We start from the raw sequence: 56376 nt of genomic DNA, 5'->3' as shown, positions 1-56376 counted from the left end.
CGGGCGGGATGCCCTCGACGTCCTTGCCGCGCACCAGGGTTCGCCCGGCGGAGGTCCTCGCCAGCCCGGACACCAGCGACAGGGTGGTGGACTTGCCGCAGCCGGTGGGGCCGACGACGGCGACGAATTCGCCGGGGGCGACGGTGAATCGGAGATCGCGCACGGCGGTGTGGATGCCGCCGCCCGAGCCGGGGAAGCGCTTGGTCGCGCCCCGCAACTCGATGAGGGGGTGGGTCGTGTCGAGCGTCATGCGACCGACCGTAAGTGAGCGCGGTCACCGCGGTACGGTTGTGCGCACAACCTCCGCAACTCGCGATCTCCGCGTTGTGCTCGTTCTGCTCAGCCGTTGTGATCATTCTGTGCGCGGTGCTACAAAGTGTCCCGATGAAGGTGTTCGGCCGTGCCGTGCGGCTGCGGACCCAGATCGTGTTGCTGCAGGTCGTGCTCGTCGCGCTGACGCTGGGTATCGCGTTCGGCGTGTTCGCGTACGTGGGTGAGCAGCGCCTGTCCGGCGAGTACGGGCAGCGCGCGCTGGCGATCGCGCGCACGGTGGCGGCCGATCCCGCGGTCCGGGCCGAGACCGCCGGTTACTCGTCGGCTATCGCGGTGGGTCCCGAGTCGGCGGCCGAACTCGCGGGCGGGCCGCTCGAGCGGGTCGCCGAGCAGACCCGGACGCGGACCGGCGCGCTGTACGTGGTGGTGACCGACGACGCGGGAATTCGCTTGGCGCATCCCGACATCGGGCGACTCGGGGAGCGGGTGAGCACCGATCCGTCGGCGGCGCTGGGCGGGGCGGAGGTGGTGATCTCCGAGCGCGGCACCCTCGGCGAGTCGGTGCGCGCGAAGGTGCCGGTGCTGCGACCGGACGGCGAGCGCGTGGTGGGCGAGGTGAGCGTGGGCATCTCCACCGCCGCCGTGCGCGAGCAGCTGATGCGGGATCTGCGCCGGGGCGCGGTGTTCGCCGCCGTCGCCCTGCTCGCCGGGGTCGCCGGATCGCTGCTGCTGGCCCGGCGCTGGCACGGCCTGACCCTCGGGCTGCAACCCGCCGAACTGGCCGAGCTGGTCCGCGAGCAGGACGCGGTGCTGCACGGCATCGGGGAGGGTGTTGTGGCCGTCGACAATCGTTGGCGCACAACGGTTGTCAACGACGAGGCGCGCCGCCTGCTGGGCGTGGACGCGGTGAGCGGCCGCGCGGTCGACGAGATCGGCCTCACCGAGCGGACCCTCGAGGTCTTCCGCGCCGCCGAGGAGAGACCGGTGCCCGCGGCGGTCGGCGACCGGCTCGTCGTGCTCACCGCCCGCCGGGTCACCCGCGACGGCCGCCCGCTCGGCGCGGTGCTGAGCGTGCGCGACCGCACCGATGTCGAAACCCTCACCCGCCAGCTCGACGCCGTCCGGTCGCTGAGCACCGTCCTGCGCGCCCAGCGCCACGAGTTCGCCAACCGCCTGCACCTGCTCAGCGGCCTGCTGCACACCGACCGCCCGGCCGAGGCCACCCGCTACGTCGACGAGCTGCTCGGCTCCGGCCCGCTCGGCGCCGCCCTCCCCGGTATGGACGCCCTGCGCGATCCGTACCTGCAGGCCTTCCTCGCCGCCAAGGCCGCCCACGCCCGCGAGAGCGACGTCACCCTGCGTCTCGGCCCGAACACCTGGGTGGACGCGAATCTCGTTGCGCCCGTGGAGGTCACGACCGTCATGGGCAATCTGCTCGACAACGCCATCGAGGCCGCCCGCGGCGCGAGGGAGCGGATTGTGGAGATCGAGCTGGTGCAGGAGGGGACCACGCTGCACCTCGCGGTGGCCGACAGCGGGGGCGGGGTGCCGCCGGAGTCGCGCGCGGCGATCTTCGCCGAGGGGGTGTCCACCAAGCCGGGTGACGGCGTGCCGGGCGGGCGCGGGGTGGGGCTGGCCCTGGCGCGGCAGACGGCGCGGGCCGTGGGCGGGGATGTGGTGCTGGCGGAGTCCGGTGGGGGAGAAGGGCTCGGCGGCGCGGAGTTCCTCGCCCGCTTGCCGGGCGTGCTGGTGGAGGGAGAGGCGGCATGGGCGCGGCCGAGCTGACGGTGCTGGTGGTCGACGACGACTTCCGGGTGGCGAATCTGCATGCCGGAATCGCCTCGGCCGCACCGGGTTTCGCGGTGGGCGCGGTGGTGAACACGGTGGCCGCGGCGCGGTCGGCGATCGCCGCGCAACGGTTCGATCTGGCGCTGGTCGATGTGTATCTGCCGGACGGGTCGGGCGTGGACCTGGTCCGGGAGATCCGCTTCGACGCCATGATGCTCACCGCCGCGACCGAGGCCGAGACCGTGCGCGCGGCGCTCGCCGCGGGCGCCCTGGCGTATCTGGTCAAGCCCTTCGATCGGGCGGCGCTGACGGCCCGGCTGGCGGGATACGCGCGCTACCGGCGACTGCTGTCGGCCGCGGTCGTCACCGCCCGCGACATCGACGCCGCCATGGACGCGCTCCGCCCGGCGCCCACCCCCGGCCCGGCGACGGCGTCCCCAACGAAAGACCTTGTCCTGCAAGCGGTCCGAAGCGCATCCACACCGATGTCGGCCGCCGAGGTCTCCGCCGCCACCGGCGTCTCCCGCGCGACCGCCCAGCGCTACCTCGCCACCCTCGTGGCGACGGGCGCCCTGCGCATGCGGCTGCGCTACGGCAGCACCGGCCGCCCCGAACAGGAGTACTCCGCAGCGCCCGAGTGAGGCTGCCCCCGGTCCCAACAGCTAACGCGATCGGGTGCCAGCGCCCGTCCCGTGTGAGGCCACGCGCGGTCCCATTGGCTCGCGCGACCGGGTGCCCGCGCCTGTCTCGCGTCAGGTCGCCCCCGGCCGCATCGGCTCACGCGACCGCGTGCCAGCGGCCGTCTCCGCTGCGGGGGTCGCGGAGGCTGCGGGTGCGGTGGCGTAGTTCGGCTCCGGCCGCTGGGTCGCCGGCCTCGGCGCGGCGGATGTAGGAGGTGAGGGTGTGCAGGTCGCGGATCTCGCGCAGGACCTCGAAGCCGGGCCACTCGCGGACGTCCCAGCCGTAGGCCAGGCCGAACTCGTGCAGTTCGGTGGCCGAACGGCCGAACCGCACTCCGCCCTGATAGATGTTGACCAGGTCCAGTTCCCGGGGCGCGATCGCGACCTCGTCCCAGTCGCCGAGCAGCGCCCGCCCCTCGTCCCACAGCGTGTTGCCCGGGTACGCGTCGCCGTGCACCATGCCCACGCCCAGGCGCGAGGGCAGCCGCTCGTAGCGGTCGACGAGCGTGCGCCGCCGTTCGGCGAGCCATCGCCGATCCGAATCGGGCAACACGTCGGGCGCCGCCTCGAGCACCTGCCCCAGCCCGGCCAGCGGCTGGTAGCGCGGCAACTCGAACGGCGGATCGCCCAGCCCGTGCAGATCGCGCAGGATCGCGCCGAGTTCCCGTGCGGGCGGGCGGTTTCCGTCGGGCTGCGGGTAGTAGCGCCAGAACGTGACGGTGGCGCCGTCGATCTCGATCGCCTCGTCCACCACGGGTTCGGTGACCGCGAGGCCGCGATCGGCCAGCCAGCGGGTGATGGCGAGCGAGGACCGCGCGCGCAGCCCGTGATCGCTCGAACAGCTGATCCGGACCACCACCCGTTCGCGGTCCAGGACGTAGACGGTATTGGAATGCGCGTGCAGCAGCCGGGCCGAGCGCGCGGTCAAACCCACACTGCGGCAGGCGAGGTCGAGAATCGGGTCGGCGAAGCGACCGGTCAGTGCTGTGTCCATGTCTCGGGAGTTCTGAAGTCGGAGATTTCGTCACGAAGTCGGCGCCCGGAGCCGGGCAGGCCGCGCAGATGCGCGTCCACTTGGCGCATACCCTCGAGCACCGGTCGGATACGCTGCCCCGGCGGCAGCGCCAGGACCGGGCCCAGGATCTCGCTCGCGCCGTCGACGGCGCCGCGGGAGATCCGGGCGATGGCCACGTCCATGCGGGCCAATGCCTCGTCACCATAACTGCGTTCGTGGCTCGGGCCACACCGGTAGGCGGTGATGGCCTCGTCGGCCCAGCGCTCGGCCTCGTCGTGGTCGCCGATGAGCCGGAAGGCGCTGCCCGCGTAGTAGGCCGCCTTCGTCGTCGAGAACCGCAGCACCCCACCGAATTCGGTGACGTCGTCGGTGGTTCCCGCCTGTTCCGCGGCGGCGAGGGCCCGGCCGACCGCGGCGCGGGCTTCCTCGGCGCGACCGAGCCGGGCCGCGCACCGGGCCTCCAGGGCGGCGAGCCGGATCCGCTGCTCGCCGGGCGGTGCGACCGCCGCGCCCTGGCGGGCGAATTCGATTGCGCGCGAAGGATTTCCGCTCCACTCGGCGATCAGCCCCTTCGCCCCGGCGGCCCAGCCCAGCAGCGCGTTGTGCCGGGCGCGCTGGGCCAGGCGTTCGGCGGCGAGGGCGTGCTGCATGGCGGCGATCGAATTGCCCAGATTGTCGGTCACCTGCGCCAGTAGCACGATGGCCACCCCGCCGAGGAACATCAGTTCGCGGGCGCGCTCGGGGGCCGGGCCGCGGCGCAGCAGCTGCCACACCTGATCGCGCAGCAACTGGAGTTCGGTGAACAACGGTTGCGGCGCGGCGTGCACATAGCTGGTGGCGATCCGGGAGAGCTCGTAATAGATGCTGTCGACGCTCAATTGGTCCGCGTCGTCGCCGGTCGCCCAGTCCGCGAAGGCGAGCGAGCGGGCGGCCGCCGCGCTGATGCCGTCGGGCGCGAGCGCGCCGCACTCGTTGGCGAGGGCCACCAGCGAGCCCCCGGCATTCAGCTCCGCGTCGAGGTCCTGCGCGATCTGCACCGGGGGTCTGCGCAACCCGTTCTCGATGCGCGACAGCGCGCCCGCGTCGTAGCGAATGCTCTTGGCCAGGCTGCGTAGCGACCTGTCCTGTTGCAGGCGCAGCCGCCGCAACTCTCCACCGAATGCCTGCCAGTCGTTCATACCGCCAACAATCCGTTTCAGTACAACAACTTCCACCGCCCGTTGCGTCGCCATGGCAACTATTGGCAACACCGCAACGCTACAGGAACAAGCACACCTGCAAGCACAATTGCACGTGCATTTGGTGTGAAGAGCAGGTCTCGATTCGGGCTGACCGAACGGTCGGATGTTCCGGATGTACCGAATGCCCAAGATTAGCGGCGGCAAGAGGCGGTTGACGATGAGTCCATCGGAAGAGTCCGGGGCGCAACGTTTCGGGCGGTCTCGACGGGATTCGAGAGTACGACGGTTCACCAAGATCTGCGCGTTCTGCGCGGGCGCGAATCAGGGTCGGCGCGCGGCGCGCCGGAGCGCGCGGATGGCGGAGGCGTCATGAACCGCCACGCGAGCGCGGGCGTGCTCACCCTCGACACCGCCCACCTGATCTGGCAGGAACACCGGCGCTGCAACGCCGACGACTGCCCCCGCAAGGCCGAGGCCCTCGCCGTCCTGGTCGAAGCGGGCAAGGTCCGGCTCGACAGCTCCCGCCTGCCCTACTTCGAGCAGTTGCGCCATCTGCTGGACCGGGGGCGCGAGTAGGGGAAGCTCCTGGGCCGATTCCGGACCCGGGCGCGAGTGGGCAAAGCCCAGGGCCGAATTTGGACCCCGGGGCGGGAGAGAGGAAGCCGTCGAGGCTGACTCTGGACCGGGGGCGCTAGTGGGCGAAGCCCATGGCCGAGTCCGGGCCCCGGGCCCCCGGAGCGCGAGAGACGAAGCCCGAGGGGCGGTACCTGAAGCGAGGGCGCGAGTAGCGCGCACCGTCCCCCCTGATGCCATGCTGGTGCGGTGACCTTGTTCGAGGTATGGGCGCCGCGGGCGCGGCGGGTGCGGATCGAGGTGGACGGCGACGTTCACGCCATGGCGGGTGACGAGCGGGGTTGGTGGCGAGCCGAACTCGCGGCGGGGGACGGGGCGCGCTACGGGTATCTGCTCGACGACGATCCGGCCGTGCTGCCCGATCCGCGGTCGGCGCGGCAGCCCGACGGGGTGCACGGGCGCTCGGCGCTGCACACCCTCCATCCGGGGAGGTGGACCGACGACGGGTGGACCGGGCGGCAGCTGGCCGGATCGGTGCTCTACGAACTGCACATCGGGACGTTCACCCCCGAGGGCACGCTGGACGCGGCCGTCGAACGGCTGGACCACCTGGTCGATCTTGGCGTCACCACGGTCGAACTGATGCCGGTCAACGCGTTCAACGGCGTGCACAACTGGGGTTACGACGGGGTGCTCTGGTACGCCGTGCACGAGGCGTACGGCGGCCCGGACGCGTTGCAGCGCTTCGTGAACGCCTGCCACGCCAAGGGTCTGGCGGTCGCGCTCGACGTGGTCTACAACCACCTCGGCCCGTCCGGCAACTATCTGCCCCGCTTCGGGCCGTACCTCAGCGAGGGCCGCAACACCTGGGGACAGAGCCTGAATCTCGATGGCCCGCAATCGGATACGGTGCGCCGATTCGTCATCGACAACGCGCTGCGCTGGTTCGACGAATTCCACATCGACGCCCTGCGCCTGGACGCGGTGCACGCCCTGGTCGACCACCGGGCGGTCCACCTGCTCGAACAACTCGCGGTCGAAACCCGAACGCTCGCAGCGCATCTGGGCCGCCCGCTCACGCTCATCGCGGAGAGCGACCTCAACGATCCCCGCCTGATCACCCCGCGCGCGGGCGGCGGCTACGGCCTCGACGCCCAGTGGAACGACGACGTCCACCACGCCGTGCACGCCGCCGTCTCGCGCGAAAGACAGGGCTACTACGCCGATTTCGGCTCGCTGCGCTGCCTGGCCGACACGCTGCGGCGGGGATACTTCCACGCCGGGACGTACTCGAGTTTCCGCGGCCGCGTCCACGGCCGGCCGCTGAATACCGCTGTGGTACCGGGCAGTTCGCTGCTCGCCTACACCTGCGACCACGACCAGATCGGCAACCGGGCGCTCGGCGACCGGCCCGCCGCGTACCTCACCGAGGGACAGCTGGCGATCAAGGCGGCGCTGGTGCTGCTGTCGCCCTACACGCCGATGCTGTTCATGGGCGAGGAGTGGGGCGCGCGAACCCCGTTCCTGTTCTTCACCTCCCACCCCGAACCCGAGCTGGCCGCCGCCGTGGGCGAGGGCCGCAAGGCCGAATTCGCCGAACACGGGTGGCCCGCCGCCGACATCCCCGACCCGCAGGATCCCGCGACATTCCAACGCTCCAAACTGGATTGGCGCGAACCGATCGAACGGGCCGCGCTGCTCGACTGCTATCGGACGCTGCTGCGGCTGCGGCGCGCCCATTCCGACGTCACCGATCCCTGGCTGCCCCGGGTGGCGGTGGACTACGACGAGGAGCGGCGCTGGATCATCGTGCACCGCAACCGGATCCACCTGCTGTGCAACCTCGCCGACGAACCCGTCACGCTGCCGCAGATCGGCGAGATCCTGGCGGGCTGGGGTGAGGTGACGGTGACGCCCACGGGCACCGCGCTGCCCGCGCACTCGTTCGCCGTGCTCGAATCCGTCAGTGAGAGGGCGGGATTCGCGCTGTGAGCCAGCCGGTCACATAGTCCAGCACCCGCGGGTCCACGGTGGTCTCGATGCCCGCGTACTCGCTGGGCAGGCCGGTGTTCGCGGGCTGCATGAGGTGGTTCACGCCGTCGACGACGTGCACGTCGACGTCGGGGTCCCCGGCCAGATTCGCCTGCGCCGCGGGGGCGTTCTGGGCGGCGAGCACCTGGAGATCCTTGGTGCCGTAGAGCGCGAGCACCGGCACCCGCAGCGCCCGCAGCGCGGGAGCCGGATCGTAGGTGACCAGCGCGCCGAAGTTCGGCGAGGTGTAGTCGGTGATGGCGCCGGGGCTGGCCTGTTGCTCGGGAGGCAGCGTGGCGTTGTGGCTCTCGAGGTACTGGCGGGTCTGCTCCGGATCGCCCGCGCGCACCAATGTGGTGAGGGTGCCGATGAATTCGACCTGCTTGCGCAGTTCCTCGGGGGTCGCGCCGGACGCGGTGAGCATGGCGCGGTTCTGTTCCATGAGGACCTCGTCGCCGGGGACCGCCGGGCCCGCGAGCATGATCACGAAGGCCACGCCGCTGTCGGGGCGCTCGGCGACCAGCGGGGCGAGATAGCCGCCCTCGCTGTGGCCGAGCAGGCCGATGCGGGCGCGGTCGATCTCGGGGCGGCCGCGCAGGAAGTCGATTCCGGCGGCGACATCGCCGGACAGATCGCGGTAGTCGGCGTGCGCGAGGTCGCCGCCGGTGCCGCCGACGCCGCGATCGTCGGTGCGCAGCACGGCGTATCCGGCCTTGGTGAGGGTGTCGGCCAGCAGCAGGAACGGCTTGTGACCGAGGATCTGTTCGTCGCGGTCCTGGGCGCCGCTGCCGCTGATCAGGATGACCGCGGGGTGCGGGCCGGGGGAGTCGGGCAGGGTGAGGGTGCCCGCGATGGTGATCGTGCCGCTGGGGTAGGTCACGTCCTCGGATTTGTACGGGAACGGGGGCTTCGGTTCCTGGGGTCGCGGGGGCGCGGGGACCTTGCCGCGGGTCAGGGTGAGCGGGAGATCGTGGCCGGACTGGCTGAAGGTGCCGGTGATCGTGTCGTTGTCGAGGCGGCCGTGGTAGGTCGGCAGGCCGGGCAGGTCGGGGACGGTGAAGCCGACGCTGTCCGGGGCGGTGGTGACCTGGGCGGCGGGTTTGTCGAGGATGCCCTGTTCGGGGATGGAGACGGTGGCGCCGCCGATGACGAAGGTCACGCCGAACGGCAGTTCGTGGTTCGGCAGCGGGAGGGTGCCGTGCCAGTCGCCGAGCACCGCCTGGTCGGTGGCGGTGGTCGGGGTCGCCCGGGGCGTCTTCGTCGACGAGCAGCCCGCTACCAGGGTCAGCAGGAACACCACGACGGCCACTGATCGCAACGATCGCATAACCCAGCGTATACACGGGAGGGGGTGCGGGGTGGGGTTTCGGGGTGGCGCGGCGGGGTGATTTGTCCGAATCTCCGCAGGTCAGGTCCGTTGCGGTGGGTTCGGCGGCGCGAGCGGGGCCGGTGGTGGGGAAATCACCAGTGGGCCAAGGTCATTGCCGACCGCTATTGTTCGCCAGTACCGTGAGAAGGTGAGCAACGAGGCTTCAGTTACCGGTCGCGGGCGTCTGCCCGCCGATGTGGGCGGACACGCCGCCGCCGAATTCGAACCGCTGGTTCGGGCGTTCTCCCGATTGGTCGGCAATCGGCGGGGTGCGGGCGGGGCGCTGTCGGTGCACCGGTACGGGGAGCCGCTGGTCGAGGTCTGGACCGGGGAGGCGTCGGCGGGGGTGCCGTGGACGCGCGATACCGGGGCCATCGTGTTCTCGGCGACGAAGGGCGTGGCCGCGACGGTCATCCATCGGCTCGCCGATCGTGGTCTCATCGATTACGACGCGCCGGTCGCGGAGTACTGGCCCGAATTCGGGGTCGAGGGCAAGGACCGAATCACGGTGCGGCAGTTGCTGACTCATCGTGCCGGGCTGTCCGGGCTCGGGCTCGTCGCGACGGCGATGGACGAGGTGCTCGACCATCGTCTGATGGAACAGCGGCTGGCCGCGGCGAAACCCGATCGGCTGCTGGGGGTTCCGACCTATCACGCGTTGACGTTCGGGTGGTTGATGTCCGGGCTCGCGCGGTCGGTCACCGGGCGCGATATGAGCGAGCTGTTCCGCACGGAGGTCACCGAGCCCCTCGGCATCGACGGCCTGTACCTGGGCCTGCCGCCCGCCGGGGCGTCCACCGCGGTCGCGTCGCTGTCGGGTTCGCGCCTGGCCCTCGCGGGTTCGGCCTTGGGCTCGCTGCTCCTGGGTCGCCTCTCCAGCGTTCCCGGCGCGGCGGGCGCGGTCACCCGGGCCCTGTTCATCCCCGGTCTCGAGGCCATGCTCGAGGGCGACGAGCCGCCCATCCTCGCCGCGGAGATGGCCGCCGCCAACGGCGTCTGCACCGCCGAGTCCCTGGCCCGCATGTACAACGCCATCGCCTGCGGCACCACCCCCGACGGCCGCCCCTACCTCTCGGCCCGAACGGTCCGCGCCCTCACCAAGATCCAGACCTACCACCTGGACCACGCCCTGTTCTACCTCCCCATGCTCTGGCACCTGGGCTACCACTCCCTCCCCGTCCCCGGCGCCCCCACCGGCTTCGGCCACATCGGCCTGGGCGGCTCCTTCGGCTGGACCGACCCCACCCAGGGCCTCTCCGTCGCCTACGTCCACAACCGCCTCACCCTCAACAAATTCGCCTGGGACCAACTAGCCGCCACGTGGGTACTACCCCTCGCAGTCCACTGCGCCCACACCCCCAGCCCCACCTCCCGCCCCCTCCCCAAAGCCGCCTGACCCCGCCCTCGCTCCGCTCGGGCGGGGTACATGGAGGCCCCCTCGGGCTATAGAGGAGGCCGCCACGGGGTTCAGAGGTGGCCGCCACGGGGTTCAGAGGTGGCCGCCACGGGGTTCAGAGGTGGCTGCCTCGGGCTACAGAGGTGGCCGCCACGGGGTACAGAGGTGGCTGCCTCCGGCTACAGAGGTGGCCGTCTTGGGCTACAGAGGTGGCTGCCTCGGGCTACAGAGGTGGCTGCCTCGGGCTACAGAGGTGGCTGCCTCGGGCTACAGAGGAGGCCGCCTCGGGATTCAGAAGAGGCCCCCACGGGGGTACAGAGGAGGCCGCCTCGGGGTTCAGAGGAGGCCGCCACCGGGCGGGGCAAAGGGAATGCGCACTCGGGCGGGGCGTCGGAGCCCCTTCGCGAAAAAGGCCCAGCCTCAATCTCTTTCGAGGGCGCGCCTCTCCCCATGTCCCTGCCCCGGCGCCCCCTAGGGCGCCGGGGCAGGGTCCCTACGTGAGATACCGATAAGCAGGCGAATCCGGATCCAACCGCTCGCACTGGATCGGCGAATCGTGCATCCGCTTCAGCAAGGGATCCAGACCGTCCGGGGAACCAAGTTCGATGCCGACCAGGGCGGCGCCGGTTTCGCGGTTGTTGCGTTTGACGTATTCGAACAGGGTGACGTCGTCCTCGGGGCCGAGGACCTCGTCCAGGAAGCGGCGGAGGGCGCCGGGTTCCTGGGGGAAGTCGACCAGGAAGTAGTGCTTGAGGCCCTGGTGGACGAGGGAGCGTTCGATGATCTCGCCGTAGCGGGAGACGTCGTTGTTGCCGCCGGAGATGAGGCAGACGACCGTCGAGCCGGGGGTGATGGTGGCGTGGGGGAGGGCGGCGACCGCGAGGGCCCCGGCGGGTTCGGCGATGATGCCCTCGTTCTGGTAGAGCTCGAGCATCGTGGTGCAGATCGCGCCCTCGTCGACCTGGGAGATGCGGAAAGAGGCTGTGCCCCTGGGCATTTCGGTGGCGGTCAGGAGGGGGAGGGAGGCGTGCGAGATGGCGCGGCCGCCGAATTTGGCGACCATCGAGTAGGGCAGGTCGCCGATGCGGCGGACCGCCGCGCCGTCCACGAACGGATCGATCTCCGGCAGCGTCACCGGGCCCCCGGCCACCAGCGCGGCCGTCATCGACGCGGCCCCGGCGGGCTCCACGCCGAGAATGGCCGTGCCGGGCGACCTCTCGCGCAGGTACGTCGCGATCCCGGCCAGGCAGCCCCCGCCGCCGACCGGCACGATGACCAGATCGGGGGAGTGGCCGAGCTGCTCGAGGAACTCCGCCGCGATCGTCCCCTGCCCGGCCGCGGTGCGCGGATCGTCGAAGGGCGGGACCATCGTCGCGCCGGTGCGGGCGACGTCCTCGTAGGCCGCGGCGGCCGCCGCGTCGTAGGTGTCGCCGGTCGCGATGAGCTGCACGAACTCACCGCCGTGCGCGCGGATGCGGTCGCGCTTCTGCTTGGGCGTGGTCGTCGGAACGTAGATGCGGCCCTTGATCCCCATCGCCCGGCACGCGAACGCCACGCCCTGCGCGTGATTGCCCGCGCTCGCGGTCACCACCCCGGCGGCCCGCTCGGCGGCGGTCAACTGCACGATGAGGTTGTAGGCGCCGCGCAGTTTGTAGGACCGCACCGCGGTGAGATCCTCGCGCTTGACGTAGACCTCGGCGCCCGTGAGAGCCGACAACCGCTCGATCCGTTGCAGCGGCGTCGGCTCGATGATCTCCGAAATTCGCTCGGCGGCAGCATCGATCGCGTCCGCGCTCAACTCGGGCAACGGACCGGACACCTTCTCTGCGACTTCAAGCGGTTCGGACACCGGATCATGCTATCGGGGAGGCCGATCGCCTCCCCGCCCGCATGGCGTCCTACCGCGGGGTGAGCACGAAGACCGGAATCTCCCGCTCGGTCTTCTTCTGGTACTCGGCGTAATCGGGCCACGCCTCGACCGCCCGCTCCCACCACACGGCCTTCTCGTCACCGGTCACCTCGCGCGCGGTGTAGTCCTTGACCACGTCCTTGTCGCGCAGCTCGACGTGCGGATGGGCCTTGATGTTGTGGTACCAGACGGGATGCTTCGGCGCGCCGCCGAGCGAGGCGACCACGGCGTACTCCCCGTCGTGCTCGACGCGCATGAGCGGGGTCTTGCGCAGCTTGCCGGTCTTCGCGCCCTTGGTGGTGAGCAGGATGATCGGCTTGCCCTGCATGGTGTCGCCCTCGGCGCCGTTGCTGGACTCGTACTTCTCGGCGTGTTCGCGCGCCCAGCTCGCGGGGCTGGGCTCATACTCTCCGGTGAGTGGCATGTTCCAGACAATTCCCGGCAACGGGCCGACTATTCCCGGCTGCTCCGCCGGAAAAGTTCGTCTTGCCGAACTCCGGGATCCGAGTACCCTGACCATATGGCAGCGGTCAACCCCACTTCCCGGACGGCGAGCGTCGATATCGCCGGATCGGCGTGGCCCGTCTACAAGCTCGAGGCCCTCGCCCTCGCGCTGCTGACCTGTCTGGTCCTGCTGTTGGTCACCGGGTCCGCGCAGGTGGCCGTCCTGTCGGCGACCCTGGTCGCGGCCCTGCGCTGGATCGTCGCGGCCGGGCGCGCGAGGTAACGACACTCCCGCGCAATCCCTCCGGCGAGCACTCGAAACCATGTCCGAGCACGCCCTGAGCTTCCACGCGAGCGCCGACACCGGTCGCCTCGACGAACAGGTGTGGCTGCTAGACGTCCAGGACCACGTCCCCGGCATCCGGCAGCTGCGCGACTGGTCGCACGCGGCGCTGGACCCGCGGCCCGGTGACCGCGTCCTCGACGTCGGCAGCGGCACCGGCACCGAGGTGCTGGCCGCGGCCGCCCGCGTCGGCCCGACCGGCACGGCCGTCGGCGTGGACCCCAATCCGGGCATGATCGAACTCGCCCGCGCCCGCGCGGCCGGGGCGGCGGTGTCGTTCGTCCCCGGCTCGGCCTATCGCCTGCCGTTCCCGGACCACTCCTTCGACGCCGTGCGCTGTGAACGCGTCTACCAGCACCTCGAGGATCCGCGCCGGGCGACGGCCGAGATCATCCGCGTGCTGCGCCCCGGCGGGCGGGTCGTGCTGATCGACACCGACTGGCACACCGCGATCGTTCATCCCGCCGATCCGATGATCCTGACCGCCCTGCACGACTTCCTGCTCGCCGGAATCCCCAACCCGGCCGCCGGCCGCCGATTGCGCGGACTGCTCGCCGCGGCGGGCTGCGTGGTGGACGGGGTCACCGCGGCGGCCGGGGTCTGGGAACCCGACCAATTCCGCCCGCCCTACGTCGAATTGAGCCGCCGCGCGGTGGCCGCGGGCGTGATCGACGCGGCCCAGCGCGAGCGTTTCCTCGCCGGACTGGACGCCGGGATCGCCACGGGCGATCACCACGTCGCGGTCACCCTGGTCGCGGTCCTGGCACACCGGCCGTAACCCGTTGCGCGACAGGTCGTTCCGCTCCGCGGCCCCTTCGCCGCCGTCGGGCGATCGCCGGGCAAGGCTAATCTGGGAGCGGGAACGGAAGGCGGGATGTGACGGACAGACGACGACCGGCGGTGATGACGGACGTGGCGAAACTCGCGGGGGTTTCGCATCAGACCGTGTCGCGGGTGCTCAACGACAGCCCGCAGGTACGACCCGAGACGCGCGAGCGCGTGCTCGCCGCGGTGGCCGAACTCGGCTATCGCCCCAACGCCATGGCCCGCGGCCTGGTCAGCCGCCGCTCGAAGGTGCTCGGCGTGGTCACCTTCGACACCATCCTCTACGGCCCCGCCTGCATGCTGCTGGGCATCGAAAGGGCCGCGCGCGCAGCGGGTTACGGGGTGGGCATCGTCACGCTGGAGCGGGTCGACCGCGAGGGCGTGCTGGCCGCGGTGAACACCCTGACCGATCAGGGTGTGGACGGCGTCATCGTGATCGCGCCCCAGCAGGCCGCCGCCACCGCCCTGCACAGCCTGCCCACACCCGTGGCCGCGGTGGTGGTCGAGGCGGGTCAGGAGGTCGGCCTGCCCTCGGCCTCGGTGGACCAGTTCGAGGGCACCCGCCTGGCCGTGCGGCATCTGCTCGACCTCGGCCACGAGACCGTCTGGCACCTGGCCGGACCCGAGGGCTGGTGGGAGGCGCGCGACCGCCGCGAGGGCTGGCGGCGCACGCTCACCGCGGCGGGCGCGCCCGTCCCCGAACCCGTATTCGGCGACTGGAGCGCCCGTTCCGGCTACGAGGCGGGCCGGGTACTGGCCGAAAACCCGGATGTCACAGCCGTTTTCGCGGCCAACGACCAGATGGCCCTCGGCCTGCTGCGCGCCTACGCCGAGCGCGGGATCGCGGTCCCCGACCGGGTGTCGGTGGTCGGCTTCGACGACATCCCCGAGGCCGCCTACCTGTCACCGCCGCTGACGACCGTGCGCCAGGACTTCGACGAGGTAGGCCGCCGCAGCATGCGCCTACTGCTGCAACTGCTCGAGGCCGACGCCCCCGCACCCGCCCCGCCACCCGTGGTACCGACCCTGGTGGTACGAGCAAGCTCTGCGCCGCCGCGCTAGCGTGTCCGCTATGGCCGAATAGCGATCGGCTACTAATCTTTCCGACCATGAGGTCTGGTCTGTGGCGGGTGTGGGCGGTTGTGACCGGGGTCGTCGTGTGTTGCGCGCCCTTCGCGCGGGCCGAGAGTGAGGAGACGGCACCGCACGAGATGACCTTTGCCTCGGCGTTCGGCAGTTTCACCGTCGGCTCTCGGTTCGCGACCATCGATCGGCACATCTCGGTGAATCTCGTGCACCCGACTCGGGAGGCGCTGCTCAGTGGCGTCGCCTACGGGCGGATCAACGGGCCCGCCACCGGGGTGTTGAAGACCGGGTATCACGTTGCCTGCGCGATCGATATCGATGGCGGCATCGCGAACGTCACCCCGGACATCACCCTGAGCGGGCCGCCCGGACCCGACGGGATGCCGCAGATTCAGGCTCAGATGCGTCCCACCCTGGACCTGAAGGTGAATCCGGGGGAGGTCAAGGAGATCCCGCTCGGCGAGAAGGAGATGGCCCCGGGCCATACCGTGCAGATCGTCGTGCGGGACTTCCGTTTGTCCGTGAACGACTGCACCGGTCCGGTCTCGGTGCGCCAGTACACCTACGTCTACGCCCGCTCCGCCGATGTGGACGACAGCGGAGCGGTCTTCGGCGACGAGATGTGGGTGCTGTAGCGGCTCAGCTGGCCAGGCAGCCCGGTCCGAGCAGGGCCTTGAGGTCGCCCATGAGTGCCGAGGAGGGCGAAACCCGTAGGCTCGCATCGAGTTTCAGCAGGGTGGTCTTGTCGCGGGCGCCGACGTGGCGGATGTGGACGTCGGCGCTGCCGGGGTGGCTGCGCAGGACCCGCTTGAGGGCGTCGACCTTGTCGGGGGTGCACAGCCGGGTCGGCATGGTGACCGCGAGCGGCTTCTCCATCCCGATGGCCGACAGGTCCGGCACCACGAGATCGTTGGCGATCAGCGAGATCCGGTCGTCGCGGGCGGAGACGCGGGCCTTGACCAGCACGACCGCGTCCTCCACGACGTCCATGCCGTAGACCGAGTACGCCTGCGGGAAGAACAGCACCTCGATGCCACCGGACAGATCCTCCAATTGTGCCGAGGCCCAGGGCATTCCGTTCTTGTTGATGCGCCGGGTGACCGAGGCGAGGATGCCGCCGACGGTCACCTGCGCGCCGTCGGAGAGGTTGCCCTCCAGGATGTTCGGGATCGCGGTGTCGGACTGCGCGGCCAGCACGTGCGCCACGCCGTCGAGCGGATGCCCGGACACGTACAGGCCCAGCATCTCCCGTTCCAGCGCCAGCTTGTGCTTGGTGTCCCATTCCTCGTCGGGCACCTTCACATTGAACACCGACGCCATCGACTCGTCGCTGTCGTCGAGCCCGCCGAACAGGTCGAACTGGCCCATGGCCTCGGCCTTCTTGGTGGCCATCACCGCGTCGATCGCGTCGGAGTGCACCAGCAGCAGACCCTTGCGCGGATGGCCCAGCGAGTCGAACGCCCCCGCCTTGATCAACGATTCGGTGACCTTCTTGGTGCAGGCCACGGTGTCGATCTTGTTGAGGTAGTCGGAGAAGTCGGTGAACTTCGACTTCTCCTTGCGCGCGGCGATGATCGAGGCCACCACGTTCGCACCCACGTTGCGCACCGCGCCCAGACCGAAGCGGATGTCGTTGCCGACCGAGGCGAAGTTGTGCTCGGACTCGTTGACGTCGGGCGGCAGCACCTGGATGTTGAGGCGGCGGCAGTCGGCCAGGTACACCGCGGCCTTGTCCTTGTCGTCCCCGACCGAGGTGAGCAGCGCGGCCATGTACTCGGCCTTGTAGTTGGCCTTGAGGTAGGCGGTCCAGAACGACACCAGGCCGTAGCCCGCGGCGTGCGATTTGTTGAACGCGTATCCGGCGAAGGGAAGGATGGTGTCCCACAACGCCTTGATGGCGGGCTTGGAGAAGCCGTTCTCCAGCATGCCCTTCTCGAAGCCCTCGAACTCGGCCTCGAGCACCTCGGCCTTCTTCTTGCCCATCGCGCGGCGCAGGATGTCGGCTCGACCGAGCGAGTACCCGGCCACCTTCTGCGCGATCTGCATGATCTGCTCCTGGTACACGATCAACCCGTAGGTGTCGGCCAGGATGTCGCGCAGCGGCTCCTCGAGCTCGGGGTGGATGGGCTTGACCTCTTGCCGCCCGTTCTTGCGGTCGGCGTAGTCGTTGTGGGCGTTCATGCCCATCGGGCCCGGGCGGTACAGCGCGAGCACCGCGACGATGTCCTCGAAGCCGGTGGGCTGCATGCGGCGCAGCAGATCGCGCATGGCGCCGCCGTCGAGCTGGAACACGCCGAGAGTGTCTCCGCGCGCGAGCAATTCGTAGGTCGGCGGATCGGCCAGCGGCAGCGTGTCCAGATCGAGGTCGATGCCGCGATTGGCCTTGATGTTCTCCAGCGCGTCCCCGATGACGGTGAGGTTGCGCAGGCCCAGGAAGTCCATCTTCAACAGGCCGATGGCCTCACACGACGGATAGTCCCAGCCGGTGATGATCGCCCCGTCCTGGGCGCGCTTCCACAGCGGGATCGCGTCCATGAGCGGTTCGGAGGACATGATGACCGCGCACGCGTGCACGCCCGCGTTGCGGATCAGGCCCTCGAGCCCGCGGGCGGTCTCGTAGATCTTGGCGACGTCCGGGTTGGTGTTGATCAGCTCCCGGACCTCGGTGGCCTCCTTGTACCGCTCGTGCTCGGGATCCATGATGCCCGACAGCGGAATGTCCTTGGCCATGATCGGCGGCGGCAGCGCCTTGGAGATCTGGTCGGCGATCGCGAAGCCCGGCTGGCCGAACTGCACGCGGGCCGAATCCTTCAGCGCCGCTTTGGTTTTAATGGTGCCGAAGGTGATCACCTGGGCGACCTTGTCGGTGCCCCACTTCTCGGTCGCGTAGCGGACCATCTCACCGCGGCGGCGATCGTCGAAGTCGATATCGATATCGGGCATGGACACGCGCTCGGGGTTGAGGAAGCGCTCGAACAGCAGCCCGTGCGGGATCGGGTCGATGTTCGTGATGCCCATCGCGTAGGCCACCAGCGATCCGGCGGCCGAACCGCGGCCCGGGCCGACGCTGATGCCGACCGAGCGGGCGTGGCTGATCAGGTCGCCGACGACGAGGAAGTAGGCGGGGAAGCCCATCTGGATGATGACGTCGAGCTCGTACTTCGCGCGATCGATGTACTCGCCGGGCACGCCGTTCGGGAAGCGGCGCTCGAGCCCGCGCATGACCTCCTTGTGCAGCCAGCTGGCCTGCGTCTCGCCCTCGGGGACGGGGAAGATCGGCATCCGGTCGCGGTGGGTCCAGACCTCCTCGTAGGACTGCACCCGCTCGCCGATGAGCTCCGTATTGTCGCAGGCGCCGGGCACTTCCGCGTCCCACAGCGCGCGCATCTCGGCGGCGGACTTGAGGTAGTAGCCGGAGCCGTCGAATTTGAAGCGGGTGGGATCGGACAGCGTCTTACCGGTCTGCACGCACAGCAGCGCCTCGTGGTTGGCCGAATCCGATTCGAAGACGTAGTGGCAGTCGTTGGTGGCCAGCGGCGGGATGTCGAGTTTGCGGCCGACCTCGAGCAGGCCCTCGCGCACCCGGCGCTCGATGGACAGGCCGTGGTCCATGATCTCGAGGAAGAAGTTCTCCTTGCCGAAGATCTCCTGCCATTTGGCCGCGGCCTCCAGCGCCTCGCGCTCGTGGCCCAGGCGCAGCCGGGTCTGGACCTCGCCCGAGGGGCAGCCGGTGGTGGCGATGATGCCCTCGGCGTGCTGGGCGATGATGTCGGCGTCCATGCGCGCCCACTTGCCCAGCTGGCCCTCGATAGAGGCGAGCGAGGACAGTTTGAACAGGTTGCGCAGGCCGGTCGCGTTCTCGGCGACCATCGTCATGTGCGTGTACGCGCCGGAACCGGAGACGTCGTCGGACTTCTGGCTGGGGTCACCCCACTGCACGCGCTTGGTGTTGAACCGCGACTCGGGCGCGATGTAGGCCTCGATGCCGATGATGGGCTTGATGCCCTGTTTCTTGGCGGAGTTGTAGAACTCCGAGGCGCCGTACATGTTGCCGTGGTCGGTCATGCCGACCGCGCTCATGCCCAGCCGCTCGGCCTCCTTGAACAGAGGCGTGATCTTCGCCGCGCCGTCGAGCATCGAGTACTCGGTGTGGTTGTGGAGATGGACGAATGATCCCGAGGCTGACACCCGTGGAATCATATTAGGTGCCTCCGACAGGGCAAGAAGGCACGCCGAGGGCGATCGAAAACCGCTGGTGGGCGCGGGAATTCGCGCGGCGCGTCGCCGGTGTCCTCAGTCGGTGGCCACGCTCTCGTCGGCGGGGTCGGGCGCGGCCCGCTCCGGCGGCGCGGTGGCCGCGTCGATCTGCTCGCCGAGGTAGCGCACGACCACCGCGACCACGGCCGCCACGGGCACCGCCAGGAACGCGCCGACGATGCCGAACAGCGACCCGCCCGCGGTCACCGCCAGCAGCACCACGACCGCGTGCAGCTTCATGCTCCGGCTCTGCAACACCGGTTGCAGCACATTGCCCTCCAACTGCTGCACCGCGATGATGATGCCGAGCACGATCAGCGCGGTGGTGAAACCGTTGCCCACCAACGCGACCAGCACCGCGAGCGCGCCCGCGACGAACGCGCCGACCATCGGGACGAATCCGCCCAGGAACGTGATCACCGCGAGGACCAGCGCCAGCGGCACGTGCAGGATCACCAGGCCCGCCCCGATGAACACCGCGTCGATCATGCTGACCACGGCCTGCGTGCGGATGAATCCGCCCAGCGTGCTCCAGATCCGGTCGAGCACCTCCTCGACGTGCGCCGCGCCGCGCCGCCCGAACAGCGTCCGCGTCCACGGCACGAACCGGGGCCCGTCCTTGACGAAGAAGAACGTCAGCACCAGCACCAGGAACAGCGTGACGAGCGCGTTGGTCGCGGTGCTGACCCCGCTGAAGACCCCCGAGGCGATCCGCTCCGAACTCGATTGCAGCCGTGACACGATCGCGTCGGTGGCCGAATTCAGTTGCTCGTCACGGACATTGAACGGCGGCCCGCGCAGCCAGTCGCGCACGGTGTTGATGCCGTCGGTGGAGCGGTCGGCCAGCTCCGGCACCTGATCGACCACCGAGGGCACGATCAGCGCCACGATGCCCGCGAACACGCCGAGGAAGCCGATCATGGTGATCGCGGCCGCCGCGGCCGGGGGCAGTCCGCGCCCGGTGAGCCAGCGCGTCGGCGGCCACAACACGGTCGCCACGATCAATGCCAGCAGCACCGGCAGCACCGCGACCCACACCTTCGCCAGCAGGAAGCTGAGCACCCACCCCGCGGCCGCGATGGCGACGATGCAGACCGACCACTTGGCCAGCCAGAGCAGCCCGTTGCCGATGACCGTTCCCCGATCCGCTCCGGCGGTGTCCGATTCGTCCGTTCGCTGGGTCACGGCCCCAGTCTGACAGGTTCCCGTGCGACCATTAACACTCGCGTAGCCGGGCGGCGATGATTCGAGTAGTCGGCTACGCGGGGCCGGGGACGAACGGGGCGGGAGGATTTCACCCATGAAACGACTGGTGGTCTGCTGTGACGGCACGTGGGGCGCGGAGTGCAACCCCTCGGTGTCGAATATCGTCAAGATCGCCGAATCGGTCCGGATGCGCACGAGTTCGCCGTCCGGCGTCGTGGGGCAGCGCGTGTTCTACATCGACGGACCCGGTTCGCGCGGTTATCTCGCCGACAAGGTGCTCGGCGGCGCGTTCGGGCTCGGCCTGGACGCCAATCTGTCCACGATGTACTGGCAGCTGGCTTTGAACTGGGAGCCGGGCGACGAGATCTTCATCTTCGGGTTCAGCCGCGGCGCGTACACCGCGCGCAGCCTGGCCGGGATGATCAACCGCCTGGGCCTGTTGACGCCGGAGGCCATGATCGACCGCAAGTACCCGGAGGCGCTGCGAATCTATCGGCAGCGCAAGGATCCCGACGCGCCCGATCCGCAGGAGTGGGTGCGCTTCCGGGAGCAGCACTGCCACGCGGACGTGCCGATCAAGTTCATGGGCGTGTTCGACACGGTCGGCGCGATGGGCGTGCCCGGGATCACCTCGTGGCGTTACCGTTTCCACGACGTCCGGCTGTCCCCGGCGGTGCGGTGCGCCCGGCAGGCGCTGGCCATCAACGAGCGCCGCCGCATCTTCGCCCCCTGCCTGTGGGAGGTGACCGAGGCCGAGCAGCGCGATCCCGAACGCGTCAAGCAGGTGTGGTTCAAGGGTGTGCACACCGATATCGGCGGCGGTTATCCCGACAGCCGGTTGTCGGATGTGACGCTGCGCTGGATGGTCGGCGAGGCCGAACGCCAGGGCCTGGTCTTCGACCGGGATCGGTTGGAGCAGTTGATCTCTCGCTCGCAGGTCTTCGACAACGCCGTGGTCCCGCACGACTCCCTGACCACCGCCTACCGCCTGCTCAACCTCGCGGGCAAGCTGGTCCGCCCGCGCAGCGCGCGGTTCTACCGGGATTCCTGGCGCCGCCTGGGCAAGCCCGCGACGAATATGGTCTACCTGTCGCCGACCGCCCAGCCGACCTCGCAGTTCCAGCCGCCCAACGTCCTGCGCTGGGAGCGGGAACTGGAGGGCTCGCTGCCCTACGAGCCGACCGAGAAGGCCACGCCCACACCGACTTTGGAGCCGATGGGAGCGTGAACTCAGCTGGTCCGGATCCGCAACCCCGGATTGGCTTGCAGCACAGCGTTGATGGGCTGCCCGATGAGCAGCGGGAGCAGGCCGCAGCCGTCCTCGGGCGAGGTGACGTCCATGGCGACGGCGCTGCTGATGCCGACCGCGCTGGCGCCGGCGAAGACCGGGCCGCCGCTGTCGCCGTGCTGGCCGCACACATTGGCCGCGAACATGTGCCGCAGGCGGGTGACGTGGTCGTCGTCCGGGCTCTCCTTGACGTTCAGTTCCATGTCCACGTCGAGGACCTGCCCGCAGGTGTAGCCGGTGCGCAGCCCCGCCTTGCACACCACCCCGCCGACCACCGGATCGGCCGTGCCCGTGATGGCGACGTCCCCGCTCGGCGGCTTGCCCGCCTCGCCCTCGGTGCTGCTGGTCGGCAGGTGCGCGCCCGCGGCCGAACCGCCCGGCAGCGGGCCCGGCACGGTGACGCGGCGGCTGGTGACGAGGTTGTTGCGGAAGCGCGGGGCGGCGTTCTCGTCGATGCGGATCACCGAGTAGTCCTGCGGGCCGAGTTCGGACACCTCGAACCAGCCGAGCGCCGCGCCGCGCCGCTTGTCGTGCGCGTCGAAGGCCGTCTCGAAGATGTGCTGCGGCCCCGTCCCGCGCTCCCCCGGATCGATCAGATTGTCCGGATCACAGTGTCCCGCCGTGATATTCACGGTGTTCCCCGCCGCGTCGACGCCGTTGAACCCGAACGAGCACTTGCCGGTCCGACCCGCGTAGTCGAACGCGTAGGGCTGCCCACCCAGCACGGCCGCCGCCCCGGTGCCCTCGGGCAGGGGCTCGCTCACCCCGGGTTCGCGGTGGGGGGCCGGTTGGGACTCGGTCACCCCGGGGTCGGGATGTGTGCCTGGTTGGGGCTCGGTGGTCCCGGGGGCGGGGTGTGGGTCCGGCAGGGACTCGGTCACCCCGGGACCGGGCTCGGCGATGTCGGAGCCGTCGGACTCCTGGGGGCGGGCGACCGGCATGGCCGCGGCGATCGCGCGGACCCGGCCCGCCTCCTCGGGCAGGGTCGTTCCCTCGGTCACGCGCACGGTGAGGCTGTTGTGGGTCACGTCGATGCCGTAGCTCACCACGCGGCCCGCCACGTCGCGCGGCTGGCGGGTGAGCCACTGCTCGAAGGCGACGCGCCGCCCGCGCAGGGTGGCCTCGCTGTCGGCGACGGACTCCACCGCGAAGCCCTCCCGCTCGGCGGCGGCGCGGGCGGGCGCGGTGGTCACGTCCTCGGCGAGCGCGACGACCCCGCGGTCGCCGTCCATGCGGACTCCGGCGAAGGCGCGCGGGTGGGCCGCGCGGGCGGTGCGGGCGAAGGCGTCCAGCCGCTCGGCGGTCCGGATGCGCTGAAGGTATTGGGCCGCATCGATTCTCAGGTCCCGGCGCAGGGCCGACACGAGGTCCGGCGGGAGCTCGGCGGGCGGCGGCGCCGCCGGGGCCGGGACGGCGAGGGACCCGATCACCGTGACCGCGACGCAACACCCCAATGCCACCCGGCGCGCGCGGGAACCGAACTCCATCGAGCTGCCTCCTGACGAAACGCGATGATCGTGCGGATGCAGCCGATGATGCTATGTCTCATCCGTCCCAAAAGGGACCAAGCAGTTCTCCAGCGTGTCGGGCGGCCGGGCGTGTCAGCGTACGAGCAGCGCCACCGGCAGCCGGGCGAACAGCTTCTCCACCCGCGCCGATCCGGTGCACACGTGTCCGGTCAACCGGTCGGTCCAATTGCCCTCCGGCAGCGCGAGTGTCGTGTCCCCCCACCCGGCGTCGGCGAGCGCGACGCTGTGCCGGGTGACCGCGACGATCACCTGCGGCGGCTCACCGGCCTTGCCGCGCGCGTAGGCGAGCACATGCTCGGCCCGCTCGCCCGTGGCCTGCAACGGGAGATAGGCGCCGCCGACGAAGCAGTCCGGCCGTTCCCGGCGCAGCCACAGCGCGTAGGCGACCACCCACATCTTCGCCGCGCCCGAGGTGTCCAATTCCGGTGTGCCCGTGAGCGATTGCAGCATCGCCAGCCGCGCGCCGAAGTCCACCGGGCGGCGGTTGTCGGGATCGACGAGCGAATCCTCCCACAGCTCACAGCCCTGGTAGATGTCCGGGATGCCGGGCCCGCACAGCTGTAACAGCTTCTGCCCCAACGCGTCCGACCACGCGTGCGGGGCCGTCCGGGCGACGAGCTCGCCGAGTTCCACCCCCACCGGTCCGTCGATCACCGCGTCGATCCACGCGTGCAGCTCGGATTCGAACTCGGAATCGGGCTCCTCCCAAGAGGTTCGGGTGCCGGCCTCGCGAACGGCCTTCTCCGCGAACCGATGCAGTCGCTCGCGCAGCTCCGGCACCGCCGCCACCCCGCGCCCGTCGGCGGGCCACACCCCGAACATGTTCTGCAACAGGAACAACGAGGTCGCCCCGTCCGGCGGCGGGGTGATGTCGTTCCAGGCGCGCACCGCGTCGGCCCACGTCTCGGCGATCTGCGACAGCACCGTGATGCGCGCGCGCACGTCCTCGCCGCGCTTGGTGTCGTGAGTGGACAGCGTGGTCATGGCGGCGGGCCAGCGGCGGGCGCGCTCGGCGTTGGCGAGATGGAATTCCAGTGGCGTGCGGGAGAATCGGCCCGGATCGCCGCCTACCTCCTGCAACGACACCAGCCGCGCCGCCTGGTAGAACATGGTGTCCTCCACCGACTTCGCGGTGATCGCCCCGCACACCTGCTGGAAGCGCACCGCCGCCTCGCCCGCGACCGCCAGCGCCCGCACCAGAACGCCCAGGGGCGCGGCCAATTCGCCGTTGCGGCGCTCGATCTCGGCCATCACCGTGCCCAGTACGCCCGCGAGCGGCGCGTAGTCGGTGCGGTAGTACGGCACGAACGACAGCGCCTCGATGGTGGCGTTGGTCAGCGCCATGGTGTCGAAATCCTCGGCGCCCGCGTCGCGTTTGACTGCGGCCACCAGCCGCCGCACCTCGGGCACCAGCAGTTTCTCGGCCACCGCGCGCTTGATGCGGTGTTCGGTGTCGGCGAACCAGGCAGCGTCGCTGCCGTGCCCGCAGAACTCCCGCGACAGTTCGGTCAGCGCCCGCTCCCCGGCCGGATCGACGAACACCCCGCCCAGCACGGCCAGCGCGTCGTAGCCGGTGGTGCCGTCGACGGGCAGGGTGGCGTCCAGCGGTTCGCTCCCGGACAGGATCTTCTCCACCAGCAGCAGCCGCTTCGGCCCGATCAACCGGCGCAGCCGCGCGAGATAGCCCGCGGGATCGGCCAATCCGTCGGGGTGGTCGATGCGCACGCCGTCGATCAGATCGTGCTCGCACCACGCGGCGAGTTCGCGATGGGTCACCTCGAACACCGCCGGATCCTCCTGGCGGATCGCGGCCAGCTCCGAGACCGCGAAGAAGCGCCGATAGGTGCCGATCCCCGCCTTCCAGCTCACCAGCCGGTAGTGCTGCTTGTCGTGGATGCGCAGCGCGTTCTCGCCGTCGGTGCCGGGCGCGATGGGGAAGCGCAGATCGTGCAGCGCGAGCATCGGTTCGGGGCCGCCGCGGTCGACGGTGAGCGCGGCCGGATCGTTCTCGCTCTGCAACACCGGCAGCGCCAGCCGCCCGCCCGCGCCGTTGCCGGGACTCCAGTCGATGTCGAAGAAGTGCGCGAACTGCGACCCCTTGCCGTTGCGCAGCACATCCCACCACCACGGGTTCTGCCGCGGATCGGCCACGCCCACATGGTTGGGCACCAGATCCACGATCAGGCCCATGCCGCGCCCGCGCACCTCGTCGGCGAGCGCCTTGAGTCCGCCGGGCCCGCCGAGCGCCGCCGACACCGTGGTCGGGTCGGTGACGTCGTAGCCGTGCAGCGAACCGCGCGCCGCGGTCAGGATCGGCGACAGGTACAGATGCGAGATGCCCAGCTGCTGGAGGTATTCCGCGATCGCGCGGGCATCGGCGAAGGTGAGCACGTCGGGCCGCAGCTGGAGGCGATAGGTGCTGCGGACCGAGGTCCGGCGGGCGATCGGCCCGGTGATGTCGTCGGGCTGGTGTGTGTCTGTCATCTCGCTGTCAGTTGCTACGCGGTCCGGCGCAGGACGAGCAGACACCGCGCGGGTACCCCGACGGTCGCCGCGGGCGGATAGCTCGCCTCCGATTCCCCGGTGGGTGTCGAACAATCCAGCACGACCGTCCACTCCTGGCCGAACCTGCCGCCCGGCAGCGTGAAGTCGATCGGTGCGTCGTGGGCATTGAAGCACAGCAGGAACGAGTCGTCGGTGACGCGTTCCCCGCGCGGGCCCGGTTCCTTGATGGCGTCCCCGTTGAGGAACACCGTGAGCGAGCGCCCGAACCCGGAGTCCCAGTCGGCGGCGGTCATCTCCTTCCCGGCCGGGGTGAACCAGGCGATGTCGCCGAGCGGGCCGCCCTCGGGCACCGGGCGCCCGTCGAAGAAGCGGCGGCGGCGGAACACCGGATGGTCGGTGCGCAAGGCGATGGCCGCGCGGGTGAACTCCAGCAGATCCGAATTCTTCTGCGCCAGCGTCCAATCCATCCACGCCAGCGGCGAGTCCTGACAGTAGGCGTTGTTGTTGCCGTTCTGGGTGCGGCCCATCTCGTCGCCGTAGAGCAGCATCGGGGTACCCTGCGACAGCACCAAGGTGGCGATCATGTTGCGGCTCTGGCGTTCTCGCAGCGCCAGCACCTCCGGATCGTCGGTGGGGCCCTCCACGCCGCAGTTCCAGGAGCGGTTGTAGCTCTCGCCGTCGCGGTTGTCCTCGCCGTTGGCCTCGTTGTGTTTGTCGTTGTAGGACACCAGGTCCCGCAGCGTGAATCCGTCGTGGGCGGTGACGAAGTTGATGCTCGCGCTGGGGCGGCGGCCGGTGGCCTCGTACAGGTCCGACGATCCGGTGAGCCGGGAGGCGAACTCGCCCAGCGTCGCCGGTTCGCCGCGCCAGTAGTCGCGCACGGTGTCGCGGTACTTGCCGTTCCACTCGGTCCACAGGCCGGGGAAGTTGCCGACCTGGTAGCCGCCCTCGCCGACGTCCCACGGTTCGGCGATGAGCTTGACCTGGCTCACCACCGGATCCTGCTGCACCAGATCGAAGAACGTGGAAAGCCGGTCCACATCGTGCAATTCGCGCGCCAGCGTGGCGGCGAGGTCGAAGCGGAAGCCGTCGACGTGCATGTCGAGCACCCAGTACCGCAGCGAGTCCATGATCAGCTGCAAGGTGTGCGGATGGCGCACGTTGAGGCTGTTGCCGGTGCCGGTGTAGTCCATGTAGCACGCGGGCTCGTCCTCCACCAGCCGGTAGTAGGCGGCGTTGTCGATGCCGCGCAGCCCGATGGTGGGGCCGAGGTGGTTGCCCTCGCCGGTGTGGTTGTAGACCACGTCGAGGATCACCTCGATGCCCTCGGCGTGCAGCGCGCGCACCATCGCCTTGAACTCGGTGACCGCCGCGCCGGGGCGGGGATCGGAGGCGTAGTCCTGGTGCGGGGCCAGATAGCCGACGCTGTTGTAGCCCCAGTAGTTGCGCAGCCCCTTGTCCAGCAGCATCTGATCGTGGATGAACTGATGCACCGGCATGAGCTCGATCGCGGTGACGCCCAACGCCTTCAGATGATCGATGATCGCCGGATGCGCGATGCCCGCGTAGGTGCCGCGCAACGGTTCGGGCACTTGCGGATTGGTCATCGTCATGCCCTTGACGTGGGCCTCGTAGATGACCGTCTCGTGGTAGGGGCGGGTCGGCGCGCGGTCGTCGGCCCAGTCGAAGAACGGGTTGATCACCACCCCGGTCATGGTGTGCCCCAACGAGTCCTCGCCGTGGGTGTGCAGCGAGGAATGCCCGTCGAACGTGCCCGCGAACGCCTTGCCGTACGGGTCGAGCAGCAGTTTGCTTGCGTCGCAGCGCAATCCGCGATCGGGGTCGTAGGGGCCGTGCACCCGGAAGCCGTAGTGCTGGCCCGGCGCGATGGTCGGCACGTAGGCGTGCCAGACGTAGGTGTCGACCTCCTCCAGCGGAATTCGCGTCTCCGCGCCCGCGTCGTCGATCAGGCAGAGTTCGACCCGCTCGGCGACCTCGGAGAACAGGGAGAAATTGGTGCCCGCCCCGTCGTAGGTCGCCCCGAGCGGATAGGGCGTGCCCGGCCACACACCGAGGGGGGCCACGTCTTCGCTCACATCCGGCTGCACCATGGCATCGACAGTAGCCGTCCGCCCGCGCGTGTCGCCTGCCGATGTGACCGGAGTTCCGCTCGGTGGCGGTTCCGCGACCGCATCGGAACGCGGACGCGATTCACAACGCCTTGCGCCACGTCTGCCCGACGAGATCCTTGCCGAAGCTGTGATGTGGCTCGGTGTCGACCAATTCGAAGCCCGCGCGCATGTAGATGTGGCGCGCGGCGGTGAGCACGTCGTTGGTCCACAACACCATGCTCGTGTACCCGGCCGACGTGGCGAAGCGCACACATTCCTCGACCAGCGCGCTGCCCACCCCCAGCCCGCGCGCGGACGGCTCGACGAGCAGCAGCCGCAGCCGGGCCGTGGCATCGTCCTCGCGCACGCAGAACACGCTGCCGACCGGTTCGCCGTCGACCTCGGCGATCCAGGTCCGCTCGGTGTGCGGCTCGCGGGTCTGGAGGAAGTCGGCGACGATCCGGGCCACCAGGGCCTCGTACTCGCCGTTCCAGCCGTATTCCGCGGCGTAGAGCGCGGCGTTGCGGGCGATGACCCAGCCGTAGTCGCCCGGTCGCGGCTCGCGGATCGTGAAGGGCGCGGCGGCCCGGCCGTCGAGGAGGCGTGCGATCGTGCGCATGGCGTTGATCAGCAGGGCGCGCTGGTCGGGGGAGTGCCGGTCGAGCAGGTCACGCACGCCGGCGTCGGAGCGCCGGTCGAGTTCGGTGAAGACCTCGCGGCCGCGCTCGGTGAGTTCCACCCGCTGGCGACGCCCGTCGGTGTCCGAGCGCTGCCGCCGCACCAGCCCCGCCTCCTCGAAGCGGGCGAGGATCCGGCTCAGATAGCCCGGATCCAGATCCAGCGCCCCGCGCAGCGCGACCACGTCCAGCGGCCCGAAGTGGGCCAGCTCGAACAGGATTCGCGCCTCGGTGAGGGAGTAGTCGCTGTCGACGAGATGTTCCTGTAGCACGCCGATCAACCGGGTGTAGCGGCGGTTGAACTCGCGGACCGCGGCGATGTGGTCGGCGTCGACGGTGTCGGTGACGGTGGTCATCACACTCCTATTCTTTGACCGGGTCAAAGAATAGCCGCTGTCGGGTTGCGGAGGAACCGGATCTCGACGCGGGTGGTAACTTGAACGCCGTTCAAGGCCGCTGTCGTGGAGGACTTCCGTGAAATCCGACGAGATCACCGCACTCGACGCCGCGCACGTCTGGCATCCCTACGGCGGCTTCCCGGCCACGACCGAACCGCTGGTCGTCGCGAGCGCGTCCGGCACCCGCCTGACGCTCGCCGACGGGCGCGAACTCGTCGACGGCATGAGCTCGTGGTGGGCCGCCGTGCACGGGTATCGGCATCCGGTGCTGGACGCGGCGCTGGTCGAGCAGTCGCGGCGGATGAGCCACGTGATGTTCGGCGGCCTGACCCACGAGCCCGCGGCGCGGTTGGCGCGACTGCTGGTGGAGCTGACCCCCGCCGGGCTGGACAAGGTGTTCCTCTGCGACTCCGGGTCGGTGTCGGTGGAGGTGGCGGCGAAGATGTGCCTGCAATACTGGCGGGCGCTGGGACGGCCCGGGAAGCGGCGGCTGTTCACCTGGCGCGGGGGCTATCACGGGGACACGTTCACGCCGATGAGCGTGTGCGATCCCGAGGGCGGGATGCACTCGTTGTGGACCGATGTGCTGGCCGAGCAGGTGTTCGCCCCCGTCCCCCCGAAAGACTATGTGCCCGAGTACGTCTCGACGCTGGAGCAGCTGCTGGCCGCCCACGCCGACGAACTGGCGGCGGTTATCGTGGAGCCGATCGTGCAGGGCGCGGGCGGGATGCGGTTCCATCATCCGCGCTACCTGAACGACCTGCGCAGGCTCTGCGACGAGTACGGCGTGCTGCTGGTGTTCGACGAGATCGCGACCGGATTCGGCCGCAGCGGAACGCTTTTCGCGGCGGACCGGGCCGGGGTCGCGCCGGATGTGATGTGTGTGGGGAAGGCGCTCACGGGCGGTTATCTCACCCTGGCGGCCGCGCTGTGCACGAGCCGGATCGCGGAGACGATCAGCGCCGGGCACGGCGGGTTGATGCACGGGCCGACGTTCATGGGCAATCCGTTGGCGTGTGCGGTGGCGGTGGCGTCGATCGAGTTGCTGCTCTCCCGGGACTGGCGGGCGGAGGTCGCGGGGATCGAGGCCGGGCTGACGGCGGGACTCGCTGCGGCGCAATCGGTTCCGGGTGTGGTGGATGTGCGCGTGCTCGGGGCGATCGGGGTGGTGGAGCTGGATCGTCCGGTGGATATGCGCCGGGCCACCGACGCCGCCGTCGCGGCTGGGGTGTGGTTGCGGCCGTTTCGGAATCTGATCTACACGATGCCGCCGTATATCAGTTCCGTGGAGGATATCGCGCGGATCTCGGGGGCGGTGGTGGCGGCGGCCTCGGCCTGAAAGTGTTGTGGTTTCGGTTGTTTCGCTGTTATCGGGAATTTATGTTCGCGTGATATAATGGCGGCAAGGTTGAAATTCCTTGTCTACCATCGGTTTTCGCCATCTCTTTGAGCGAGGATTTCGATGCGTGATACTCAGCCCAGCACTACCGCCCTCATGTCCGCTGCCGCTCGCGCCGCGCATTTGATCGTGGACGATGAGCCGTATCTCTTTCGTGACAGTCTGGCCGGGGTGATGCTCGGTGGGCGGGCCGAGGAGCTGATCGCCTATCACCGTGTGCGTGGGGATCACATCGTGCTGGCGGGGACGAGGGCGCAGGTCACTACGCGGAGCTATTACGCGGAGAAGTGTTTGGCGACAGGGGGTTTCGAGCAGTACGTCATCCTCGGTGCCGGGCTGGACACCTTTGCCTATCGTTCGGCCCTTGCCGCCGGTCTCACCGTTTTCGAGGTCGATCATCCCGCTACTCAGGGCGCGAAACGTCGGGTGCTGTCCGAGCGGGGCATCGAGCCTCTCGGTCGGACGGTCTATCTTCCGGTGGATCTGGAGACGGATTCGCTGGTTCCGCACCTCGTGTCCTCCGGTTTCGACCCCGCCCGGCCGAGTCTCATCGTGTGTTTGGGGGTGCTGATGTACCTCAGTGCGGGTGCTGTCGAGGGTCTGGTGGCCTCGCTCGGTGGGCTGAGCGGGGCTGGTGCAGCGCTCGCCTCGACGCCCACTTTCCATCTCATCCTCGAATATGCCCTCCCTCCATCCCATCGAGACCCCCGAGGCGCCGCCTATGCCGACATAGCGCTTACCGCCGCCGCCGACCACGGCGAGCCGTGGCTGAGCTTCCACACACCGTCCGATATGGACGCCCTCTTGGCCCGCCACGGTTTTTCCAACGCCGCCCACATTTCCCAATCAGCCTGCGTCCCAAGCGAATCCTGGACCCGCACCGACGTCCTCGTCCCCGCCGATCTCTGCCGTTTGGCCCACACTCACCGCACAGTCGTACCGAGAGCCGCCGCTGCCGCTCGATGACCTCGAGCTCCGGCCCAACCGCTGGTCGGGTCTGGCGGCAAAGCTGCGGATGGCATCAGCGTTGGGCGGGTCGGTCGCGGCCGTCCCCGGATCCGCTCCGATGTCGTCGCCGACCGGGCGTATTCGCATCGAGCCGCCTACTAACAGGCCGAACTCATCATCGCCGCTCTCATCCCCCGGCTACGGTGACTTACAGGACGCGGTCCAGTCCAAGTGCCCCTCGATCGAACCAGCCGAGGAGATTTCGGCGTCTCGGGACGCCCGGATCCGCTGCCGTCCGGGGGACCGCAGGCGGCGGCACGGCCTCCGGGGCGAGCGTGGATTCCGGAAGCAGCGGTGGCAGATACGGCCAATACGTCGGATGTTCGCGCACCAGTTCCCGCAGCACCGGGCTGGTCCCGATCACGGTGCGGCAGTAGTCGTTCCACGGCAGCGCGCTCTCGCTCGCCGGGATCCGCAGATGCGCGTGGATCCCGATGCACAGCACGTCGGCCAGGGCTTCGGCGATCGTGACGATCTCGTCCCGGGCGTCGTGCCGTTTCGGCAACGGTTGGTTCTCGTAGAAGTAGCGACGGGTACCGGGCCGACGCAGCATGAGCATATGCACCTCCCGCAGCGCCCCCAGCACCGTGTTGTTCGCGGAGATCGCCGCCATCACGTTGCTGATCCTGGCCTGCTCGATTCCCGCCCGGCTCTGTTCCGCCACCGCCTTGGTCTGCCGGGCCAGATAGAACACCGACGCCGTGGTCACCACCAACGCGAGCGCGGCGACGAACGCGGCCACCGCCTCGGCCGAAATGCCCCCCATGAATTCCCCTACGATCACACTGGCGAATCGTCTTGCCGCTTCCAGATTATCAAGCACAGTGACCGGGACTCGTCGTTCGCAGATCGTGGGCACGCGGCAACGCCGGTTGAGGTCGCCGCCCATTTCGCCGACATCCACGGTGCGTCGAAGGACACCATCTCCAAGATCATCGGCAAAGTGGTCGGCGAGCGCGTGTTTCTGTGGCGGGGTAAGGGAGGGGCGGTGAGACTGGGGGGATGCGGTATGTGGGACGGGTGCCGGGGCCGCCGCTCGATCGGTTTGTCGATGACATCTACTGCTTGAGTGGGGTGCCGCGGTATCGGCGGATGAATGTGCCGCCCATGCCGTCGGCGCATTTGTTCGTGAATTTGGGTGCGCCGGTTCGGATTTGGGATTCGGATGCGGCGGTGCCGCCGGTGGTGTTCACCGGTGGATTGGTCATGGGGCTGTGGACCCGGCGGTTTCTCTTCGAGTATCCGGAGCGGGTGCGGATGGTGGGGGTGCATTTCAAGCCGTGGGGGCTCTCGCCGTTCGTGGGAGTGCCCGCGTCCGAGTTGCGGGACCGCTGGGTGCCCGTCGATGCCGTGTGCTCGCGGGCCGCGGACCGGATTCGCGATCGGGTGGGCGAGTGCGGCTCGGCTACGGAGACGCTACGGATCGTGGAGGAGGAGTTGCTGGCACGGCTCCTCGAACCGGCGCGTGGCCTCGACCTGGTCCGGCACACCGGGGTTCGGTTGGAGACCTGCCGCGGTGCCGTGCCGGTGGGTGCGCTCACCGAGGCCGTCGGCGTGAGCGTCAATCACCTTGCGGCGCAATTCAAGTCGCATGTGGGCGTGACGCCGAAACGGGTGGCGCGGATCTATCGCTTCGCGAGTCTGATCCTCTCCGTGGACGCCCTGGGCCCGGTCGACTGGTCCGCCCTCGCCCACGCGGCGGGCTACTTCGACCAGGCCCATTTCGCCAAGGAGTTCAAGGACTTCACCGGCCACACCCCCACCGAATACCTCGCCCTGCGACGCCGACTGCCCGCCGCCCGGGACTTCCCGCCCGACAACGGCCCTATGCCCGCCGAGTGATTTTTTACAAGCCCGCCCCCCTCGCGACCGGACAAGATCGGAACCAGCAGCGCCGAGCGAACCCGAGGAGCACCCGTGGGCACCGTGATCATGCACAACGTCGTATCCCTGGACGGCTTCATCGCCGACGACAACGACGACGTCGGCCCCCTCCACGACTGGTACTTCAACGGTGACACCCCGATCACCCCCGACCGCGACGAAGGCTTCGACCACTCCGGATCGGGCGCCGGCTTCAAGGTCTCCCGCGCCTCCGCCGACTACGTCCGCACCATGTGGGCCTCGATCGGCACGATCATCATGGGCCGCAACCTCTTCGACCTCGTGAACGGCTGGGAGGGCAGCCCCCCGGCCGGAGACCACGTCGTGGTCGTCTCCCACCGCCCCAAACCCGAAGGCTGGCACCCCGAAGCCTCCTACCATTTCGTCGACGACGTGAAGTCCGCCGTCGCCAAGGCCCGCGACCTCGCAGGCGACCGAACCGTCGCCGTGAACGCAGGCGAGGTAGGCAGCCAAATCTTCAACGCGGGCCTCATAGACGAGGTAGCAATGGACGTAGTTCCCGTCGTCTTCGGCTCCGGCAAGCGCTACTTCACCGACACCACCACCCACCACCTCCTCCAATCCCCCCACCTGGTCATCCAGGGCGACGGCGTCCTCCACCTCAGATTCAAACCCCAACCCTGACCGAGGCGCAGGGAGCGCCCGGCAACGCCCCCAGCTGCACCTGCTTCGAAAGCCCCCACAACCCCCAGGCGCGGCAACACAGCCGCACCCTTTATTCGAATCCGCACCCGTTGCAGGGCTACACAAGGGGTGCGGATTCGAATAAAGGGTGCGGCTGGGGTGGTGTGGCTGGGGGTGGGGGTTGGGCTTGAACGGTGTTCAAGTATGCTGCTGGCTGTGAATGATCCGTTGGGCTGGTTGGATGTGCGGGCCGGGGAGCGGGTGCGGGCGGGGCTGCGGCGGGAGTTGCGGGCTCGGGGGCCGGTGACGGGGATGATCGATCTTGCTTCGAATGATTATTTGGGGCTTTCGCGGCGGGCGGAGGTGGCGGAGGGGGCTATCGAGGCGGTGCGGAAGTGGGGGACGGGGTCCACCGGGTCGCGGTTGGTGACCGGGACGACGCTCGAGCACGAGGAGCTCGAGGCGGAGTTGGCGGAGTTCGTGGGGGCGCGGGCCGGGTTGGTGTTCGCGTCGGGGTACGCGGCGAACCTCGGGGTGGTCACCGCGTTGTCGGGGCGGGGGTCGCTGGTGGTGTCGGACGCGGGGAGTCATGCCTCGCTGGTCGACGCCTGTCGGTTGTCGCGGGCGCGGGTCGAGATCGCGCCGCATTGCGATGTCGAGGCGGTCGATCGACTGCTCGCCGAGCGCACCGAGGAACGGGCGCTGGTGATCACCGATTCGGTGTTCAGCGCCGACGGCGATCTCGCGCCGCTGACCGAGCTGCATCGCGTGGCGCGGGCCCGCGGCGCGGTGCTGGTCGTCGACGAGGCGCACGGGCTCGGCGTGCGCGGAACCGGCGGCCGGGGACTCGTGCACGAACTGGGCCTGGCCGGACAACCGGACCTCGTGATCACCGCGACTTTGTCGAAAGCCCTTGCGGCACAAGGCGGTGTGGTCCTGGCCGACGAGCGCGTGCGCGCCCACCTCATCGATTCCGCACGCACCTTCATCTTCGACACCGGTTTGGCCCCGGCCGCCGTGGGCGCCGCCCGCGCCGCCCTGCGCCTGCTGCGCCGCGATCCCGAGATGGCCATCCGGGTTCGCACCCGAGCCGCCGAGATCGCTCGCATATCCCAAGTCCCGCAACCGGATTCGGCCGTCGTCTCGGTGGTCATCGGCGAGGCGCAACGCGCCTACGACGCCGCCCAAGCCTGCCGGGCCCGCGGTTTGAGCGTCGGCTGCTTCCGCCCGCCCTCGGTCCCGGAGGGCACCTCTCGCCTCCGCCTGACCGCTCGCGCGGATCTCAGCGACGCCGAAATGGCCACCATCGCAACGGTTCTCACCGAGGTGCTGGCCGACGCTCGTCGCGCGGAGGCCGCACCCGCATGAGCGCACCGAATTGTCGCGTGGTCGTGAGGTACTGGCCGTCACCCAGCACGAATACGTCGATGGGGATGGGCACACCCGCATGAGCACATCCAATTGTCGCGCGGTCGTGAGGTATTGGCCGTCACCCAGCACGAATACGTCGAGGGGGATGGGCACCCCGCCCGAGACCACAGCGCGCGCCCGGCGGGAACCAGGACGTGACGCGCGAGCCATGGGATCCCGCCCGAGCCGAACGGAGGACACCGCGGTATGAGCACCTTGATCGTGACCGGCACCTCGACCGAGGTCGGCAAGACCATCACCACCGCCGCCCTCGCCGCGGCGGCCCGCGCGGCCGGACGCTCCGTCGCCGTCTGCAAACCCGCCCAAACCGGTGTCGCCCCAGGCGAATCCGGCGACCTCGCCGAGATCGCCCGCCTGTCCGGTGTGACCCGCACCCTCGAACTGGCCCGCTACCCCGACCCGCTCGCCCCCGACACCGCCGCCCGCCGCTGCGGGCAACCGTTGCTGACGCTCGGGGACACGGTCGCCGCCATCGACTCCCTCGCCGACGCCGACCTCACCCTCGTCGAGGGGGCGGGCGGTCTGCTGGTCCGCCTCGGCGAGTTCACCCTCCTCGAACTCGCCCGGAAACTCGCCGCCCCCGTGCTCGTGGTCGCGGCCGCCGGGCTGGGCACCCTCAATCACAGCGAGCTCACGACCCGAGCCCTCGCCGCCGCCGGGCTCGACTGCGCGGGTCTGGTCATCGGATCCTGGCCCGCCGCACCGGATCTCGCGGCCGAATGCAATCGCACCGACCTGCCCGCCGTCACGGGGGTCGATATCGTCGGGGTCATTCCCGAGGGTGCGGGGCGGTACGCGCCGGAGCGGTTCGCGGCCGAGGCGGGAACGTGGTTCGCTCCGGGGTGGACCGCGCGGCTCTGATCCTGGCTACCATGCGCACGTGCTGAACAACGCCCGCGTCGAAGCGCGCATCCCCACGCAGGATCTCGCTCGGGCCCGCCGCTGGTACGCGGAGAAGCTCGGGCTCGAGCCGGTCGAGGAACGTCCGGGCGGTCTGCGGTACGAAGGCTCGTCGGGCGTGTTCTGCCTCTTCGCCTCGGCGGGCGCCTCGAACGGCTCCTTCACCCAGATGGGTTTCTACGTCGACGACATCGAGGCGACCGTCCGCGACCTGCGCGCCCGCGGCGTCGTCTTCGAGGAGTACGACGGCGCCGAGAACGGCATCATGACCATCGAAGGCAACTACCCCAGCAAGGGCACCGGCGAACGAGCCGCCTGGTTCCGCGACAGCGAGGGCAACATGCTCGGCCTAGCCGAAATCCTCCCCTGACCGCCAACCCCAGCCGCACCCTTTATTTGAATCCGCACCCCCTTCGGGGCCATGTAAAGGGTGCGGATCCGAATAAAGGGTGCGGCTGTGTTCGTGCGCCTGGGGGTAGCGAGCTTTGGGGGAGGGGTTTACCGGGCAGGGGGACCCGAATAAAGGGTGCGCCTGGGTCCGTGTGCCTGTGTTCGTGCGGCTCGGTTCGTGCGCCTGGGGAGGGAACTGGGCGGAAGGGGTTACCGGACACGGGGATTCGCAAACGGGGGAGGGGGATCTCGGCGGGGGTGTGGAGTGTCACGCGAGGGTGTGGGGTGGGGGTGAGGGGAGGAAGGAGTGGGGAATCTTCTCGCCGGTCTTCGGGGTGGGGAGAGCTGGATCGGGTGCTATAGCCATTGGCTGACAGGGGTCCGAGCGGGGGGACACACCGCATGCGACGGATGATCTTCCCCGGGGACAGCTCCTACAGTGGATAGGGATGTTTCACGAGGACCGGCTCCCGTCCACCGTCGCGGATTACGACGATGCGCGGCGGCGGGCGCGGCTGGCCGAAACACGGTGGGGGCACGACTGGGTGACGTTGCGGCGGACTCGGCGGGTGTTGGTGCGGGTGGGGTTGATTCCGTTGGTCGTGCTCGGGTTGTTCGTGCAGTACTGGGCGGGGGACATCGCGCCCGAGCGGGCTCGGTTGGCCCGTACCGAACCGGCGGTGATGCCGATCGCGGGGCCCGCGAACGTTCAGGGGCGGGATACGGCGGTGTTCGACCTGGTCGGACTCGGGTCGCTCGATGCCAGCGATACCGCGCGGTCGTTGCCGTCGCTGACGCAGCTGGGGTCGGTGTGGGCGGTGCGGTACGACAACACCGGTATCGACACCAAGGTCATCAGCGATCTGATCGTCAAGGTCACCGACGCCGCGCGGATCGACAACATCGTGCTCGTCGGGCACAGCATGGGCGGGGTGATCTCGCTCGAGATCGGCAAGCACATCCACACCGGCAGTACGAAGAGACTACAAGCGGTCATCCTCGACTGCACGCCGGTGAACCTCGACGCCGTGCGCCCCGAGAGCCGCGACCAGGGCGAGGATCTGTTGCGCTGGACGGGCTGGATGCCGGGCACCCGGGAGAGCCGCACCCTGCGCCTGCTCGCCGAAACCTACGCTCGCAGAAACGATTTCATCGACTACGGCAGTATCCCGCCCGGCATCGAGGCGAAGCGGCTCGGCCACACCGTCTCCGACGTGCTGGAGCAGAAGATCTTCAACTCCGACGTCGCCAGCAACGGCCTGATCGAGGCCCAGTTCAAGGCGATCGTCGCCAGCGGCGCGATCGACGACCTGCGCGCGCTGGCCAAACCGGCGAACGGGAAACCGCGCCCGGCCATCGCGTTCATCCGCCCGCACAATCCGGACCGCGACCCGATCGTCGACGACGTCTACACCCACCAGGTGCTCATCGATTACGTCGGCGGCGTCAACGGCACCCTGCTGGTCGTGCTCACCCGCACCACCGGCCACGCCAACCCGCGCCAACAACCCGGCGAGTACAACAAGGTCATCAGCGAGCAGATCGTCCCGTTCGTCCGCCAGATCAACGGCGAGCAGCTGGCCGCCTCGCGCTAACGCACCCGATCGCCCAGCAGGTGCCGCACCCCGCCCAGGAACAACTGCAAGCCGAAGTCGAAACGCTCTGTGGCACTGGTGTTCTCGTACAACGGCGAGGACTCGTCGGGCAGCGCTCCGGCCGAATCCATCTGCATGCGCGACTGCTCGTCGACCGTCTCGCCGAGCACATAGTACAACAGCGTGTACGCGCCCAGATCGGCCTCCTCGCGCGTCATCCCGCCGCGAATCAGCGCGCCCGCCAAGCGTTCCCGGCCCTTGCTCGTGGTCAACCGGGAAGCGTAAGTGGCCGAGACCAATTCGGCGCCGTCGCGGTAGGCCAGCAGGCATTCGCGCAGCCGGTGCGCCAGCTCGCCGATCTGATCGGCCCAATTCTCGCCCGCCACAACGTCTTCCAGGGGTGCGAGAATGCGGTCGGCCACCGCGCCCAGCAGCGCCTGTTTGTTCGGGAAGTGCCAGTACAGCGCGCCGGGTTGCACGCCGAGCGAGGTCGCCAGCCGCCGCATGGTCAGATCTGCCAGGCCGTACTGGTCGAGGATCGCGATCGCCCCGTCCACCACGTCCGCGCGATGCAGCTGCATTCGTATCCCTTCACGTTTTGACTCGCACCCCACGCTACCTTAGCCTGAACACCGTTCAAGTTGCCCGGCCACCCGGCCGAACGAAGGGATTCGCGCATGACTCAGGCACCGGCACGGACCGAGGTCGACAGCGACATTCTCGCCGTCGCCCGCGAGCAGGTCCTCGATCGCGGCGTGGGGCTCACCCAGGACCAGACCCTCGAGGTGCTGCGCCTCGGCGACGAGCGGCTCGAGGAGCTGCTCGCGCTGGCGCACGAGGTGCGCATGCGCTGGTGCGGTCCGGAGGTCGAGGTCGAGGGCATCATCTCGCTCAAGACGGGCGGTTGCCCGGAGGACTGCCACTTCTGTTCGCAGTCCGGGCTTTTCCAGTCGCCGGTGCGCGCGGCCTGGCTCGACATCCCCTCGCTGGTCGAGGCGGCCAAGCAGACCGCGAAGACCGGCGCCACCGAATTCTGCATCGTCGCGGCCGTGCGCGGGCCGGACGCGCGGCTGATGGCGCAGGTCGCCGCCGGGGTGGAGGCGATCCGCAACGAGGTCGACATCCAGGTCGCGTGCTCGCTGGGCATGCTCACCCAGGAGCAGGTTGACCAACTGGCCGCCATGGGCGTGCACCGCTACAACCACAATCTCGAGACGGCCCGATCGCACTTCCCGAACGTGGTCACCACGCACAGCTGGGAGGAGCGCTGGGACACCCTGCGCATGGTGCGCGAGGCGGGTATGGAGGTGTGCAGCGGCGGCATCCTCGGCATGGGCGAAACCCTCGAACAGCGCGCCGAATTCGCCGCGCAGCTGGCCGCGCTGGAACCCGACGAGGTGCCGCTGAACTTCCTCAACCCGCGGCCGGGCACCCCGTTCGGCGATCTCGAGGTGCTGCCCGCCGCCGAGGCGCTCAAGGCGGTCGCCGCGTTCCGGCTGGCGCTGCCGCGCACGATGCTGCGGTTCGCGGGCGGGCGCGAGATCACGCTCGGTGATCTCGGTGCCAAGCAGGGCATCCTCGGCGGCATCAACGCCGTCATCGTGGGCAACTATCTGACGACTCTCGGACGTCCGGCCGAACAGGATCTGGATCTGCTCGCGGATCTGAAGATGCCGATCAAGGCCCTGAACGAGACACTGTAAGGTCGTTCCTCGGCCGAAGGCACGGGACCGATACCGCATCGAGGTGGTCGTGGACACGAAACAGCGCTACAACCCGTACACGGGTGAGCCGGTGATCGCCGGTGTCTCCGTATCGGTTCCGGCCGCGGCGGCCCTGGGGCTCGAGCCCCCGCGCTTCTGCGAGGAGTGCGGCCGCCGGATGATCGTGCAGGTGAGTCCCGACGGCTGGTGGGCGAAATGCTCTCGGCACGGGACGATCGACTCCACGAGCCTGGACCATCGTTGATGGCCCACACATCCACCGCCGAGCCGACCCGCGCGCGCAGTCCCGAATGGCGTGTCGCGGGCTGGTTCACGGCCGCGCTGCTGCTGGTGAGCGCGCTCGGCGGGGTGGTGTGGGCGCTGCTCGCGCCGACCGAGAAGGTGGTGGTGCTCGAGCCCGGGCGCGGAGCCGCGCTGACGGGGGAGAGCGTGCACCGGTTCGACGCGGTCGCCGTGTTCGTGTGCATCGGGGCGGTGGTCGGGCTGGTCTCGGCGGTCGCGGTGTGGCGGCTGCTGCGGCGCGTGCGGGGGCCGATCATGCAGTGCGCCTTGCTGTTCGGCTCGCTGGCCGGGGCCTGGTTGATGGCGCGGTGCGGGGAATTCGTTGCGGGGCAGCTGCATTCACGGCCGGATCATCCGGCCGTGCACACGATCGTCGAGTTCGCGCCGACGGTGACGGGGTGGACGGCGCTGGTGGTGCAGCCGCTGCTCGCCTCGCTGGTGATCCTGGTGGGCTCGGCGCTGTCGACGTCGGAGGATCTGGGGGCGGGGGCGCCGGTGTCCGAGAGTTCCGGCGGGCGACGGCCGTACGCGTCGGATGTCAGTTACGGGCCGTACGGGACCGCGGCCTCCGATTCCCCGGGGCGGGCGAATCCGTTCCAGGACAGCGACTCTCGCTGACTCAGTCCGCCGGGTGACTGGCCTCGTACTCGGTTTCCAGCTTGCGCTCCTGGCGGCGTTCGCGGACCTTCCACACGATCAGGCCGATGACGAGGAGCGCGACGACCACACCGGCCGCCGAGCGGCCGACCGTCTTGGCGACGACCTCGTAGGACTGGCCCGCGACGAAGCCGAGGACGACGAAGGTGATGCCCCAGACGATTCCGCCGGTCGCGTTGAACGCCAGGAACTTCGGGTACGGCATGCGGGCGGTGCCCGCGAGGGCGGGCATGACCGCGCGGAAGAACGCCGTCCAGCGGCCCAGGAAGACCGCCCAGCCGCCGCGTTTGGCCAGGAACGCCTGAGCCTTGTCCAGGCGGGCGCGGTGGCGGTCCAGAATCGAGGCTTGCAACAGGCGGGTGCCGACGTGCTTGCCGACCTCGTAGCCGACGCTGTCGCCGATGATGGCGGCGGCGACCACGAGCAGAATCATCGCCCACAACACGACGTGGTGCTGGCTGGCCGCGACGCCGCCGAGCACCGCGGCCGTCTCGCCGGGAACGACGAAGCCGACGAAGATGGCGTCCTCGACGAACACCAGCAGGGTGACGATCACGTACACCCACGCCGGGGGGATGTCGAGGATCCGGTGCAGCAGCGAGTCCATGCCGGTCACGCTACCCGGATCGCGCGGTCCCGGAAATTCGCTGGCGGTCCCGGCATCGGCGCGAATACCGTCATTCGGCGAGGACGACCAGGGGGAGACGATGACCACGACACCGCGCCGACGGCTCGGCGAATCCGAGCGCGCCGATCTGACGGCCTGGCGTCGCCGTCACGAGCTGCGCAGATCCAATGCGGCGCAACCTGTTTCGAACAAGCGTACGTATCGGCGCGGGAGCAAGCATCGCAAGCGCGATCCGGAGTAACCGACGTGTCGCCGGTTCGACCGGGCCGGGGCCGGGTAGAACGGAACGATGACACTCGAGCGCGCCCGCGCCCTGCTGCGAGACGCCCCCGTGGTCGACGGTCACAACGATCTGCCGTGGGCCATGCGGGTTCTCGCCCGCTACGACCTGAACGCCGTCGACCTGGCCGCCGACCAGAGTTCGCTGCTGCACACCGATCTCGACCGGCTGCGCGCCGGTGGGGTGGGGGCGCAGTTCTGGTCGGTGTACGTGCGCAGCGACCTCGCCGGGGATCACGCGGTGAGCGCGACGCTGGAACAGATCGACTTCGTGCGGGCGCTGATCGAGCGGTTTCCCGATCGGTTGCGGGCGGCGTACTCGGCTCAGGACATGGAGGACGCGCGGACGGCCGGTCGGATCGCCTCACTGCTGGGGGCCGAGGGTGGGCACAGTATCGACTGTTCGCTGGCGACACTGCGGGCGTTGTATCGGCTGGGGGTGCGGTATATGACGTTGACGCACAACGACAATGTGCCGTGGGCGGATTCGGCGACCGATGAACCGAAGGCGGGCGGGTTGACGGCATTCGGGAAAGAGGTTGTGCGGGAGATGAATCGGCTGGGGATGTTGGTCGATCTGTCGCATGTGTCCCCGGAGACGATGCGTGACGCTCTCGCGACTTCCGAAGCGCCCGTAATCTTCTCGCACTCGTCCGCGCGGGCCCTGTGTGATCACCCGCGCAATGTGCCCGATGATGTGCTCGCGGTACTGCCCGGGAACGGTGGCGTCGCGATGGTGACGTTCGTGCCGAAATTCGTTCTGCCCGAGGCGGTTCGGTGGACCGCGGCGGCCGATGAGAACATGGTGGCACACGGGTTCCATCCGCTGGATACGAGTCCGGCGGGGATGGCGTGTCAGCGGGCGTTCGAGGCGGAGCATCCCCGGCCGGTGCCGACGGTCGGAACTATCGCGGATCATCTGGACCATATGCGGGAGGTGGCGGGGGTCGAGCACATCGGGATCGGGGGTGACTTCGATGGGACAGCGTTCGTGACGGCGGGGTTGGAGGATGTGTCGGGGTACCCGAATCTGGTGGCGGAGTTGCTGGTTCGCGGGTGGTCGGACAGTGACATCGCGAAACTGACATGGCACAACGCGGTTCGAGTGTTGCGGGACGCGGAGGCGGTCGCGAGCGAACTCCAGCGAACCCGCCCGCCGTCGCTGGCGACGATCGAGGAACTGGACGGGACGCGCTGATCCGGTGTGGTCTCCAATTCCCTTGCGGCTAGGACTCCTTCGTGCTCAGGAACAGGTGGTGGCCTGTTCGTCGCGCTCCGAAGGATCGATGTCGATGCGGAGGTCTCGAACGAGTCGTTCGAGCGTTTCCTCCCACCCTGGCGTTTTGTCGCCGACAATATGGATCGCTGTTCGGAGCGCGGCGATCCCGGTTTGACTCGCGGACAAGGCATCCTCTGCTTCGACGGTCAGTCCGACCACCACTTCCCGCTTCTTCGGGATGGTCGCCGTGGCTTCGAGAATGTGATCGAGGTTGTGCAGTTCGTCGAGCACGCGAGAGATGCGCTGCTCCACGAACTCACGTTCCTCGGCTTTGATCGGGCCGATCAGGACACGTACACCGAGCTTCCAACTTCGGTTGCGTGAACCGGTCGGTGGCTCAATAGCTTTGACTATTCGTGTGCCGACGCGCGCATCCGCCGCCGTGCGATCGATGGGTTGGATGGCTTCGAGGCCGACGCCGTAGCCGAGCACATGCATCATTCGGGCCAGGCTCCGAAGGGTGAGGTTTCGACGGCCGCTGAGCCGCTGACTGATCTCTGTCGGCCGAACTCCCAGCATGTCGGCGAGTTGACGTTTGGTGGTATTCGTCGCCTCCAGCGCTTCATGGACCATCTCGGTGGCCGCCAAGACAAGGCGCTCCTCGGCGACGAGCGCATCGGATTCCGGGGTACGTGGGAACCAGGTGTTCATGGGGTGTGCGCCTCCTTCCAAATCTCGATTGCACGGGCCGCCTGTTCACATACTTTCCGATCCGGAGGCTTTCTTGCTCCGTGTGTGGCAATCCAGTCGTTACCTTCGCGGATGACGTACAAGCGATGACCGGACCTCGTCTTGATCTCGGATACGGAGGGTGAGACCGGGCAGTGCAATCTGCGCATCTCTTCCGGGCTGCGCAGATATCCGATCGTGGTCAAACGTTCGAAGCGTACGTAGAACTGCGCCTTGGTTCGTTCGTCGCAGGACGCCAGCCAGTCTCTCGCCCGGCAGGCTCCGCCGATCACCGCGCCGAACAACGTCAGCGTCCGGCCGTCATGCAACACCTCCAACCGAAGTGAAGTCATAACTTCACTCTACTGGCAGTGTAGTGCCTGCTGGGGTCGTTGCCTACCTGCCGCGAGGTTCGATTGCGCTCACCCCGGTGGCCGCAATGCGGCGAATTCGTCGGTGACGCGGAGGCCGTCGTCGGTGAAGCGGTAGACGGCGGCGGGGCGGCCGCCGGATTTGCCGGGGGCGGCGGTGGCGCCGGTGGGGGTGATGACCTTGCGGCGGGTGAGGACTCGTTGGAGGTTGGTGGTGTCCACGTCGTAACCCAGGGCGGCGCAATAGATTTGACGGAGGGTGGACATGGTGAAGCGGGCGGGGGCGAGGGCGAAGGCGATGTTGGTGTAGGAGAGTTTGGCGGCGAGGCGGGCGCGGGCGTGGTGGACGACCGTGCCGTGGTCGAAGGACATGGCGGGCAGGGTGGAGACGGGGTGCCAGCGGGTGTCGGGCGGGAGGCGGGGGTCGGCGGTGAGGGGGACCAGGCCGAGGTAGGCCGAGGCGATGCGGCGGGGGCCGGGGACGCGGTGCGGGTCGCTGAAGACCGAAAGCTGTTCCAGGTGCCAGAGTTCGCGGACGTCGACCTTCTCGGCGAGCTGGCGGCGGGCCGAGGCGTCGAGGTCCTCGTCGTCGCGCAGGCGGCCGCCGGGTAGGGACCAGGTGCCGGTCTGCGGCTCCATCGCGCGCTCCCACAGCAGCACGGCGAGTTCGGTGTGCCAGCCGGGGGTCTTGCGTACCGACTGGGGATCGATCGCCTCGCTGATGCTCTGACCTGCGGTGATGGTGTCGGGGAAGCGGCGAACCTGGAACACGGCGGTGAGCGATTCGTGAACGGTGCTACTATGGGGCACGTTTTCGATTCTAAGTCGAAAACCGGGTGTATGCGAATCGGCGCGGTTGCCGAGCGCATGAGGAAGGAGCCTGCCATGGCGACGATGATGCTTGCCGGGCATGTAGTGGACGGTCCGTCGGGGTTCACGGGGGTCGAGGCGACCCCGGAGTGGGCCCGGGAGATCAAGCGGCTGGCGCGGGAGCGCAACGCGACCGTCCTGGCGCACAACTATCAGCTGCCGGAGATCCAGGACGTCGCCGACCACGTCGGTGACTCGCTGGCGCTGTCGCGGATCGCGGCGGCCGCGCCCGAGGACACGATCGTGTTCTGCGGAGTGCATTTCATGGCGGAGACGGCGAAGATCCTCAGCCCGGCGAAAACCGTGCTGATCCCGGACCAACGTGCCGGTTGTTCCCTCGCGGACTCCATCGACGCCGACGAGTTGCGCGCCTGGAAGGCCGAGCACCCCGACGCGGTGGTGGTTTCGTACGTGAACACCACGGCCGCGGTGAAGGCGCTCACCGACATCTGCTGCACCTCCTCCAACGCGGTCGACGTGGTGGCCTCGATCGACCCCGACCGCGAGGTGCTGTTCCTGCCGGACCAGTTCCTCGGCGCGCACGTCAAGCGCGTGACCGGCCGGGAGAACATGCACATCTGGGCCGGGGAATGCCACGTGCACGCGGGCATCAACGGCGACGAGCTGACCGAGCAGGCGCGCAGCCACCCCGATGCCGAACTGTTCGTGCATCCCGAATGTGGTTGCGCCACTTCGGCTCTGTACCTCGCGGGGGAGGGCGCGTTCCCGGCCGACCGGGTGCACATCCTGTCCACCGGGGGCATGATCGACGCCGCCCGGGCCGCCCGGTCGAATCAGGTGCTGGTCGCCACCGAGGTGGGCATGCTGCACCAGCTGCGCAAGGCCGCGCCCGGCATCGACTTCCAGGCCGTCAACGACCGCGCCGCGTGCAAGTACATGAAGATGATCACCCCGGCCGCGCTGCTGCGCTGCCTGGTCGAGGGGCGCGACGAGGTGCACGTGGATCCCGAAACCGCCGCCGCCGGAAGGCAATCGGTGCAGCGGATGATCGCCATCGGCAATCCCGGCGGCGGGGAATGACCTCGTTCACCTGGGAGGCCGAGGCCGATCTCGTGGTGATCGGCGGTGGCGTCGCGGGCCTGACCGCGGCGCGCACCGCCTCGCTGCGCGGGCTGCGGGTGCTGACGCTGAGCAAGGGCGGGCCCACCGACACCGCCACCCAGTACGCGCAGGGCGGCATCGCCGTCGTTGCGCCGCAAGGGGATTCGGTGGATTCGCATGTGCACGACACCGTGGTCGCCGGGGCGGGGCTGTGCGATCCGGAGGCGGTGCGCTCGATCGTCGAGGGCGGCGGGCGCGCGGTGGCGGCTCTGACCGACCTCGGGGCGGTGTTCGATCTCGGGCGCGACGGGGAGATCTCGCGCACCCGCGAGGGCGGGCACAGCACGCGGCGGATCATCCACGCGGGCGGGGACGCGACGGGCGCGGAGGTGCAGCGGGCATTGAACGCGGCCGGGCTGCCGGTGTTGTTCGGCGCGGCGGCGGTCGATGTCGTGACCGGGCCGGGCGGGGTGCGCGGGGTGCTCGCGGTGTCCGACGAGGGCTTCGGCGTGGTGCACGCGCCCGCGGTGCTGCTGGCGACCGGGGGGCTCGGGCAGTTGTACGCGTGCAGCACCAATCCGGCGGGCGCGACGGCCGACGGGGTGGCGCTGGCGCTGCGGGCCGGGGCGATCGTGGCGGATCTCGAGTTCGTGCAGTTCCATCCGACCGTGCTGTTCGCGCGGGGCGGGGTGGGGCGGCGGCCGTTGATCAGCGAGGCCGTGCGCGGGGAAAGCGCGAGACTGGTTGACGGACAAGGGAATTCGATCATGGACGGGGTGCATCCGCGGGGTGATCTGGCGCCGCGAGACGTGGTCTCGCGGGCGGTGGCCGCGCGGATGCGGGCCACCGGGACCGAGCACGTGTATCTCGACGGGCGGGGGATCGAGGGTTTCGCGGAGCGGTTCCCGACCATCACGGCCTCGTGCCTGGCGGCGGGGATCGATCCGCGGCGGGATCTGATCCCGGTCGCGCCCGCGGCGCATTACCAGTGCGGGGGCGTGGTGACCGATACCTGCGGGCGCACAACGGTTCCCGGGCTGTACGCGGCGGGCGAGGTCGCGCGCACCGGACTGCACGGGGCCAATCGGCTGGCCTCCAACAGTCTGCTGGAGGGGCTGGTCGTCGGTGAGCGAGTCGGGGCGGCGGCGATCGAGCGGCGGGACGAGGGTGTCGAGATCGCCGCGGCCGCCGTTCCGATGTTCCCCCGGGCGGATCGAACATCGTTGCAGGCGTTGATGTCCGATCACGCGTCGGTGGTCCGCGACGGGGAGGGACTGCGGGCCGGGGTGCTGGGCCTGGTCCAGCTGCTGCGGGGCGAGAACGCGAATTCCGCTGTCGCGAAATCGGTTACGGATATCGAGGATTCCGCTCTGACCCTCACGGCCCGGGCGCTGCTGGTGGCGGCCGCCGCCCGCACCGAGAGCCGGGGCTGCCACACCCGTTCCGACCATCCGGAGCCGCGCGCGGAGTTGCATCGCAGCCTGCCGGTCCGTTTGGGGGCCGACGGGCGGCCGCAGATCGTTCCGGAGCTGGCCGATCCGCCGGGACGGTGGACCGGGTTGGCCGTGCCCAGGGCGTCGTAGCCGCCCGAGACAAGACTTTTCGATCAGGAGGTAGTGATGACGCTGGACGGTGGGCTCGACAGGGATGAAGTGGTGGGGATCGTGCGGCGGGCCCTGGAGGAGGATCTGCGGTACGGGCCCGATGTGACGACGAATGCGACGGTTTCGGGGGACGCCGTGGTCAAGGCGGGGGTGGTGGCCCGGGAGGCGGGGACGGTGGCCGGGATCGATGTGGGGGTGGTGGTCCTCGATGAGGTGATCGGGGCGGGGAATTACGAAGTGACGGAACGGGTTTCGGATGGGACTCGGGTGCGGGCGGGGGAGACGGTGTTGGGGGTGGTGGGGCCCGCTCGGGGGGTGCTGGTGGCGGAGCGGACCCTGTTGAATCTGGTGACGCACATGTCGGGGATCGCCACGGCGACCGCGGCGTGGGTGGATGCCGTGGCGGGGACGGAGTGCCGGATTCGGGACAGCCGGAAGACGTTGCCGGGGCTGCGGGCGTTGCAGAAGTACGCGGTGCGGATGGGCGGGGGCGTCAATCACCGGATGGGGCTGGGGGACGCGGCCCTGATCAAGGACAATCACGTCGTCGCGGCGGGCTCGGTGGTGGCGGCGCTGCGGGCGGTGCGCGCGGCCGCGCCGGAGATCGCCTGCGAGGTCGAGGTGGACGATCTCGATCAGCTCGACGCGGTGCTGGCCGAGGACGTGGAACTGGTGCTGCTGGACAACTTTCCGCTCTGGGCCACCCAGGCGGCGGTGCAGCGCCGCGACGCGCGGGCGCCACGGACGAAGCTGGAGTCCTCCGGCGGACTGAGCCTCGACGTGGCCGCCGACTACGCCCGCACGGGCGTCGACTACCTGTCGGTGGGCGCGCTGACCCACTCGGTGCGGGTCCTCGACCTCGGTTTGGACATGTAACCGCTACAGCCCGAATTCGCCCGGGGCCAAACGCAATACGCGACAGCAGTCGCGCAGCGCGTCGGCGCCCCGGCCGTCCACCCGCCCGGCGAGTTCGATTCCGGCCCACACCGCCGCGCGGGCGCGATCCGGGCTGTCGGTGGCGCGGGCGATCTGCTGGAGCACGTACGCGCGACCGAAGGCCGGATCGAGGGTGAGCCGAAGCCAGTTGTCCTCGAACAGATTTCGCAGTTCCCCTTGCGAGAAGTGATGCAGGACGGTCGATTCCTCGATGCGGTCGGCGATGCGGATGCGGCGCTCGGGGTCACCGGTGGTGCCTGCGGTGGTCGCCAGGGCGCAGACCCCGACGGCCGCGTCGCGGAAGATGGTGTCGCGGAAGGTGTCCGCGCGCGTGGAAGTCGTTTCGAGATCGTCGACGAAGGACAAGGAACTACCCCCAAACAGGTGGAATTGTTCGGGCGGCCGCCTACCGTCCGAATACGACAATCGATGGCGCGACGGTAACAGAACGCAGCGCCCCGCCCGGCGCGAAACGATCGACTGTCCGGACGCGTCCGAAATCGCAAACGACGGATGCAATTTCATCGCCACGATGACCTGGCGACACGCGAACCCGCAGGTCCATGGCGTGATATCCGCCACAGGGGCGTGTTATCAGGCGGTGAGTTCCCGTTCCAGCGGCGTGCGAAAGCGCGGAATCGCGCGCACGTCGCCGAAGAACTCCCGAATGCATTCGGCCTCCCGTTCGATCGCGCTCTCCGCATCGCTACCCACGTCTTCGAGCGTGCGCCAGACTATTTCGCCGTCCTTGCGCTGCGCCCAGCCGCCGACGATTCGTCCGTCCCACCAGATCGTCGGACCGATATTGCCGTTGGTGTCGAAGACCGCGGGAGCGTGCGGGCCCAGGAACCAGTCGCGCGCCTGCCAGCCCATCGGCGTCGGGTCCAGGGCGGGCAGCAGCGCCGCCCACGGCTCGACGGCGGGGGTGGGCTCGAGGTCGTCGGCGAGGGCGATGCCGGTCGTGCCGTCGAGATCGACTTCGGCGATGTCCAACCGCGCCAACGTCTTTCGCACATCGCCCAGCGTCCAGCCGGTCCACCACTTGAGGTCGGCGACGGGCGCGGGGCCGAAGGTGCGCAGCCAGCGCCGGACCAGTTCCGTGCGGCCCTCGTCGATCGGCAGCGTGGGAATGCCCGCGGGCAGCCAGGATTCGATCGGCGCCCAGGTGTACTGGCTGCTGGTCCAGCCGCCGTTCGGGCGTCCGCGCACGATGCCGCCCTCGCAGCCGAGGGTGACCAGCACCCAGGTGGTGATGTTGGTGGGCTTGGAATACGGCTTGCCCGGCGCGGTGTCGACCTGGGTGCGCAGCCGCGGCACCGCCGCGCCGAGCTGGGCGCCGGTGGCGCTGCCGCGGGCCAGCAGTTCGCGATGGGTCTCCGCCTCGACCTCGCTCAGCCATGCCTGCACATCGCCCTCGACCACGCCCTCCAGATACCGCCCGTAGGTGCGGCGCTGCTTGTGGGCCAGCGCGTCCGCCACCGAAACCTGAAGGGCCGGAACCAGATCCACCGGGACGACGAACATGGTGCGGCGCATGGCCAGCATGCGCAGCAGCGACCGATCGTCGTAGAGCGCCCGCTCCATGTCCGCTGGTTCGAGGGCGCGCCCGCGCGCGGCGGCCGACAGGTACACCGTCGCCGGATCGGTGGCGTGCAGAGCGACCATCGCCGCCGCGATCGCGGCCGGATCGTCGACGCGCCGCGCCGGGGCGAGCAGATGCCGGGTCGCGAGTCGGGCCCGCCGCTCCGCGGTGTCGATCGAACGCATGGGCGAATACTACTCGAGCGCGCGCAGATAGGCGTCGAGCTGAGCCGCGCCCGCGAGCAGGGCCCGCCCGCGGGCGGTGAGCCGGTCCTGCCAGGCGTCGAGGAAGGCGCGCAGCGCTTCGGCGCCGCCCGCCGCGCGCAGGGACGCGAGGAAGCGGGCGATCTGGTCCAAGGGGTGGCCGCCGCGCCGGAGTTGCCGGACGATCTCGGCATCGCGCACGCAGTCCGGGCCGAAAAGCCGGTAGCCCGTTGACCTTTCGCGTTCGGGGCGGAGAATACCCGCGGCCTCCCAGGCGCGCAGCGTCGCCGTGTGGACGCCGAGGCGGTGCGCGAGTTCGCCCACGGTGAGGGGTGGGGCCGACGTTTCGGCCGGGTCGGGGTCGTGTGGGGCCGGGTTGGGGTGGTGCGGGGTCGATTTCGCGGCCCGGTCGGGGTCGTATGGGGCTGATTTTGCGGCCGGGTCGGGGTGGTGCGAGGTCGATCTTGCGGCCGGATCGGGGTCGTGTGGTGCCGTGGTCAGGGTGGTGAGGGCGGTGGCGACCTCGGTGTGGGTGGTGCGTTCGTTGTGGAGGGCGACGTGGGTGGTGTCGAGGAGGCGGTAGGCCGCGGGGAGGTCGTCGCGGTGGACGGCGCGCATGATCGCCAGGGCGTGCTGGTGGCCGTGGCCCTCGCGGAGGGTGAGGAAGGCGCGTAGGGCGTGCGCGTGGCGGGGGGTGTAGTGGCGGTAGCCGGTGTCGGCGCGGTCGGTGGGTGGGAGGGCGCCTGCGGCGTCGTAGTTGCGGATCGCCTGGGCGGACAATCCGTGTTCGCGGGCCAGGTCGATCGGTCGCAGGAGGGGCTCCTTTGAGGGTTTTCGGCGGAAGCTCCAGGTGGATAGCGCGGAAGTTTCACTCGGTTCTTCAACGATAGCGTCGAGGGCAGTTCCTTCGACCAAGGGGAGATCATGTCCACAGTCACCGCGTTGCGTGCGATGGGTCGCGCGCTCGACGATCCGGAGAGTCTGGGGCGGGCTCTCGACGAGTTGCTGGGCGCGCGTCGGGAGCCGCCCGCCCTGTTCGCCCTCGGGGAGCCGACGCACGGCATCCCGGCATTTCCGTTGCTGCGCAACGACATCCTCGCGCACCTCGTCGAGCGTGGCTTCCGGTCGATCGCGCTGGAGAGCGACTTCTTCGCGGCCGCGCTCGTCGACGACTACGTGAACGGGTCCGCGGGCGCCATCGACACGGTGCTGCGCAGCGGATTCAGTCACCGCTTCGGCAATGTGCCGGGCAATCGGGAACTCGTGGAGTGGTTGCGCGCGCACAATGCCGACCGCGTGCCCGCGGACCGCGTCCACTTCTACGGGTTCGACGCGCCGTTCGACCAGACCGAACTTCCGAGCCCGCGCGGGTCGCTGACCGCGGCCATCGCCTGTCTGCCCGACGCGCTGCGTCCCGAAAGCGCTTGCGCCGCAGACGATTTACTCGGTGACGACGGGGAGTGGACGAATGCCGGGGCCACCTACGATCCGGAACTGGCCTTCGCCGACCCCGACCGCCTCCGCGCCCTGCGTGTGCTCGCCGACGACGTCGCCAGCGCCCTGCGTCGCGCCGCTGCCGCCCTGCGAGCCGCCGACCCGGCCGGATACGACCTCGCCGCCGCCCACGCCCGTACCGCCCAGGGGCTGCTGCGCTATCACACGGCGTTGGCGCGCCGCGGTCCCGATCGCATCGCGCTCCTGCTCAGCCTGCGCGCGGAGATGATGGCCGACAATCTCCTCGCGATCCTCGCCCGGGAGCAGCACCGGGGACCGACCCTGGTGTTCGCCCACAACACGCACCTGCGGCGCGCGCGGTCCCGCATGACGGTCGGGGCAGCCGACGTGAGCTGGGACAGCGCCGGGGCGCTCGTCGCCACCGCCCTGGGCGAGTGGTACGTCTTCGTCGCCACCGACGCCGACCCGCACAGCGAATCCGGCACGCTCCAAGGCGAATTGGCCGCCGTCACCGCCCGGCGCGCCCTGTTCCCCGCACCGGCACTGCGCGCCGCGCTGCCCGCCGCCACCACCGCGAGCGCGCCGATCGTGCCCGGACACATCCCTCTCACGCCCGACGATCTGGATTGCGCCGACGCGGTGGTCTTCGTCGCGGATACGGATGCGAAGCGGTATCCGTACTGGTGAGGACCACGGGAACAGTGCGGGATCGCTACGGGTTGACCGAAGGGATCGACAACGGAGGTGACGATGAACAAGCCTGCGGACGCGGCGTATCACTGGGACGGCGACGCCCTGGATCTGGACGGCTATCTCACGCGCATCGGCTTCGAGGGGGAGCGGACGGCGAGCGTGGCGACCCTGCGAGCGTTGCAGTACGCCCACACCACGACGATCCCGTTCGAGAACTTCGAGCCGGTGTTCGGGCGGGCGTTGCCGTTGGATCTGGAAGCGTTGCAGGACAAGATGATTCGCGGTCGTCGGGGCGGCTACTGCTACGAGAACGTCGGGCTGTTCGCGGCTGCGCTGGAACGACTCGGGTTCGGCGTCACCGGATTGCAGGGGCGGGTGAGCATGGGTGCGGGCGGGGTGCGTCCGGCCACCCACGCCCTGTTGCGGGTCACCACGGCCGACGACGAGCGGGTCTGGTTGTGCGACGTGGGTTTCGGGGCGGGGCCGCTGGCGCCGCTCGAACTGAATCCGGACGCGGGCGAGGTGACGGCGGGACAGTGGCGCTTCCGGCTCGAGCGCGGGCGCGGGGAACTGGACAGCGAACTGTGGACGCTGCATCAATTCGGCAAGGACGGGTGGGTCGACCGGCACAGCTTCACGCTGAACCCGCAGTACCGCATCGACTTCGTGGTCGGCAACCACTTCGTCGCCACCTCGCCGCGCTCGCCGTTCGTGACCCGGCCCTACGTGCAGCGGTTCCACCCCGACGTCCATTACGTGCTCGACAACACCACCCTCATCACCGAATATCCGGACGGCACCGCCGATATCCGTGACCTGGAACCGGCCGAGTTGCCCAAGGTCGTGGCCGAGGTCTTCGACATCGAACTCGCCCCGGCGGACGCCGAGCGGTTGGCCACCGGATTTTGGTTGGGGTGACTGATCGGGGACCGGCGGATGCCGAGCGGTTGGCTACCGGCTTTTGGTTGGGGTGAGTGATCGGCTCGCCCCGGCGGACGCCGAGCGTTCGGCCACCGGATTTCGGTGTGAGCGAGCGCGATGACACCCGACAAAACGTACGTTTCCGGGGGCTTCTCGGGGTGGCCGGTAGGGTCGGGCGGGTGCGCACGAGTACGAAGCTGGTCGCCCTGTTCGCCGCCCCGATTCTCGCCCTCGCCGCCTGCTCGGGCGACAAGACGACCGACCGGTTGAACAGCACCGTGCACACCTTCGCCGACGCGCTGGGCCGGGAGGATCCGGCGGCGGCCGCGGCGGTCACCAGCGATCCCGCGCAGGCGTCGGAGACGCTGGGCAAGCTGTTCGACAGCCTGGGCAAGGATGTGCGGGTCGAGGTGGGCACGGTCGACAAGAACGACGCCGGGGCCACGTTCACCCTGAACACGACGTGGAAACTCGGTCAGGGCGGCAACGAGTGGGCCTACACCACCACCGGCACCGCGGTGCGCGCGGGCGAGGGGTGGAAGATCCACTGGAATCCGGCGACCGTCGCGCCCGGACTGGACGCGGGTCCGCTGAGTTACGGTCCGGTCTATCCCGATCCGGCGGCGCGGGTGCTCGATCGGGGCGGGGCGGAGTTGCTCACCCAGCAGGTGGTCACGCTGGTGAACGTGGCGCCCGGCGCGGACGTGAACGGCGTTGCGGCGCTGTTGAATCCGATCGATTCGAGTATCACCCCGGAGTCCCTGCAAGCCCAATTGTCCGGTGCGCAAGGCAAATCCGTCACCGCGATCTCCCTGCGCGAGGCCGATCTCGCCCCGATCTCCGCGCCGCTGGCCGCGCTGCCCGGGGTGACCCTCGCCCCGCAGACGCGGCTGCTGGCCACCGACAAGACGGTCAGTTCGCCGACGCTGTCGGGGTTGTCGGAGTTGTGGCAGCACGCCGCGGACGACGCGGCGGGCTGGGCGGTGCGCGCGCAGACCGCCACCGGCACGCAGCGCGTCGGCGGGCAGGACGCGAAACCCGTCGCCGATATCGCCAGCACCCTCGATCTGGGGATGCTGCGTTCCGCCGAGGCCGCGCTCGCGCCGATCGCGACGCCCGCGGCCATGGTCGTCATCCAGCCCTCCACGGGAAATGTGTTGGCGCTGGCGCAGAACGCACCCGCCGACGGGCAGGGGCCGATCGCGCTCACCGGGCTGTATCCGCCGGGTTCGACCTTCAAGACCGTCACCGTGTCGGCGGCGTTGCAGGCCGGGCAGGTCACCCCGGACACCGTGGTCGGCTGCCCGGGCACCGAGAACATCGAGGGGCGCCAGATCCCCAACGACGACAACTTCGATCTGGGGCAGGTGCCGCTGCACACCGCGTTCGCCCGCTCCTGCAACACCACCATGGGGCGGCTCGCGGTGAACCTGCCACCGGACGGACTCACCAAGGCGGCCGCGCAACTCGGGCTCGGCGTCGACTACACCGCGCCCGGGATGACGACCGTCACCGGCAAGGTGCCCACCGCGGACACTCCCGCGTTGCGGGTCGAGGAGGGCATCGGGCAGGGCAAGGTGACGGCGTCGCCGTTCGGGATGGCGTTGCTCGCCGCGGCCATCGCGCGCGGTTCGGTGCCCGCCCCGACGATAGTCGCCGGGAAAGCTGGTGTCGCCGACCACAATCCGGACCCGCTCCCGGCCGGGATCGCCGATCAGGTGAAGGCGATGATGCGCGAGACCATCACCGGCGGCACCGCCACCCAATTGCGCGACATCCCCGGCATGTTGGGCAAGACGGGCACCGCCGAGTACATCGATGACAAGCACGCGCACGGCTGGTTCGTCGGCATCGATGGTGATCTGGCGCTCGCGGTGTTCGTCTCCGACGCGGGCGGTTCGGGTCCGGCCGTGGACGCCGCGGGACGGTTTCTGCGCGACCAGAAGTGACCTTCGTCACGAGAGGTCGCGGTCCCGTCACACAGTGATCTCGCCTTCACCGCACAGGTGTCGGACATATTTCGCTCGGATCTCACTCCGGCGTCGGAGGTCCCGGTCGGGGCCGCTACACTCGTCCGGGGAACAAGCGGGCAACCGCCCCTCGGTAAGTCACGGATCGCGGAGAAACTCGGAGTAGTGCCATCGAAACCGGCCAAGTGATCGCAGGGCATTACCGCCTGGTCGAACGGATTGGTAGCGGCGGCACAGGCGTCGTTTGGCGTGCCGTCGACGAACGTCTGGAACGATCCGTCGCGATCAAACAGATCCTCACCCAGCCCAGTCTGCCGCCGGGTGAGAAGGACATCGTGCGCCAGCGCGCCTCGCGCGAGGCCCGCAACGCCGCCCGCTTCCAACACCCCAATGCCATCGTGGTTTTCGACATCACCGACCACGAGGGCGATCCGTGCCTGATCATGGAATACCTGCCGTCGCAGAGTCTGGCCGTGGTGCTGGCCTCGCAGGGCACGCTGCCGCTGCCGCAGGTCGCGCGGATCGGCGAGCAGGTGGCCTCGGCGCTGGTGGCCGCGCATCGGGCGGGCATCGTGCACCGGGACGTCAAGCCGGGCAACGTGCTGTTGGGGGAGAACCACACCGTCAAGATCACCGATTTCGGCATCTCCAAGGCCAAGGGCGACGTGACGCTGACCGCGACCGGATTGATCTCCGGCACCGCGGCGTATCTCGCGCCGGAGGTGGCCCGCGGCGCGGAGCCGAGCCCCGCCGCCGACGTCTTCGCCTTGGGCGCAACGCTTTTCCACGCGCTGGAGGGCGAGCCGCCCTACGGCACCAACCCGAATCCGCTCGCGCTGCTCTACGCCGCCGCCAACGGCCAGCTCAAGCAGCCGCGCAACGCCGGGCCGCTGACCGATCTGCTGCTGGATCTGCTCAGCTTCGATCCCGAGGATCGCCCGAGCATGACCGAGGTCCGCGACCACCTCGCCGATTTCGCCGACTACGGCGCCGATTCCGAGCCCACCCACATGCTCGCGACCCGCCGCCCCGCCACCCGCCGCCAGGCCACCCGG

The 56376-nt window shown here is 69.6% G+C and carries 51 protein-coding genes (2 of these 51 cut by a window edge); 30 read left to right on the top strand and 21 right to left on the bottom strand.

Annotation, left to right across the window (positions count from 1 at the left end; genetic code table 11):
* Nucleotides 1–250, bottom strand: partial view of an ABC transporter ATP-binding protein gene (locus ACWDSJ_RS18435; RefSeq protein WP_450033271.1) — the 5' end (the start) only. 569 nt of this gene lie to the left of the window's left edge; only the first 250 of its 819 coding nucleotides appear in the window; its start codon is at nt 248–250; its stop codon lies off the left edge, out of view.
* A 134-nt stretch (nt 251–384) separates the two neighbouring features.
* Here ACWDSJ_RS18435 and ACWDSJ_RS18430 point away from each other — a divergent pair, with 134 nt between their 5' ends.
* Entirely contained in the window at nt 385–2058 is a 1674-nt protein-coding gene (locus ACWDSJ_RS18430) for an ATP-binding protein (protein WP_450033270.1), read from the top strand.
* The gene (locus ACWDSJ_RS18425; protein WP_450033269.1) at nt 2040–2702 is read left to right on the top strand and encodes a response regulator; all 663 of its coding nucleotides are present in this window, start codon (nt 2040–2042) and stop codon (nt 2700–2702) included. Before ACWDSJ_RS18430 ends, ACWDSJ_RS18425 begins: the two co-directional genes overlap by 19 nt.
* A gap of 136 nt (nt 2703–2838) precedes the next feature.
* On the opposite strand, the gene ACWDSJ_RS18420 is transcribed toward ACWDSJ_RS18425, so the two are convergent.
* Both ACWDSJ_RS18420 and ACWDSJ_RS18415 read right to left on the bottom strand, forming a co-directional pair.
* A complete protein-coding gene (locus ACWDSJ_RS18420; RefSeq protein WP_387361731.1) occupies nt 2839–3735 on the bottom strand; it encodes a phosphotransferase enzyme family protein in 897 nt (298 codons plus the stop codon).
* A complete protein-coding gene (locus ACWDSJ_RS18415; protein WP_450033268.1) occupies nt 3720–4934 on the bottom strand; it encodes a helix-turn-helix domain-containing protein in 1215 nt (404 codons plus the stop codon). The genes ACWDSJ_RS18420 and ACWDSJ_RS18415 overlap by 16 nt, the downstream gene beginning before the upstream one ends.
* 372 nt (nt 4935–5306) lie before the next feature.
* Here ACWDSJ_RS18415 and ACWDSJ_RS18410 point away from each other — a divergent pair, with 372 nt between their 5' ends.
* Together ACWDSJ_RS18410 and treZ are read left to right on the top strand one after the other, a co-directional pair.
* Complete coding sequence (locus tag ACWDSJ_RS18410) at nt 5307–5513, top strand: hypothetical protein (protein ID WP_387361735.1); 207 nt, start codon at nt 5307–5309, stop codon at nt 5511–5513.
* Nucleotides 5514–5759: 246 nt separating this feature from the next.
* The gene (treZ, locus tag ACWDSJ_RS18405) at nt 5760–7502 is read left to right on the top strand and encodes a malto-oligosyltrehalose trehalohydrolase (protein ID WP_450033267.1); all 1743 of its coding nucleotides are present in this window, start codon (nt 5760–5762) and stop codon (nt 7500–7502) included.
* Here treZ and ACWDSJ_RS18400 read toward each other — a convergent pair.
* Nucleotides 7474–8868: an alpha/beta hydrolase family protein gene (locus ACWDSJ_RS18400; RefSeq protein ID WP_450033266.1), complete on the bottom strand. Its 1395-nt coding sequence runs from the start codon at nt 8866–8868 to the stop codon at nt 7474–7476. The two genes, treZ and ACWDSJ_RS18400, sit on opposite strands and share 29 nt — an antisense overlap.
* 190 nt (nt 8869–9058) lie before the next feature.
* Here ACWDSJ_RS18400 and ACWDSJ_RS18395 point away from each other — a divergent pair, with 190 nt between their 5' ends.
* A complete protein-coding gene (locus ACWDSJ_RS18395; RefSeq protein WP_450033265.1) occupies nt 9059–10306 on the top strand; it encodes a serine hydrolase domain-containing protein in 1248 nt (415 codons plus the stop codon).
* Nucleotides 10307–10799: 493 nt separating this feature from the next.
* On the opposite strand, the gene ilvA is transcribed toward ACWDSJ_RS18395, so the two are convergent.
* A complete protein-coding gene (gene ilvA, locus ACWDSJ_RS18390; protein WP_387361743.1) occupies nt 10800–12155 on the bottom strand; it encodes a threonine ammonia-lyase IlvA in 1356 nt (451 codons plus the stop codon).
* A 49-nt stretch (nt 12156–12204) separates the two neighbouring features.
* Nucleotides 12205–12639, bottom strand: a complete 435-nt coding sequence (locus tag ACWDSJ_RS18385; protein WP_450033264.1) for a nitroreductase family deazaflavin-dependent oxidoreductase — start codon at nt 12637–12639, stop codon at nt 12205–12207.
* A gap of 96 nt (nt 12640–12735) precedes the next feature.
* On the opposite strand from ACWDSJ_RS18385, the gene ACWDSJ_RS18380 reads away from it, so the two are divergent.
* The 4 genes from ACWDSJ_RS18380 (at nt 12736) to ACWDSJ_RS18365 (ending at nt 15548) form a co-directional block, all read left to right on the top strand.
* Nucleotides 12736–12942 carry a hypothetical protein gene (locus tag ACWDSJ_RS18380; RefSeq protein ID WP_387361746.1) on the top strand — a complete coding sequence of 69 codons (207 nt, stop codon included), beginning with the start codon at nt 12736–12738 and terminating at the stop codon, nt 12940–12942.
* 40 nt (nt 12943–12982) lie between these two features.
* The gene (locus tag ACWDSJ_RS18375) at nt 12983–13780 is read left to right on the top strand and encodes a methyltransferase domain-containing protein (protein ID WP_450033263.1); all 798 of its coding nucleotides are present in this window, start codon (nt 12983–12985) and stop codon (nt 13778–13780) included.
* A 98-nt stretch (nt 13781–13878) separates the two neighbouring features.
* Nucleotides 13879–14889 carry a LacI family DNA-binding transcriptional regulator gene (locus ACWDSJ_RS18370; protein ID WP_450033262.1) on the top strand — a complete coding sequence of 337 codons (1011 nt, stop codon included), beginning with the start codon at nt 13879–13881 and terminating at the stop codon, nt 14887–14889.
* Nucleotides 14890–14936: 47 nt separating this feature from the next.
* Nucleotides 14937–15548 carry an MspA family porin gene (locus ACWDSJ_RS18365; RefSeq protein ID WP_450033261.1) on the top strand — a complete coding sequence of 204 codons (612 nt, stop codon included), beginning with the start codon at nt 14937–14939 and terminating at the stop codon, nt 15546–15548.
* 4 nt (nt 15549–15552) lie between these two features.
* Here the strand turns inward: ACWDSJ_RS18365 and dnaE are convergent, their stop codons facing one another.
* Both dnaE and ACWDSJ_RS18355 read right to left on the bottom strand, forming a co-directional pair.
* Nucleotides 15553–19113 carry a DNA polymerase III subunit alpha gene (gene dnaE / locus ACWDSJ_RS18360; protein ID WP_450033260.1) on the bottom strand — a complete coding sequence of 1187 codons (3561 nt, stop codon included), beginning with the start codon at nt 19111–19113 and terminating at the stop codon, nt 15553–15555.
* A gap of 93 nt (nt 19114–19206) precedes the next feature.
* Nucleotides 19207–20355, bottom strand: a complete 1149-nt coding sequence (locus tag ACWDSJ_RS18355; protein WP_450033259.1) for an AI-2E family transporter — start codon at nt 20353–20355, stop codon at nt 19207–19209.
* 115 nt (nt 20356–20470) lie between these two features.
* Here ACWDSJ_RS18355 and ACWDSJ_RS18350 point away from each other — a divergent pair, with 115 nt between their 5' ends.
* Nucleotides 20471–21604 (top strand): DUF2235 domain-containing protein, encoded by a 1134-nt coding sequence (locus ACWDSJ_RS18350; RefSeq protein ID WP_450033258.1) that lies wholly within the window; start codon nt 20471–20473, stop codon nt 21602–21604.
* Nucleotides 21605–21606: 2 nt separating this feature from the next.
* Here ACWDSJ_RS18350 and ACWDSJ_RS18345 read toward each other — a convergent pair whose 3' ends face one another.
* From ACWDSJ_RS18345 to ACWDSJ_RS18330, 4 genes are all read right to left on the bottom strand, one after another.
* The gene (locus ACWDSJ_RS18345) at nt 21607–23151 is read right to left on the bottom strand and encodes a hypothetical protein (protein ID WP_450033257.1); all 1545 of its coding nucleotides are present in this window, start codon (nt 23149–23151) and stop codon (nt 21607–21609) included.
* A 114-nt stretch (nt 23152–23265) separates the two neighbouring features.
* Nucleotides 23266–25677, bottom strand: a complete 2412-nt coding sequence (gene treY, locus ACWDSJ_RS18340; protein WP_450033256.1) for a malto-oligosyltrehalose synthase — start codon at nt 25675–25677, stop codon at nt 23266–23268.
* A 14-nt stretch (nt 25678–25691) separates the two neighbouring features.
* On the bottom strand, nt 25692–27809 hold the full coding sequence (gene glgX, locus ACWDSJ_RS18335) for a glycogen debranching protein GlgX (RefSeq protein ID WP_450033255.1): 2118 nt from the start codon (nt 27807–27809) through the stop codon (nt 25692–25694).
* 100 nt (nt 27810–27909) lie between these two features.
* The gene (locus ACWDSJ_RS18330; RefSeq protein ID WP_450033254.1) at nt 27910–28842 is read right to left on the bottom strand and encodes a bifunctional helix-turn-helix transcriptional regulator/GNAT family N-acetyltransferase; all 933 of its coding nucleotides are present in this window, start codon (nt 28840–28842) and stop codon (nt 27910–27912) included.
* A gap of 118 nt (nt 28843–28960) precedes the next feature.
* Between ACWDSJ_RS18330 and ACWDSJ_RS18325 the strand changes: the two genes are divergently transcribed.
* Together ACWDSJ_RS18325 and ACWDSJ_RS18320 are read left to right on the top strand one after the other, a co-directional pair.
* A complete protein-coding gene (locus ACWDSJ_RS18325) occupies nt 28961–30223 on the top strand; it encodes an adenosylmethionine--8-amino-7-oxononanoate transaminase (protein WP_450033253.1) in 1263 nt (420 codons plus the stop codon).
* 156 nt (nt 30224–30379) lie between these two features.
* Entirely contained in the window at nt 30380–31249 is an 870-nt protein-coding gene (locus ACWDSJ_RS18320; RefSeq protein WP_450033252.1) for a class I SAM-dependent methyltransferase, read from the top strand.
* A 190-nt stretch (nt 31250–31439) separates the two neighbouring features.
* Here ACWDSJ_RS18320 and ACWDSJ_RS18315 read toward each other — a convergent pair whose 3' ends face one another.
* Nucleotides 31440–32057, bottom strand: coding sequence for a hypothetical protein (locus ACWDSJ_RS18315; RefSeq protein WP_450033251.1), 618 nt, complete (start codon nt 32055–32057; stop codon nt 31440–31442).
* Between the two features lie 236 nt (nt 32058–32293).
* Here ACWDSJ_RS18315 and ACWDSJ_RS18310 point away from each other — a divergent pair, with 236 nt between their 5' ends.
* From ACWDSJ_RS18310 to ACWDSJ_RS18285, 6 genes are all read left to right on the top strand, one after another.
* Entirely contained in the window at nt 32294–33133 is an 840-nt protein-coding gene (locus ACWDSJ_RS18310) for a helix-turn-helix domain-containing protein (RefSeq protein WP_450033250.1), read from the top strand.
* A gap of 75 nt (nt 33134–33208) precedes the next feature.
* The gene (locus ACWDSJ_RS18305; protein ID WP_450033249.1) at nt 33209–33820 is read left to right on the top strand and encodes a dihydrofolate reductase family protein; all 612 of its coding nucleotides are present in this window, start codon (nt 33209–33211) and stop codon (nt 33818–33820) included.
* A 204-nt stretch (nt 33821–34024) separates the two neighbouring features.
* Nucleotides 34025–35188: an 8-amino-7-oxononanoate synthase gene (locus tag ACWDSJ_RS18300; protein ID WP_450033248.1), complete on the top strand. Its 1164-nt coding sequence runs from the start codon at nt 34025–34027 to the stop codon at nt 35186–35188.
* A gap of 249 nt (nt 35189–35437) precedes the next feature.
* Nucleotides 35438–36112 carry a dethiobiotin synthase gene (gene bioD, locus ACWDSJ_RS18295; protein ID WP_450033247.1) on the top strand — a complete coding sequence of 225 codons (675 nt, stop codon included), beginning with the start codon at nt 35438–35440 and terminating at the stop codon, nt 36110–36112.
* Between the two features lie 19 nt (nt 36113–36131).
* The gene (locus ACWDSJ_RS18290) at nt 36132–36521 is read left to right on the top strand and encodes a VOC family protein (protein WP_450033246.1); all 390 of its coding nucleotides are present in this window, start codon (nt 36132–36134) and stop codon (nt 36519–36521) included.
* A gap of 469 nt (nt 36522–36990) precedes the next feature.
* The gene (locus tag ACWDSJ_RS18285) at nt 36991–38136 is read left to right on the top strand and encodes an alpha/beta fold hydrolase (RefSeq protein WP_450033245.1); all 1146 of its coding nucleotides are present in this window, start codon (nt 36991–36993) and stop codon (nt 38134–38136) included.
* On the opposite strand, the gene ACWDSJ_RS18280 is transcribed toward ACWDSJ_RS18285, so the two are convergent.
* On the bottom strand, nt 38133–38717 hold the full coding sequence (locus ACWDSJ_RS18280; protein WP_387361783.1) for a TetR/AcrR family transcriptional regulator C-terminal domain-containing protein: 585 nt from the start codon (nt 38715–38717) through the stop codon (nt 38133–38135). The two genes, ACWDSJ_RS18285 and ACWDSJ_RS18280, sit on opposite strands and share 4 nt — an antisense overlap.
* Before the next feature lie 96 nt (nt 38718–38813).
* On the opposite strand from ACWDSJ_RS18280, the gene bioB reads away from it, so the two are divergent.
* From bioB to ACWDSJ_RS18265, 3 genes are read left to right on the top strand one after another with little or no spacing between them, the layout of a single operon-like run.
* Nucleotides 38814–39839: a biotin synthase BioB gene (gene bioB, locus ACWDSJ_RS18275; protein ID WP_450033244.1), complete on the top strand. Its 1026-nt coding sequence runs from the start codon at nt 38814–38816 to the stop codon at nt 39837–39839.
* 49 nt (nt 39840–39888) lie between these two features.
* Nucleotides 39889–40104 (top strand): biotin synthase auxiliary protein BsaP, encoded by a 216-nt coding sequence (bsaP, locus tag ACWDSJ_RS18270; protein WP_450033243.1) that lies wholly within the window; start codon nt 39889–39891, stop codon nt 40102–40104.
* Nucleotides 40104–40760, top strand: a complete 657-nt coding sequence (locus tag ACWDSJ_RS18265; protein ID WP_450033242.1) for a DUF2567 domain-containing protein — start codon at nt 40104–40106, stop codon at nt 40758–40760. The genes bsaP and ACWDSJ_RS18265 overlap by 1 nt, the downstream gene beginning before the upstream one ends.
* Before the next feature lies 1 nt (nt 40761).
* Here the strand turns inward: ACWDSJ_RS18265 and ACWDSJ_RS18260 are convergent, their stop codons facing one another.
* Nucleotides 40762–41406, bottom strand: coding sequence for a DedA family protein (locus ACWDSJ_RS18260; protein ID WP_387361791.1), 645 nt, complete (start codon nt 41404–41406; stop codon nt 40762–40764).
* A 100-nt stretch (nt 41407–41506) separates the two neighbouring features.
* Between ACWDSJ_RS18260 and ACWDSJ_RS18255 the strand changes: the two genes are divergently transcribed.
* Both ACWDSJ_RS18255 and ACWDSJ_RS18250 read left to right on the top strand, forming a co-directional pair.
* The gene (locus tag ACWDSJ_RS18255; protein WP_450033241.1) at nt 41507–41668 is read left to right on the top strand and encodes a hypothetical protein; all 162 of its coding nucleotides are present in this window, start codon (nt 41507–41509) and stop codon (nt 41666–41668) included.
* Nucleotides 41669–41716: 48 nt separating this feature from the next.
* Nucleotides 41717–42904: a dipeptidase gene (locus ACWDSJ_RS18250; protein WP_450033240.1), complete on the top strand. Its 1188-nt coding sequence runs from the start codon at nt 41717–41719 to the stop codon at nt 42902–42904.
* A gap of 45 nt (nt 42905–42949) precedes the next feature.
* On the opposite strand, the gene ACWDSJ_RS18245 is transcribed toward ACWDSJ_RS18250, so the two are convergent.
* The 3 genes from ACWDSJ_RS18245 to ACWDSJ_RS18235 form a co-directional block, all read right to left on the bottom strand.
* A complete protein-coding gene (locus ACWDSJ_RS18245) occupies nt 42950–43636 on the bottom strand; it encodes a helix-turn-helix domain-containing protein (RefSeq protein ID WP_450033239.1) in 687 nt (228 codons plus the stop codon).
* Entirely contained in the window at nt 43633–44007 is a 375-nt protein-coding gene (locus tag ACWDSJ_RS18240; RefSeq protein ID WP_450033238.1) for a hypothetical protein, read from the bottom strand. The genes ACWDSJ_RS18245 and ACWDSJ_RS18240 overlap by 4 nt, the downstream gene beginning before the upstream one ends.
* Nucleotides 44008–44076: 69 nt before the next feature.
* Nucleotides 44077–44835: an NUDIX hydrolase gene (locus ACWDSJ_RS18235; protein ID WP_450033237.1), complete on the bottom strand. Its 759-nt coding sequence runs from the start codon at nt 44833–44835 to the stop codon at nt 44077–44079.
* A gap of 75 nt (nt 44836–44910) precedes the next feature.
* Here ACWDSJ_RS18235 and nadA point away from each other — a divergent pair, with 75 nt between their 5' ends.
* The 3 genes from nadA to nadC are packed head-to-tail and all read left to right on the top strand — an operon-like array spanning nt 44911 to nt 48437.
* Nucleotides 44911–45936 carry a quinolinate synthase NadA gene (nadA, locus tag ACWDSJ_RS18230; RefSeq protein ID WP_450033236.1) on the top strand — a complete coding sequence of 342 codons (1026 nt, stop codon included), beginning with the start codon at nt 44911–44913 and terminating at the stop codon, nt 45934–45936.
* Nucleotides 45933–47540, top strand: a complete 1608-nt coding sequence (locus ACWDSJ_RS18225) for an L-aspartate oxidase (protein ID WP_450033235.1) — start codon at nt 45933–45935, stop codon at nt 47538–47540. The genes nadA and ACWDSJ_RS18225 overlap by 4 nt, the downstream gene beginning before the upstream one ends.
* 36 nt (nt 47541–47576) lie before the next feature.
* Nucleotides 47577–48437 carry a carboxylating nicotinate-nucleotide diphosphorylase gene (gene nadC, locus ACWDSJ_RS18220; RefSeq protein ID WP_450033234.1) on the top strand — a complete coding sequence of 287 codons (861 nt, stop codon included), beginning with the start codon at nt 47577–47579 and terminating at the stop codon, nt 48435–48437.
* Nucleotides 48438–48440: 3 nt separating this feature from the next.
* On the opposite strand, the gene ACWDSJ_RS18215 is transcribed toward nadC, so the two are convergent.
* From ACWDSJ_RS18215 to ACWDSJ_RS18205, 3 genes are all read right to left on the bottom strand, one after another.
* Nucleotides 48441–48863 carry a hypothetical protein gene (locus ACWDSJ_RS18215; RefSeq protein ID WP_450033233.1) on the bottom strand — a complete coding sequence of 141 codons (423 nt, stop codon included), beginning with the start codon at nt 48861–48863 and terminating at the stop codon, nt 48441–48443.
* Nucleotides 48864–49091: 228 nt separating this feature from the next.
* The gene (locus ACWDSJ_RS18210; RefSeq protein ID WP_450033232.1) at nt 49092–50264 is read right to left on the bottom strand and encodes a winged helix DNA-binding domain-containing protein; all 1173 of its coding nucleotides are present in this window, start codon (nt 50262–50264) and stop codon (nt 49092–49094) included.
* A gap of 9 nt (nt 50265–50273) precedes the next feature.
* Complete coding sequence (locus ACWDSJ_RS18205; protein WP_450033289.1) at nt 50274–51095, bottom strand: TioE family transcriptional regulator; 822 nt, start codon at nt 51093–51095, stop codon at nt 50274–50276.
* A gap of 111 nt (nt 51096–51206) precedes the next feature.
* Between ACWDSJ_RS18205 and ACWDSJ_RS18200 the strand changes: the two genes are divergently transcribed.
* From ACWDSJ_RS18200 to ACWDSJ_RS18185, 4 genes are all read left to right on the top strand, one after another.
* Entirely contained in the window at nt 51207–52424 is a 1218-nt protein-coding gene (locus ACWDSJ_RS18200; protein WP_450033231.1) for an erythromycin esterase family protein, read from the top strand.
* A 63-nt stretch (nt 52425–52487) separates the two neighbouring features.
* Nucleotides 52488–53348 carry an arylamine N-acetyltransferase family protein gene (locus tag ACWDSJ_RS18195; protein ID WP_450033230.1) on the top strand — a complete coding sequence of 287 codons (861 nt, stop codon included), beginning with the start codon at nt 52488–52490 and terminating at the stop codon, nt 53346–53348.
* A gap of 182 nt (nt 53349–53530) precedes the next feature.
* Nucleotides 53531–55300 (top strand): penicillin-binding transpeptidase domain-containing protein, encoded by a 1770-nt coding sequence (locus ACWDSJ_RS18190; RefSeq protein ID WP_450033229.1) that lies wholly within the window; start codon nt 53531–53533, stop codon nt 55298–55300.
* A gap of 206 nt (nt 55301–55506) precedes the next feature.
* On the top strand, nt 55507–56376 hold the 5' portion of the coding sequence (locus tag ACWDSJ_RS18185) for a serine/threonine-protein kinase (RefSeq protein WP_450033228.1). 696 nt of this gene lie beyond the right edge of the window; only the first 870 of its 1566 coding nucleotides appear in the window; the start codon lies at nt 55507–55509; the stop codon falls past the right edge of the window.

Source organism: Nocardia sp. NPDC003482, from assembly GCF_053588115.1.
This window is presented reverse-complemented; position numbering and strand designations above follow the sequence as displayed.

Excerpts from the sequence above, each read along its gene's own strand:
- ACWDSJ_RS18245 (WP_450033239.1), bottom strand. The coding sequence starts at position 43,636 with ATGAACACCTGGTTCCCACGTACCCCGGAATCCGATGCGCTCGTCGCC.
- ACWDSJ_RS18375 (WP_450033263.1), top strand. The coding sequence starts at position 12,983 with ATGTCCGAGCACGCCCTGAGCTTCCACGCGAGCGCCGACACCGGTCGC.
- ACWDSJ_RS18420 (WP_387361731.1), bottom strand. The coding sequence starts at position 3,735 with ATGGACACAGCACTGACCGGTCGCTTCGCCGACCCGATTCTCGACCTC.
- nadA (WP_450033236.1), top strand. The coding sequence starts at position 44,911 with ATGGCGACGATGATGCTTGCCGGGCATGTAGTGGACGGTCCGTCGGGG.
- ACWDSJ_RS18265 (WP_450033242.1), top strand. The coding sequence starts at position 40,104 with ATGGCCCACACATCCACCGCCGAGCCGACCCGCGCGCGCAGTCCCGAA.
- ACWDSJ_RS18385 (WP_450033264.1), bottom strand. The coding sequence starts at position 12,639 with ATGCCACTCACCGGAGAGTATGAGCCCAGCCCCGCGAGCTGGGCGCGC.
- nadC (WP_450033234.1), top strand. The coding sequence starts at position 47,577 with ATGACGCTGGACGGTGGGCTCGACAGGGATGAAGTGGTGGGGATCGTG.
- ACWDSJ_RS18250 (WP_450033240.1), top strand. The coding sequence starts at position 41,717 with ATGACACTCGAGCGCGCCCGCGCCCTGCTGCGAGACGCCCCCGTGGTC.
- treY (WP_450033256.1), bottom strand. The coding sequence starts at position 25,677 with ATGACAGACACACACCAGCCCGACGACATCACCGGGCCGATCGCCCGC.
- ACWDSJ_RS18280 (WP_387361783.1), bottom strand. The coding sequence starts at position 38,717 with ATGCAGCTGCATCGCGCGGACGTGGTGGACGGGGCGATCGCGATCCTC.
- ACWDSJ_RS18200 (WP_450033231.1), top strand. The coding sequence starts at position 51,207 with ATGTCCACAGTCACCGCGTTGCGTGCGATGGGTCGCGCGCTCGACGAT.
- ACWDSJ_RS18300 (WP_450033248.1), top strand. The coding sequence starts at position 34,025 with ATGCTGCTGGCTGTGAATGATCCGTTGGGCTGGTTGGATGTGCGGGCC.
- ACWDSJ_RS18350 (WP_450033258.1), top strand. The coding sequence starts at position 20,471 with ATGAAACGACTGGTGGTCTGCTGTGACGGCACGTGGGGCGCGGAGTGC.
- ACWDSJ_RS18240 (WP_450033238.1), bottom strand. The coding sequence starts at position 44,007 with ATGACTTCACTTCGGTTGGAGGTGTTGCATGACGGCCGGACGCTGACG.
- ACWDSJ_RS18365 (WP_450033261.1), top strand. The coding sequence starts at position 14,937 with ATGAGGTCTGGTCTGTGGCGGGTGTGGGCGGTTGTGACCGGGGTCGTC.
- glgX (WP_450033255.1), bottom strand. The coding sequence starts at position 27,809 with ATGGTGCAGCCGGATGTGAGCGAAGACGTGGCCCCCCTCGGTGTGTGG.
- ACWDSJ_RS18330 (WP_450033254.1), bottom strand. The coding sequence starts at position 28,842 with ATGACCACCGTCACCGACACCGTCGACGCCGACCACATCGCCGCGGTC.
- ACWDSJ_RS18400 (WP_450033266.1), bottom strand. The coding sequence starts at position 8,868 with ATGCGATCGTTGCGATCAGTGGCCGTCGTGGTGTTCCTGCTGACCCTG.
- ACWDSJ_RS18430 (WP_450033270.1), top strand. The coding sequence starts at position 385 with ATGAAGGTGTTCGGCCGTGCCGTGCGGCTGCGGACCCAGATCGTGTTG.
- ACWDSJ_RS18285 (WP_450033245.1), top strand. The coding sequence starts at position 36,991 with ATGTTTCACGAGGACCGGCTCCCGTCCACCGTCGCGGATTACGACGAT.
- ACWDSJ_RS18320 (WP_450033252.1), top strand. The coding sequence starts at position 30,380 with ATGTCCGCTGCCGCTCGCGCCGCGCATTTGATCGTGGACGATGAGCCG.
- ACWDSJ_RS18425 (WP_450033269.1), top strand. The coding sequence starts at position 2,040 with ATGGGCGCGGCCGAGCTGACGGTGCTGGTGGTCGACGACGACTTCCGG.
- ACWDSJ_RS18255 (WP_450033241.1), top strand. The coding sequence starts at position 41,507 with ATGACCACGACACCGCGCCGACGGCTCGGCGAATCCGAGCGCGCCGAT.
- bioB (WP_450033244.1), top strand. The coding sequence starts at position 38,814 with ATGACTCAGGCACCGGCACGGACCGAGGTCGACAGCGACATTCTCGCC.
- ACWDSJ_RS18410 (WP_387361735.1), top strand. The coding sequence starts at position 5,307 with ATGAACCGCCACGCGAGCGCGGGCGTGCTCACCCTCGACACCGCCCAC.
- ACWDSJ_RS18415 (WP_450033268.1), bottom strand. The coding sequence starts at position 4,934 with ATGAACGACTGGCAGGCATTCGGTGGAGAGTTGCGGCGGCTGCGCCTG.
- ACWDSJ_RS18345 (WP_450033257.1), bottom strand. The coding sequence starts at position 23,151 with ATGGAGTTCGGTTCCCGCGCGCGCCGGGTGGCATTGGGGTGTTGCGTC.
- ACWDSJ_RS18310 (WP_450033250.1), top strand. The coding sequence starts at position 32,294 with ATGCGGTATGTGGGACGGGTGCCGGGGCCGCCGCTCGATCGGTTTGTC.
- ACWDSJ_RS18260 (WP_387361791.1), bottom strand. The coding sequence starts at position 41,406 with ATGGACTCGCTGCTGCACCGGATCCTCGACATCCCCCCGGCGTGGGTG.
- dnaE (WP_450033260.1), bottom strand. The coding sequence starts at position 19,113 with ATGATTCCACGGGTGTCAGCCTCGGGATCATTCGTCCATCTCCACAAC.
- ACWDSJ_RS18225 (WP_450033235.1), top strand. The coding sequence starts at position 45,933 with ATGACCTCGTTCACCTGGGAGGCCGAGGCCGATCTCGTGGTGATCGGC.
- ACWDSJ_RS18315 (WP_450033251.1), bottom strand. The coding sequence starts at position 32,057 with ATGGGGGGCATTTCGGCCGAGGCGGTGGCCGCGTTCGTCGCCGCGCTC.
- ACWDSJ_RS18380 (WP_387361746.1), top strand. The coding sequence starts at position 12,736 with ATGGCAGCGGTCAACCCCACTTCCCGGACGGCGAGCGTCGATATCGCC.
- ACWDSJ_RS18210 (WP_450033232.1), bottom strand. The coding sequence starts at position 50,264 with ATGCGTTCGATCGACACCGCGGAGCGGCGGGCCCGACTCGCGACCCGG.
- ACWDSJ_RS18195 (WP_450033230.1), top strand. The coding sequence starts at position 52,488 with ATGAACAAGCCTGCGGACGCGGCGTATCACTGGGACGGCGACGCCCTG.
- bioD (WP_450033247.1), top strand. The coding sequence starts at position 35,438 with ATGAGCACCTTGATCGTGACCGGCACCTCGACCGAGGTCGGCAAGACC.